At 27.3% G+C, this 57,671-nt stretch carries 62 protein-coding genes, 1 tRNA gene, 1 other RNA gene and 1 pseudogene (2 of these 65 running past the window's edge); 47 read left to right on the forward strand and 18 right to left on the reverse strand.

Annotation, left to right across the window (positions count from 1 at the left end):
• From C7380_RS03235 to C7380_RS03250, 4 genes and pseudogenes are all read left to right on the forward strand, one after another.
• A protein-coding gene (locus tag C7380_RS03235; protein ID WP_109604052.1) for a 1-propanol dehydrogenase PduQ crosses the window boundary here: on the forward strand, window positions 1-523 show its end. Its footprint begins 635 nt before the window's first position; the window shows 523 of its 1,158 coding nt (coding positions 636-1,158); its start codon lies off the left edge, out of view; it ends in the stop codon at window positions 521-523.
• 227 nt (window positions 524-750) lie between these two features.
• Entirely contained in the window at window positions 751-1,095 is a 345-nt protein-coding gene (gene eutS, locus C7380_RS03240) for an ethanolamine utilization microcompartment protein EutS (protein WP_109604053.1), read from the forward strand.
• A gap of 2 nt (window positions 1,096-1,097) precedes the next feature.
• Window positions 1,098-1,532, forward strand: coding sequence for a EutP/PduV family microcompartment system protein (locus C7380_RS03245; protein WP_109604054.1), 435 nt, complete (start codon window positions 1,098-1,100; stop codon window positions 1,530-1,532).
• 11 nt (window positions 1,533-1,543) lie between these two features.
• Window positions 1,544-1,957: pseudogene (locus C7380_RS03250) on the forward strand (response regulator); the annotation flags it as partial.
• A gap of 42 nt (window positions 1,958-1,999) precedes the next feature.
• Here C7380_RS03250 and C7380_RS03255 read toward each other — a convergent pair.
• Both C7380_RS03255 and C7380_RS03260 read right to left on the reverse strand, forming a co-directional pair.
• Window positions 2,000-2,908, reverse strand: a complete 909-nt coding sequence (locus C7380_RS03255; protein WP_306765951.1) for an IS3 family transposase — start codon at window positions 2,906-2,908, stop codon at window positions 2,000-2,002.
• Entirely contained in the window at window positions 2,878-3,582 is a 705-nt protein-coding gene (locus C7380_RS03260) for a helix-turn-helix domain-containing protein (RefSeq protein ID WP_109604057.1), read from the reverse strand. Before C7380_RS03260 ends, C7380_RS03255 begins: the two co-directional genes overlap by 31 nt.
• A 64-nt stretch (window positions 3,583-3,646) precedes the next feature.
• Between C7380_RS03260 and C7380_RS03265 the strand changes: the two genes are divergently transcribed.
• From C7380_RS03265 to C7380_RS03340, 16 genes are all read left to right on the forward strand, one after another.
• Window positions 3,647-3,817, forward strand: a complete 171-nt coding sequence (locus tag C7380_RS03265; RefSeq protein ID WP_306765952.1) for an ANTAR domain-containing response regulator — start codon at window positions 3,647-3,649, stop codon at window positions 3,815-3,817.
• Entirely contained in the window at window positions 3,807-5,213 is a 1,407-nt protein-coding gene (locus tag C7380_RS03270) for a histidine kinase N-terminal domain-containing protein (RefSeq protein WP_109604059.1), read from the forward strand. Before C7380_RS03265 ends, C7380_RS03270 begins: the two co-directional genes overlap by 11 nt.
• Window positions 5,214-5,311: 98 nt before the next feature.
• Window positions 5,312-6,742 (forward strand): ethanolamine ammonia-lyase reactivating factor EutA, encoded by a 1,431-nt coding sequence (eutA, locus tag C7380_RS03275; RefSeq protein WP_109604060.1) that lies wholly within the window; start codon window positions 5,312-5,314, stop codon window positions 6,740-6,742.
• Window positions 6,743-6,766: 24 nt separating this feature from the next.
• Window positions 6,767-8,131, forward strand: a complete 1,365-nt coding sequence (locus C7380_RS03280) for an ethanolamine ammonia-lyase subunit EutB (RefSeq protein WP_109604061.1) — start codon at window positions 6,767-6,769, stop codon at window positions 8,129-8,131.
• Window positions 8,132-8,143: 12 nt separating this feature from the next.
• On the forward strand, window positions 8,144-9,052 hold the full coding sequence (gene eutC, locus C7380_RS03285; RefSeq protein WP_109604062.1) for an ethanolamine ammonia-lyase subunit EutC: 909 nt from the start codon (window positions 8,144-8,146) through the stop codon (window positions 9,050-9,052).
• Window positions 9,053-9,063: 11 nt separating this feature from the next.
• Window positions 9,064-9,717 carry an ethanolamine utilization microcompartment protein EutL gene (eutL, locus tag C7380_RS03290; RefSeq protein WP_109604063.1) on the forward strand — a complete coding sequence of 218 codons (654 nt, stop codon included), beginning with the start codon at window positions 9,064-9,066 and terminating at the stop codon, window positions 9,715-9,717.
• 12 nt (window positions 9,718-9,729) lie between these two features.
• A complete protein-coding gene (locus C7380_RS03295; protein ID WP_109604064.1) occupies window positions 9,730-10,239 on the forward strand; it encodes a BMC domain-containing protein in 510 nt (169 codons plus the stop codon).
• Window positions 10,236-11,705 (forward strand): acetaldehyde dehydrogenase (acetylating), encoded by a 1,470-nt coding sequence (locus C7380_RS03300; protein WP_109604065.1) that lies wholly within the window; start codon window positions 10,236-10,238, stop codon window positions 11,703-11,705. Before C7380_RS03295 ends, C7380_RS03300 begins: the two co-directional genes overlap by 4 nt.
• A gap of 32 nt (window positions 11,706-11,737) precedes the next feature.
• Complete coding sequence (locus tag C7380_RS03305) at window positions 11,738-12,022, forward strand: BMC domain-containing protein (RefSeq protein WP_109604066.1); 285 nt, start codon at window positions 11,738-11,740, stop codon at window positions 12,020-12,022.
• A gap of 60 nt (window positions 12,023-12,082) precedes the next feature.
• Complete coding sequence (locus C7380_RS03310) at window positions 12,083-12,820, forward strand: cobalamin adenosyltransferase family protein (RefSeq protein ID WP_109604067.1); 738 nt, start codon at window positions 12,083-12,085, stop codon at window positions 12,818-12,820.
• Window positions 12,821-12,840: 20 nt separating this feature from the next.
• On the forward strand, window positions 12,841-13,452 hold the full coding sequence (eutD, locus tag C7380_RS03315) for an ethanolamine utilization phosphate acetyltransferase EutD (protein ID WP_109604068.1): 612 nt from the start codon (window positions 12,841-12,843) through the stop codon (window positions 13,450-13,452).
• Between the two features lie 19 nt (window positions 13,453-13,471).
• Window positions 13,472-14,119, forward strand: coding sequence for a hypothetical protein (locus C7380_RS03320; RefSeq protein WP_109604069.1), 648 nt, complete (start codon window positions 13,472-13,474; stop codon window positions 14,117-14,119).
• On the forward strand, window positions 14,116-14,388 hold the full coding sequence (locus tag C7380_RS03325; protein ID WP_109604070.1) for a EutN/CcmL family microcompartment protein: 273 nt from the start codon (window positions 14,116-14,118) through the stop codon (window positions 14,386-14,388). The genes C7380_RS03320 and C7380_RS03325 overlap by 4 nt, the downstream gene beginning before the upstream one ends.
• A gap of 13 nt (window positions 14,389-14,401) precedes the next feature.
• Window positions 14,402-14,926, forward strand: coding sequence for a BMC domain-containing protein (locus C7380_RS03330; protein ID WP_109604071.1), 525 nt, complete (start codon window positions 14,402-14,404; stop codon window positions 14,924-14,926).
• 17 nt (window positions 14,927-14,943) lie between these two features.
• Window positions 14,944-16,035, forward strand: coding sequence for an ethanolamine utilization protein EutH (gene eutH / locus C7380_RS03335; protein WP_109604072.1), 1,092 nt, complete (start codon window positions 14,944-14,946; stop codon window positions 16,033-16,035).
• A gap of 12 nt (window positions 16,036-16,047) precedes the next feature.
• Window positions 16,048-16,497 (forward strand): EutQ-related cupin domain-containing protein, encoded by a 450-nt coding sequence (locus tag C7380_RS03340; protein WP_109604073.1) that lies wholly within the window; start codon window positions 16,048-16,050, stop codon window positions 16,495-16,497.
• Between the two features lie 57 nt (window positions 16,498-16,554).
• Here C7380_RS03340 and C7380_RS03345 read toward each other — a convergent pair whose 3' ends face one another.
• Together C7380_RS03345 and C7380_RS03350 are read right to left on the reverse strand one after the other, a co-directional pair.
• Complete coding sequence (locus C7380_RS03345) at window positions 16,555-18,054, reverse strand: 5'-nucleotidase C-terminal domain-containing protein (RefSeq protein WP_109604074.1); 1,500 nt, start codon at window positions 18,052-18,054, stop codon at window positions 16,555-16,557.
• A 22-nt stretch (window positions 18,055-18,076) separates the two neighbouring features.
• The gene (locus tag C7380_RS03350) at window positions 18,077-18,952 is read right to left on the reverse strand and encodes a damage-control phosphatase ARMT1 family protein (RefSeq protein WP_158274762.1); all 876 of its coding nucleotides are present in this window, start codon (window positions 18,950-18,952) and stop codon (window positions 18,077-18,079) included.
• 321 nt (window positions 18,953-19,273) lie between these two features.
• On the opposite strand from C7380_RS03350, the gene rpmH reads away from it, so the two are divergent.
• The 6 genes from rpmH to C7380_RS03380 are packed head-to-tail and all read left to right on the forward strand — an operon-like array spanning window position 19,274 to window position 22,413.
• Window positions 19,274-19,408, forward strand: coding sequence for a 50S ribosomal protein L34 (rpmH, locus tag C7380_RS03355; protein ID WP_109604076.1), 135 nt, complete (start codon window positions 19,274-19,276; stop codon window positions 19,406-19,408).
• Between the two features lie 2 nt (window positions 19,409-19,410).
• Complete coding sequence (gene rnpA / locus C7380_RS03360) at window positions 19,411-19,764, forward strand: ribonuclease P protein component (RefSeq protein WP_206050499.1); 354 nt, start codon at window positions 19,411-19,413, stop codon at window positions 19,762-19,764.
• Window positions 19,761-20,030: a membrane protein insertion efficiency factor YidD gene (gene yidD, locus C7380_RS03365; protein ID WP_109604077.1), complete on the forward strand. Its 270-nt coding sequence runs from the start codon at window positions 19,761-19,763 to the stop codon at window positions 20,028-20,030. Before rnpA ends, yidD begins: the two co-directional genes overlap by 4 nt.
• 1 nt (window position 20,031) lies before the next feature.
• Window positions 20,032-21,393 carry a membrane protein insertase YidC gene (gene yidC, locus C7380_RS03370; protein WP_158274763.1) on the forward strand — a complete coding sequence of 454 codons (1,362 nt, stop codon included), beginning with the start codon at window positions 20,032-20,034 and terminating at the stop codon, window positions 21,391-21,393.
• Window positions 21,394-21,398: 5 nt separating this feature from the next.
• The gene (gene jag / locus C7380_RS03375) at window positions 21,399-22,031 is read left to right on the forward strand and encodes an RNA-binding cell elongation regulator Jag/EloR (RefSeq protein WP_109604079.1); all 633 of its coding nucleotides are present in this window, start codon (window positions 21,399-21,401) and stop codon (window positions 22,029-22,031) included.
• Window positions 22,032-22,053: 22 nt separating this feature from the next.
• Window positions 22,054-22,413 carry a cupin domain-containing protein gene (locus C7380_RS03380; RefSeq protein WP_109604080.1) on the forward strand — a complete coding sequence of 120 codons (360 nt, stop codon included), beginning with the start codon at window positions 22,054-22,056 and terminating at the stop codon, window positions 22,411-22,413.
• A gap of 34 nt (window positions 22,414-22,447) precedes the next feature.
• Here the strand turns inward: C7380_RS03380 and C7380_RS03385 are convergent, their stop codons facing one another.
• The 5 genes from C7380_RS03385 to C7380_RS03405 all read right to left on the reverse strand — a co-directional run bounded on the left by C7380_RS03385 (window position 22,448) and on the right by C7380_RS03405 (window position 28,239).
• Window positions 22,448-23,173, reverse strand: a complete 726-nt coding sequence (locus C7380_RS03385) for a copper homeostasis protein CutC (protein WP_109604081.1) — start codon at window positions 23,171-23,173, stop codon at window positions 22,448-22,450.
• Window positions 23,174-23,185: 12 nt separating this feature from the next.
• Window positions 23,186-24,403, reverse strand: a complete 1,218-nt coding sequence (serS, locus tag C7380_RS03390) for a serine--tRNA ligase (RefSeq protein WP_158274764.1) — start codon at window positions 24,401-24,403, stop codon at window positions 23,186-23,188.
• Between the two features lie 216 nt (window positions 24,404-24,619).
• The gene (gene pflA, locus C7380_RS03395; RefSeq protein WP_109604083.1) at window positions 24,620-25,348 is read right to left on the reverse strand and encodes a pyruvate formate-lyase-activating protein; all 729 of its coding nucleotides are present in this window, start codon (window positions 25,346-25,348) and stop codon (window positions 24,620-24,622) included.
• 62 nt (window positions 25,349-25,410) lie between these two features.
• Complete coding sequence (gene pflB / locus C7380_RS03400; RefSeq protein ID WP_109604084.1) at window positions 25,411-27,645, reverse strand: formate C-acetyltransferase; 2,235 nt, start codon at window positions 27,643-27,645, stop codon at window positions 25,411-25,413.
• 273 nt (window positions 27,646-27,918) lie between these two features.
• Window positions 27,919-28,239, reverse strand: coding sequence for an AraC family transcriptional regulator (locus C7380_RS03405; protein ID WP_109604085.1), 321 nt, complete (start codon window positions 28,237-28,239; stop codon window positions 27,919-27,921).
• Window positions 28,240-28,367: 128 nt separating this feature from the next.
• On the opposite strand from C7380_RS03405, the gene trhA reads away from it, so the two are divergent.
• From trhA to C7380_RS03430, 5 genes are all read left to right on the forward strand, one after another.
• The gene (gene trhA / locus C7380_RS03410; protein ID WP_109604086.1) at window positions 28,368-29,018 is read left to right on the forward strand and encodes a PAQR family membrane homeostasis protein TrhA; all 651 of its coding nucleotides are present in this window, start codon (window positions 28,368-28,370) and stop codon (window positions 29,016-29,018) included.
• A gap of 249 nt (window positions 29,019-29,267) precedes the next feature.
• Window positions 29,268-29,915, forward strand: coding sequence for an ECF-type riboflavin transporter substrate-binding protein (locus C7380_RS03415; RefSeq protein WP_109604087.1), 648 nt, complete (start codon window positions 29,268-29,270; stop codon window positions 29,913-29,915).
• Window positions 29,916-29,936: 21 nt separating this feature from the next.
• Window positions 29,937-31,631: an ABC transporter ATP-binding protein gene (locus C7380_RS03420; RefSeq protein ID WP_109604125.1), complete on the forward strand. Its 1,695-nt coding sequence runs from the start codon at window positions 29,937-29,939 to the stop codon at window positions 31,629-31,631.
• Window positions 31,624-32,451 carry an energy-coupling factor transporter transmembrane component T family protein gene (locus C7380_RS03425; RefSeq protein WP_109604088.1) on the forward strand — a complete coding sequence of 276 codons (828 nt, stop codon included), beginning with the start codon at window positions 31,624-31,626 and terminating at the stop codon, window positions 32,449-32,451. Before C7380_RS03420 ends, C7380_RS03425 begins: the two co-directional genes overlap by 8 nt.
• A 127-nt stretch (window positions 32,452-32,578) precedes the next feature.
• Window positions 32,579-33,007 carry a hypothetical protein gene (locus tag C7380_RS03430; protein ID WP_109604089.1) on the forward strand — a complete coding sequence of 143 codons (429 nt, stop codon included), beginning with the start codon at window positions 32,579-32,581 and terminating at the stop codon, window positions 33,005-33,007.
• Between the two features lie 62 nt (window positions 33,008-33,069).
• Here C7380_RS03430 and C7380_RS03435 read toward each other — a convergent pair.
• Window positions 33,070-33,144, reverse strand: a tRNA-Glu gene (locus C7380_RS03435).
• A 318-nt stretch (window positions 33,145-33,462) separates the two neighbouring features.
• On the opposite strand from C7380_RS03435, the gene C7380_RS03440 reads away from it, so the two are divergent.
• The 12 genes from C7380_RS03440 (at window position 33,463) to uvrB (ending at window position 46,049) form a co-directional block, all read left to right on the forward strand.
• Window positions 33,463-34,416: an asparagine synthetase A gene (locus C7380_RS03440; RefSeq protein WP_109604090.1), complete on the forward strand. Its 954-nt coding sequence runs from the start codon at window positions 33,463-33,465 to the stop codon at window positions 34,414-34,416.
• 13 nt (window positions 34,417-34,429) lie between these two features.
• Window positions 34,430-35,755: a type I glutamate--ammonia ligase gene (glnA, locus tag C7380_RS03445; protein WP_109604091.1), complete on the forward strand. Its 1,326-nt coding sequence runs from the start codon at window positions 34,430-34,432 to the stop codon at window positions 35,753-35,755.
• A 356-nt stretch (window positions 35,756-36,111) separates the two neighbouring features.
• Window positions 36,112-37,578 (forward strand): IMP cyclohydrolase, encoded by a 1,467-nt coding sequence (locus C7380_RS03450; RefSeq protein WP_109604092.1) that lies wholly within the window; start codon window positions 36,112-36,114, stop codon window positions 37,576-37,578.
• Between the two features lie 43 nt (window positions 37,579-37,621).
• An RNA gene (gene ffs, locus C7380_RS03455) (signal recognition particle sRNA small type) lies at window positions 37,622-37,721 on the forward strand.
• Between the two features lie 34 nt (window positions 37,722-37,755).
• On the forward strand, window positions 37,756-38,415 hold the full coding sequence (locus C7380_RS03460; RefSeq protein WP_109604093.1) for a hypothetical protein: 660 nt from the start codon (window positions 37,756-37,758) through the stop codon (window positions 38,413-38,415).
• Between the two features lie 211 nt (window positions 38,416-38,626).
• Entirely contained in the window at window positions 38,627-39,187 is a 561-nt protein-coding gene (locus C7380_RS03465) for a class I SAM-dependent methyltransferase (protein ID WP_369426104.1), read from the forward strand.
• 1 nt (window position 39,188) lies between these two features.
• Entirely contained in the window at window positions 39,189-39,941 is a 753-nt protein-coding gene (locus C7380_RS03470; protein WP_109604094.1) for an energy-coupling factor ABC transporter ATP-binding protein, read from the forward strand.
• The gene (locus C7380_RS03475) at window positions 39,932-40,738 is read left to right on the forward strand and encodes an ATP-binding cassette domain-containing protein (protein WP_109604095.1); all 807 of its coding nucleotides are present in this window, start codon (window positions 39,932-39,934) and stop codon (window positions 40,736-40,738) included. Before C7380_RS03470 ends, C7380_RS03475 begins: the two co-directional genes overlap by 10 nt.
• A 175-nt stretch (window positions 40,739-40,913) precedes the next feature.
• Window positions 40,914-42,047: a CD0519/CD1768 family membrane protein gene (locus tag C7380_RS03480; protein WP_109604127.1), complete on the forward strand. Its 1,134-nt coding sequence runs from the start codon at window positions 40,914-40,916 to the stop codon at window positions 42,045-42,047.
• A gap of 110 nt (window positions 42,048-42,157) precedes the next feature.
• Entirely contained in the window at window positions 42,158-43,366 is a 1,209-nt protein-coding gene (locus C7380_RS03485; RefSeq protein ID WP_109604096.1) for a DUF2715 domain-containing protein, read from the forward strand.
• A gap of 66 nt (window positions 43,367-43,432) precedes the next feature.
• Window positions 43,433-44,071 carry an HAD family hydrolase gene (locus C7380_RS03490; protein ID WP_109604097.1) on the forward strand — a complete coding sequence of 213 codons (639 nt, stop codon included), beginning with the start codon at window positions 43,433-43,435 and terminating at the stop codon, window positions 44,069-44,071.
• 10 nt (window positions 44,072-44,081) lie between these two features.
• Window positions 44,082-46,049, forward strand: coding sequence for an excinuclease ABC subunit UvrB (gene uvrB / locus C7380_RS03495; protein ID WP_109604098.1), 1,968 nt, complete (start codon window positions 44,082-44,084; stop codon window positions 46,047-46,049).
• A gap of 47 nt (window positions 46,050-46,096) precedes the next feature.
• Here uvrB and C7380_RS03500 read toward each other — a convergent pair whose 3' ends face one another.
• From C7380_RS03500 to C7380_RS03535, 8 genes are all read right to left on the reverse strand, one after another.
• Window positions 46,097-46,432, reverse strand: coding sequence for a hypothetical protein (locus tag C7380_RS03500; protein WP_109604099.1), 336 nt, complete (start codon window positions 46,430-46,432; stop codon window positions 46,097-46,099).
• 80 nt (window positions 46,433-46,512) lie between these two features.
• On the reverse strand, window positions 46,513-48,333 hold the full coding sequence (gene lepA, locus C7380_RS03505) for a translation elongation factor 4 (protein ID WP_109604100.1): 1,821 nt from the start codon (window positions 48,331-48,333) through the stop codon (window positions 46,513-46,515).
• Window positions 48,334-48,412: 79 nt separating this feature from the next.
• The gene (locus C7380_RS03510) at window positions 48,413-49,438 is read right to left on the reverse strand and encodes a Gfo/Idh/MocA family protein (RefSeq protein ID WP_109604101.1); all 1,026 of its coding nucleotides are present in this window, start codon (window positions 49,436-49,438) and stop codon (window positions 48,413-48,415) included.
• A 39-nt stretch (window positions 49,439-49,477) separates the two neighbouring features.
• Window positions 49,478-50,443, reverse strand: a complete 966-nt coding sequence (locus C7380_RS03515) for a sugar phosphate isomerase/epimerase family protein (RefSeq protein WP_109604102.1) — start codon at window positions 50,441-50,443, stop codon at window positions 49,478-49,480.
• A 5-nt stretch (window positions 50,444-50,448) separates the two neighbouring features.
• Window positions 50,449-51,201, reverse strand: a complete 753-nt coding sequence (locus C7380_RS03520; RefSeq protein WP_109604103.1) for a sugar phosphate isomerase/epimerase family protein — start codon at window positions 51,199-51,201, stop codon at window positions 50,449-50,451.
• 9 nt (window positions 51,202-51,210) lie between these two features.
• Complete coding sequence (locus C7380_RS03525; RefSeq protein WP_109604104.1) at window positions 51,211-52,296, reverse strand: Gfo/Idh/MocA family protein; 1,086 nt, start codon at window positions 52,294-52,296, stop codon at window positions 51,211-51,213.
• Window positions 52,297-52,301: 5 nt separating this feature from the next.
• A complete protein-coding gene (locus C7380_RS03530) occupies window positions 52,302-53,297 on the reverse strand; it encodes a LacI family DNA-binding transcriptional regulator (RefSeq protein WP_109604105.1) in 996 nt (331 codons plus the stop codon).
• Between the two features lie 193 nt (window positions 53,298-53,490).
• Window positions 53,491-54,486, reverse strand: a complete 996-nt coding sequence (locus C7380_RS03535; RefSeq protein WP_109604106.1) for a LacI family DNA-binding transcriptional regulator — start codon at window positions 54,484-54,486, stop codon at window positions 53,491-53,493.
• A 297-nt stretch (window positions 54,487-54,783) separates the two neighbouring features.
• Between C7380_RS03535 and secG the strand changes: the two genes are divergently transcribed.
• From secG to C7380_RS03555, 4 genes are all read left to right on the forward strand, one after another.
• Entirely contained in the window at window positions 54,784-55,020 is a 237-nt protein-coding gene (gene secG / locus C7380_RS03540) for a preprotein translocase subunit SecG (protein WP_109604107.1), read from the forward strand.
• A gap of 28 nt (window positions 55,021-55,048) precedes the next feature.
• A complete protein-coding gene (gene tyrS, locus C7380_RS03545; RefSeq protein WP_109604108.1) occupies window positions 55,049-56,242 on the forward strand; it encodes a tyrosine--tRNA ligase in 1,194 nt (397 codons plus the stop codon).
• Window positions 56,243-56,328: 86 nt separating this feature from the next.
• On the forward strand, window positions 56,329-57,165 hold the full coding sequence (locus C7380_RS03550; RefSeq protein ID WP_109604109.1) for an S-layer homology domain-containing protein: 837 nt from the start codon (window positions 56,329-56,331) through the stop codon (window positions 57,163-57,165).
• A gap of 141 nt (window positions 57,166-57,306) precedes the next feature.
• Window positions 57,307-57,671, forward strand: partial view of a hypothetical protein gene (locus tag C7380_RS03555; protein ID WP_109604110.1) — the 5' end (the start) only. The gene runs 709 nt beyond the window's last position; the window shows 365 of its 1,074 coding nt (coding positions 1-365); the start codon lies at window positions 57,307-57,309; its stop codon lies off the right edge, out of view.

Below are 57,671 nucleotides of genomic sequence, written 5' to 3' on the forward strand. Positions count from 1 at the left end.
TGAATATTTAAAAAGAGCATATAAAAATGGAAATGATACTCAAGCAAGAATAAAAATGCATAATGCTTCATGTATTGCAGGTATTGCTTTTAACAATGTTTCATTGGGATTGAATCATGGAATGGCACATATTCTTGGAGGGAAATTTCATATTCCACATGGTAGAGCAAATGCTATATTATTACCTTATGTTATAGAATATAATGCTGAATTAGGAAATTATTTGGATAAAAAAACATCAACAACTGCAAAAAGATATGCCAATATAGCAAAAATACTTGGATTATCTTGTTCAAATACTAAAATAGGCGTAAAAAATTTAATTTTTGAGATAAATAAATTAAAAAAAGAATTGAATATACCAAATTCAATAAAAGAAGTTGGTATAAAAGAAAATGATTTTGATCAAGCTTTAGACTTTTTATCACAAAAAGCAATTGAAGACAGATGTACTGAAACTAATCCAAGAAAGCCAAAGGTAGAAGAAATAAAAACTTTATTTAAAAAAGTATATAATGGATAATAATATTAAAAATAAAGAATAATTTTTTTAAAAATTTAATAATCTGTAAACTTAATTTTAAGTTGACAAATTACATGATAATAATGTAAAATAAAAAGAGAAAAAATGCACAATGGAGTGTGTTTATTAAAAATAAGCAAAGAAGCTTCTAAAAGAATACATTATTTCATATTCTTTAGAAGCTATTATTTTTTTATAAAATAAATTTAAGAATGGTGATAAATAAAATGGAAGAAAAACAAAGAACTATACAAGAATATGTTCCTGGAAAACAAGTAACATTAGCTCATTTAATAGCAAATCCAGATACAGACTTATATAAAAAATTAGGATTAAATGTACAAACTAAAGAAGCTATAGGTATACTCACTATAACTCCAAGTGAGGCGGCAATAATCGCAGCAGATGTTGCTACAAAAGCTGCGGGAGTTAAAATAGGTTTTGTTGATAGATTTAGCGGATCATTAGTTATAACTGGAGATGTTGGAAGTGTAGAAGCTGCATTAAAAGATGTTGTTAAGATGCTTATAAATACATTGAAATTTTCTGGTACAAATATAACGAGGACTTGAATATGAAAAAAATAATGCTTATTGGTAAGACTGGAAGTGGTAAAACAACTTTTTGTCAAGCTTATAAAAATCAAGAATTAATATATAAAAAAACACAAGCCATAGACTTTATGGATGAATTAATAGATACTCCGGGAGAATATATAGAAAATAGAGTCTATTACAAAGCCTTAATAGTGACTTCAAATGAGTGTGATATCATTTGTTTCCTTAATGATCCTACTTCTGATGAAAGTTTTTTACCACCAGGATTTGCAAGTATGTTTAATAAAGAAACTATTGGACTTATAACAAAAATAGAAAAATCTTCAAATGAAAACATAAAGAAAGCTGAAGAAAATTTAAAATTATCTGGAGTAGAAAAAATTTTTAAGATAGATAACTTTTCGAAGAAAGGATTTGAAGAGTTGGAGAATTATATAAATAGTTTGTCATAATGAGGTGAATTATGAAAGAAAAAATAGTAATAGCTGATGATGAGCCTATTACAAGGCAGGATTTACGAGAAATCCTTGAAATAGCCGGATACAATGTTGTAGCGGATGCTTCTGATGGGTTTGATGCTGTAGAACTATGTAGAAAATTTAAACCTGATCTCGTTTTAATGGACATAAAAATGCCTTTGTTGGATGGCTTAAATGCTTCAAAAATAATAACTTCAGAAGGATTAGCAGGTGGGGTTATATTATTAACAGCCTATAGTGATGAAGATTTTATAGCAAAAGCCAAAAAATCAGGTGTTATAGGTTACTTAGTTAAGCCTATTGATGAAAGATCTTTAATACCATCCATAGAAATATCTTTAAGTAAATGTGTTGAAATAAATAGAATGAAAGAAGATATAAAAAAAGCCAATAAAAAATGAACTGACCCATGTCAAGTAGACACAAAAATTAATAAAAAATTATATACAATTGGATGCTTGGTTTCTGAACTCAACAGGAGCCATGCATCCAAGTTTTTTCTGGAATCTACGATTGTTATAAAAATCAATGTATTTGTGAATAGCTTTCTCTAATTCTTCAAGAGAATTAAACTTCTTACCATAAAACATCTCAGATTTAAGAGTACCAAAAAATCCTTCCATAGGGCCATTATCTATACATTTACCAACACGAGACATACTTTGTGTCATTTCAGATTCTTCTAGTTTAGTTTTAAATACTCTACCAGTATATTGAAATCCCCTGTCACTATGAAATATTGGTTTAGCTTCTGGATATTTTTCTATTGCTTTATCGAACATTTTGAATACAAGTCTGTTGTCGTTTCTATATGATGTTTCATATACCACTATATCGTTACCATGTAGATCCATTACAGGACTTAAATAAAGTTTTCTTGTATCTGTTGGTATTGAAAACTCAGTTACATCTGTCAACCATTTTTCATTTGGGTTTTCTGTACTGAAATCTCTGGATAGTATGTTCTCTTTTGTGTATTCAGGTTTTGTCCTCTTACGATTAATTTTCTTTCTTCTTATCCTGGAAGATACTCCTAAAAGTTTCATCAGTCTGTGTATATAACCTTCAGAATATTCTTTTTGGTTTAATCTGTTTATGTACATGGTCATTCTTCTGTATCCAAGTATCCCGTCATATGTAGCATGGTATTCTTGAATTAGATTACATATAGTTTCATCTTGAATTTCTTTTTGTGGTTTTTCCCTTTTTTGATTTTTGTAGTATGAACTTCTGGATATTTTCAACACATCACACAACATTTTAACTGTGTATCCTTTGGTTTTGTAGTAATCTACCGTTTTGTATTCACCATATTGTTTTACTCTCGAGATTCTCTTTCTTTTTGGAATTCCTCTTTTTTTTTATGTACTTCTAACTCAAAAGCTAATCTTTTGTTTTTAGCTCTTTCTCTTTCCAATTCAAGTTTTAATTTCTGATTTTCTGTCAGTTCATCTTCTTTTATGTCAGTTTTAGATTTAGGACCACGTTTCCCATATTTGAGTGATTCAGGACCTTTGTTTAAATACATCTTTGTCCATTTATATACTGAAGAATATTTTATTGCATGTTTATCTGCAGCTTCTTTGTAGTTCATATCGTTGTTTATTACCCATTTAACTATTTCTAATCTTTCTTTGTATGTAGTTTTTCTTGACTCCATGGTATAGACATCTCCTTTCGGATCATAATCTTTCAATTCTATACCATTATAATACTTATTTATCCAATTTTTTATTATTGAAACATGAATATCATATTTTACTGATAAATCCATGGCTGAAAATTTTCCATCTATGTATTTTTTAACTACAAATAGCTTGAATTCCTTACTGTATGATTTATTTCTTTTTGTTATTTCAAATACTTTTTCTCCATGTTGTATATATCTGTGATACCAATCACTTAAAGATGATTTATCACATCCCACTGATTTTGATATACTTTTGAAACTTCCTTTTCCTGCTATGTAATCTTTACATGCTTTTACCTTTGTTTCTTTACTATATTTCCCTTTTCTCGACATAATAAATATACCTCCAAAGCAGCTTTGTAATTTTTATTAATTACGTGTCTACTTTGGAGGTATCATATCAAAACTTGAAGATAGAAAAATTATAGAAAAAGCAAAGGGTATACTAATGGAAAAAGAAAATTTATCTGAAAAAACTGCTTTTGAAAGAATAAGAACATTAAGTATGAATAAAAGATGTTCTATGAAAGATATAGCAGAGGCTATTGTGATAAGTTATGAAGAGTAAAATATGTGAATTATGTAAAAAATATACAGACCTTGATGAAGAAGATATAAAAATATTAGAAAACTATTCTTTATGTATGGATGCAGTAGCTGATATTGAAAATGCTGATGTATTTATAGATAGTTTGACAAGAGATAATGATGAAGCTATAGTGATAGCCCAAGCTAAGCCTAAAAATACAAAATCAATGTATAACAGATCTGTTATTGGTGAAATAGCTTATAGAAAAAATGAACCAGCAGTTTTAAGGACTTTACAACTTGGAATATCGACCAAAGATATAAAAGCACTAACTCAAGAAGAAGTTAGTGTAAGGCAAACAGTAGCCCCAATAAAAAATAAAGATAAAGTAATAGGAGTTTTAATCATAGAAAAAGATATAACAGAGAAAATAAATAAAGATAAATATATGGAAGTATTGGAACAGAGTTATGAAAAGCTTACAGATACTTTGTTGTATATGACTGAAAATGATGGTACTATAACAAATCATATTGATGAAATAATAATGATGTTTGATGAAGAGGGAATACTAAAATTTGCCAATTCAGTAGCTGAAGAATTATATTTAAAACTTGGGTACAGAGATAACCTTATAGGTATGAAATATGATAATGTTTCTCTTGATGATTCGAAGTTTAAAGATATAATAAATGAAGGTTGTATACAAGAAAGTGAGATAAATTATGGGAAATATTTTTTTAATATAAAAAAAATAATATCCAGTAGAGAATCTTTCAAATTAATTCTAATGATTAAGGATATAACGGATATGAAAGAAAAAGAAAAAGAACTCATACTAAAATCTGTAGCAATAAAAGAAATACATCATAGAGTAAAAAATAATCTTCAAACTATTGCCAGTTTATTGAGACTTCAATCAAGGAGATGTGTTAGCGAAGAAGCTAAAAATGCATTAAATGAAAGTATGAATAGAATTTTAAGCATATCTGCTACTCATGAAATACTTTCTCAAGAAGGTCTTGATGAACTTTATATATTTGAGGTTATAAAGAACATAAAAACAAGTATTATGCGGGCTTACAGAAATCCGAATGCAGAACTTATAATAAATTTAATGGGTGATGATTTCAAAATAAGCTCTGATAAATCAACATCTATAGCTCTCATAATAAATGAATTACTTCAAAATTGTATAAAATATGCTTTTATAGGGAAAGAAAAAGGACAAATAGATATAAAAATTGAAAGAGGTGATTTATATTCTACAATATCAATTATAGATAATGGTATTGGTTTTGATATAAATCATATGAAAAAAAATAGTCTTGGTTTTACAATAGTAGAGAGTCTTGTCAAAGACAAACTTTATGGTAATATAAAAATAAATTCTGATAAAAATGGAACGAAAGTTTTGTTTGATTTTAAAAATTAAATAATAAAATACAATGATGTATTAAAAAAAGCAATGAGGCTTAAAACTATTTTTTATAGTTTTAAGCCTTTTTATTTTTCAAAAGAAGGTGTCGTTGAATGAAAGAAAAGTTTTTAAGTGCAGGTATTGATATAGGAACTTCTACAACGCAACTTGTTTTTAGTGAAATAACTATAGAAAATATGGCTTCTGATTTTACAGTTCCAAGAATAAAAATAGTAGATAAAGAAATAGTTTATAGAAGTAATATATACTTTACACCTTTGATAAATCAAAATGAAATTGATGGTGAAAAGGTAAGAGAAATAGTTGAAATTGAATATAAAAAAGCTGGATATGAATCAGAAAATATAAAAACTGGTGCAGTTATTATAACTGGAGAAACAGCAAGGAAAAAAAATGCAAATGAAGTTTTACAAAATCTTAGTGGATTAGCAGGAGATTTTGTAGTTGCGACAGCTGGACCAGATTTAGAATCAATAATTGCAGCTAAAGGTGCTGGAGCAGATATTTTATCAGAGAAAAAAAGAAATACAGTTGTAAATCTCGATATAGGTGGAGGAACTACAAATTTAGCTGCTTTTCATGATGGAATTCTTTTAGATACTGGATGTCTTGATATAGGTGGAAGATTGATTAAATATGATAATTATAAAAAAATTACATATATTTCACCTAAGTTACAAAAAATAATAGAAAATGAAAATATAAATTTAAAAGTTGGACAAGAGATAGATTTAATAGAATTAAAAAAAATAATAAATATTATGGTTGATTTACTTTATCAATCTATAAACAAAAAAGAAATGAGTTCGTACTATGACTTTATTTTAACTAATAAAGGAATAAAACAAGATATAAATGTTGATTGTATAACCTTTTCTGGAGGTGTTGCTGATTATGTATACAATCAAAACTATGAAGATCTTTTTAAATATGGAGATATTGGAATTATATTGGGGAAAGCTATAAAAGAATCTAATTTATTTAAAAATATAGATATTGGACAAGCAGTTGAAACGATAAGAGCAACTGTTGTAGGAGCTGGAACACATACAACTGATATATCTGGAAGTACAATAACATATTCTGAGCAACTTTTACCATTAAAAAATGTGCCTATATTAAAACTTGAAAAACATGAAGAAATTTTAGATAATAAAGAATTTATATCTGTTATAAATAAGAAAATTTCTTGGTTTGAAAATGAAAATTCTCTTCAACAAATAGCTATAGCGATAAATGGAAAAGAATATACAAAATTTGTAGATATACAAAATCTTGCACAAAATCTAATAGATGGAAGTAAAAAATTATTAGATTTGGGCTATCCATTAATAGTAATAGTAGAAAATGATATAGCAAAAGTATTAGGTCAAACTCTAAATAGCAAATTAAATTATAAAAAAGAATTAATTTGTATAGATGGAATAAAGGTTGAAAACGGAGATTATATAGATATTGGTAAACCTTTGGCCGAAGGTAAAGTATTGCCTGTTGTTATAAAAACTTTAGTTTTTAATTCATAAAAAATGAATGAAGGAGTGACTATAGTGAAATTAAAAGCCAAATTATTTGGTCATACGTATTCTTTTAAATCGATAATGGATGTTATGGCTAAAGCTAATGAAGAAAAATCTGGAGACAAGCTTGCAGGAATATCGGCTAATTCTTCAGAAGAAAGAGTTGCAGCAAAAGTAGTTTTATCTGAATTGACTTTAGAAGATTTGAGAAATAATCCAGCAGTTCCATATGAAGAAGATGAAGTTACAAGAATAATTCAGGATCAAGTAAATGAAAAAATATATGCTGAATTAAAAAATAAGACAGTCTCTGAATTTAGAGAATGGATACTTGATGAAAATACTACTGGAGAAATGATAAGAAGAGCTAGTAGAGGGATAACAAGTGAAATGGTTGCGGCTGTTGCAAAATTAATGTCAAATCTTGATTTAATATATGCTGCGAACAAGATAGAAATAACTGCTCATTGTAATACAACTATAGGATATAAAGGCAGATTATCTGCAAGATTACAACCAAATCATCCTACAGATAATCCAGATGGAATATTAGTATCATTGATGGAAGGATTAAGCTATGGAGTTGGAGATGCTGTTATAGGTTTAAATCCAGTTGATGATTCTGTTGAAAGTGTTACAAGAGTACTCAAAAAATTTGAAGAATTTAAACAAAAATGGGAAATTCCAACACAAAATTGTGTTTTAGCTCATGTAACAACACAAATGGAAGCTATAAAAAAAGGTGCACCATCAGATCTTATATTTCAGAGTATTGCTGGATCTCAAAAAGGGAATGAAGCTTTTGGGATAACTGGAGAAATGATAGAAGAAGCAAGACAACTTGCATTAAAAGAGGGTACTGGAGCAGGACCTAATGTTATGTATTTTGAAACAGGTCAAGGTTCAGAGTTATCAGCAGATGCTCACAATGGAGTAGATCAGGTTACTATGGAAGCGAGATGTTATGGATTTGCAAAAAAATATGATCCTTTTCTTGTTAACACAGTTGTTGGATTTATAGGTCCTGAATATTTATATGATAGTAAACAGGTTATAAGAGCTGGACTTGAAGATCATTTTATGGGAAAACTCACAGGTATATCTATGGGCTGTGATGCTTGTTATACAAATCATATGAAAGCTGATCAAAATGATATAGAAAATCTTGCTGTACTTTTATCTAATGCAGGCTGTAATTATTTTATGGGTATTCCCCATGGAGATGATGTAATGCTTAACTATCAATGTACAGGTTATCATGAAACTGCAGCATTAAGACAATTATTGGGATTAAAACCTATTAAAGAATTTGAAATTTGGTTAGAAAAAATGGGTATTATGAATAATGGAAAATTAACTGAAATTGCCGGAGATGCTTCAATATTTCTTAAATAAAGAGGTGGGAAAATGCAACTTGAAAGCAGTGAATTAAAAAAATTAGTTGAACAAGTTTTAAATGAAATGACTTCAGGTAACACAGAAAAAGTAAAAGAAGAAGTTATTAATAAAGTACAACAAACTAATAATATAACATCTGATTCTAATATAGAAGAAGGTTGTATTGAAGATATAACAGAAACAGATTTAAAAACTCAGTTATTAGTTGAAAATCCAGCTGATAGAGAAGGATATTTAAAAATGAAACAAAATACTCCAGCAAGAATAGGAGTTGGAAGAGCAGGAGTTAGATATAAGACATTATCTTCTTTAAGATTTAGAGCAGATCATGCCGCAGCTCAAGATGCTGTTTTTTCTTATGTATCTGATGAGTTTTTAAATGAAATGGGACTTTTCACAGTTCAAAGTAAGTGTAAAACAAAAGATGAATATATAACTAGACCTGATTTAGGAAGGAAAATAAATGAAGAAGGTATTGATCTGATAAAAGAAAAATGTAAAATAAATCCAACAGTACAGATATTAATTGCAGATGGATTAAGTTCTTCAGCTATAGAAGCAAATTTAAAAGATATACTTCCATCAATTGTACAGGGGCTAAAAGGTTTTAATATAGATATTGGAACTACATTTTTTGTAAAACTTGGTAGAGTTGGAGTTATGGATCATGTTTCAGAAATAACGAATGCAGAAGTTACTTGTTTATTAGTTGGAGAAAGGCCAGGGCTTGTTACTGCTGAAAGTATGAGTGCTTATATTGCATACAAAGCTAAAGTTAACATGCCAGAAGCAAGAAGAACAGTTATATCTAACATACATAAAGGTGGTACTTCTGCTGTAGAAGCAGGTGCTCATATTGCTGAGCTTATAAAAACTATGTTAGAGAAAAAAGCAAGTGGAATTGAATTAAAAGCTTAGGAGGTAAACTTATGAAAAATGATGCTTTATATGCAAAAGTATTGAGTACAAAAATAATATCAAATGTAAGTCCTGATCTTGCAAATGAGTTAAAATTAAAATCTCATCATAAAAGTTTAGGTTTGATAAGTGCTGATATAGATGATGTTACATACACTGCTTTAGATGAAGCAACAAAAGCAGCAGATGTTGAGGTTGTTTATGCTAAATCTATGTATGGTGGTTCTGCGAATGCAAATACTAAACTTGCTGGTGAAGTTATAGGTATTATAGCAGGACCAAATCCAGCAGAAGTAAGAAGTGGATTGAATGCTGCGATAGATTTTATTGAAAGTGGAGCACATTTTATATCAGCAAATGAAGATGATTCAATTACATATTATGCTCATTGCGTATCGAGAAGTGGATCATTTTTATCAGAGACAGCTGGAATACAAGAAGGAGAACCTATAGCTTATTTAATAGCACCACCTCTTGAAGCAATGTATGCATTAGATGCTGCATTAAAAGCGGCAGATGTTAAAATGGCTACATTATATGGACCTCCTTCAGAAACAAATTTTGGTGGAGCATTATTAACAGGAAGTCAATCGGCATGTAAGGCAGCATGTGATGCATTTGCACAAGCAGTTCAACAAGTAGCAGAAAATCCTACAAATTATTAAGGCTAAATAATAATGAATGCTTTGGGTTTAATAGAAGTATATGGATATTTGGGTGCTATTGAAGCTGCCGATTCAGCACTTAAAGCTGCAAATGTTAAATTGATTGACTGTGAGAAGGTAAGAGGTGGTTTAGTATGTGTGAAATTAACAGGTGATGTAGGAGCTATAAAAGCTGCTGTAGATGTTGCAGAAGAAAAAACTAAAAATTTGAATGTATATGTATCAAGCCATGTTATCGCTAAACCAGATGATTCATTAAAAAAAATATTAGAAATAAATAAAAAAATAAATACTGAATCAAAAAAAGAAATAATAAAAGAAGAAAAAAGTGAAGTTTCAAAAATAGAAACAGATAATAAAATTATATTTACAAAAGAAGAACTTGAATCAAAAACTGTGGAAGAACTTAGAAGAATGGTAAGAAATATAAAAAGTTCAATGTCAAATAAACAAATAAAGTATGCAAGAAAAGACAAATTAATAGAAGAATTATCCCGTTATTATAAAAGGGGGAATAAATGATGTTGCAGGATAAAGACTTATTATCAATACAAGAAGTAAGAGATTTAGTAAAAAAAGCAAAAGAAGCTCAAAAAATTCTTGCTAATATGAATCAAGAACAGATAAATAAAATAGTAAAAGCAATTTCAGAAGCTGGTTATACAAATAGAGAAAAATTGGCTAAAATGGCTCATGAAGAAACTGGATTTGGAAAATATCAGGATAAAATAGTAAAAAATACATTTGCCAGTAAAGTGGTTTATGAAAATATAAAAGATTTAAAAACTGTAGGTATTTTAAATGAAGATAAAGAAAATAAAATATTAGAAATTGCTGTACCAGTAGGAGTTGTAGCTGGATTAATTCCATCAACAAATCCAACTTCAACTGCAATTTATAAAGCAATGATAGCTTTAAAAGCAGGAAATTCAATAGTTTTTTCACCACATCCAAATGCTAAAAAATGTATATTAGAAACTGTAAAAGTTATAAAAGAAGCTGCTTTAAAAGCAGGAATGCCTGAAGATGCTATTTCTTGTATAAGTATTCCAAGTATGCAAGGAACTACAGAATTGATGAAACATGATGATGTTTCTCTTATACTTGCAACAGGTGGTTCGGCTATGGTAAAAGCTGCCTATAGTTCGGGTACTCCTGCAATAGGTGTTGGACCGGGAAATGGACCAGCTTTTATTGAAAAATCTGCAAATATAAAATTAGCTGTAAAAAGAATAATAGATAGTAAAACATTTGATAATGGTACTATTTGTGCTTCTGAACAATCCATTGTTGTAGAAAAAGAAACTGAAGAAAAAGTTGTAAAAGAATTAAAAGCTCAAGGTGCATATTTTATGACAAAAGAAGAAGCAGACAAATTGTCTAAATTTATCTTGAGATCAAATGGAACTATGAATCCTCAAATAGTTGGTAAAAGTCCACAAGTTATAGCTGATCTTGCTGGAATAAAGATTCCTGAAAATACAAAGGTATTGATAGCCTACGAAGAAAATGTTGGTCCTAAATATCCATATTCAAGAGAAAAATTAGCTCCAATACTTGCTTTCTATGTTGAAAAAGATTGGAAATCGGCATGTGACAGATGTATTCAAGTTTTATACAATGAAGGTGCTGGCCATACAATGATAATTCATAGTGAAAATGAAAAAATAATAAAAGAATTTGCATTGAAAAAACCAGTATCAAGAATTTTAATAAATACTCCAGGTTCATTGGGTGGAATAGGAGGAACAACAAATTTAGTTCCTGCATTAACACTTGGATGTGGTGCTGTTGGAGGAAGTGCTACATCAGATAATATAGGACCTATGAACTTAATAAATATAAGAAGAGCAGTATATGGAATACGTGAACTTGAAGATTTAAAAGAAAATAAAGATTCAAATGAAAACAATAATACAATTTCTGAAGATTATGTAAATTTAATAGTTGAAAAAATAGTACAAAAATTAAAAGAAAAAATAAATTAAATTAATTATTCATCTCAAAGGAGGTTTTACAAATGCCAAGTTCAAATGCATTAGGTATGGTAGAAACAAGAGGATTGGTAGGTTCAATAGAGGCAGCAGATGCAATGGTAAAAGCTGCTAATGTAACATTAGTAGGTAAAGAACATGTTGGTGGTGGATTAGTAACTGTAATGGTAAGAGGTGATGTAGGAGCCGTTAAAGCAGCAACTGATGCAGGAGCAGCAGCAGCAGAAAGAGTTGGGGAATTAGTATCTGTACATGTAATTCCAAGGCCACATTCTGAAGTAGACGCAATATTACCTAAAGTACAAGGTTAATAATTATAAGGCTGTCTCAAACAAAAAATTGAGACAGCCATTTTATAAGGATGTGAAATAATGAGTTTATTAACCGAAAATGAAGTGAAAAAAATTATAAAAGAAAACAAAGATAAAATAATAATAGATGATAAAACTATAATAACTCCTTCAGCTAAAGAGTTAATAGATGGTAAGAAAATAAAACTCATTAGAGAAAAGGAATTGAATAAAGTATTTAAAGATGAAAAAGAAAATAAAAAAAATACACCAAAGTTTAAATATATATATGGTGGTTATTATGATGAAAAACCTGAACATCTTACTCAATTATTTGGTAATAATCTTGTCCCAAAAAATCATAAAAGAATAATTTTTAGAGGTAAAATAGATAGTTTAGAATCTAAAATATTAGAAGTTCAAGTATATTGTAAAAATAATAAAAAAGAAAAACTATTAAAAGATTTAGAAGATGTTCTTATTTTTGTAAGAAAAATTTTAAGAGCAGAAGTATTAGATGAAGAATTAAAAGATTTTAACCTTATAGGTTTAAATGAAGAAGAAATACATGAAATGTCACATTATCCTAAAAAATATTTTGGTATAGGGCATATTTTTCCTGAATATACCATGGGAGATTATGTAATATATTTAAACTCTATTAGAAGTCTTGTAAGAGAAACTGAAATAAGTGCGTACAATGCTTTTTCTAATTCAGAAAATGAAATAAGTAGACTTGATATAATAAAATATTTAAATAGATTAAGTAGTTGCTTATATGTAATGATGTTTAAATATTTATCTGGAAAATATAATTAAATTTAAGAGGTGTACTTTAAATGGAAAAAATTATAGAAAAAATAACTGATAAGGTTATAAATGAATTATTTATAAAAGTAGAAGCTTCTGGAAGACATGTACATCTATCTCAGGAACATTTAGAGTTATTATTTGGAAAAAATTATAAATTAACAAAAACTAAAGATCTTTCACAGCCTGGTCAATATGCTTGTGAAGAAAGAGTGACCTTAATAGGTCCAAAAGGAAAAATAGAAAATGTTGTTATTTTAGGACCTGTTAGAAAAAATACTCAAGTAGAAGTTTCTAAAACAGATCTTAGACCATTGGGATTAAATGCTCCAATTAGAGAATCTGGAGATATAAAAGGTTCTGGTTCAATAAAGATAAAAACAGAAAAAACTGAATTAGAAATAAAAGAAGGACTAATAATAGCTAAAAGACATATTCATATGACTCCAGAAGATGCTAAAAAACATGGAGTTAAAGATAAAGAAATAGTAAATGTAAAAATTTTTTCAAATAGACCTTTAATATTTGAGGATGTAGTTATAAGAGTTAGTGATAATTATAAAACTTTTATGCATATAGATTATGATGAAGCAAATGCATGTGGATTCAAGAAAGACACTTTAGCAATTATAAAAAAGTAGCTATAAGGTGGGGAAAAACTTGAATACTAAAGAATTAGTTGAATTAATAACTGTTGAGGTAATTAAAAGATTAAAATTAAAAAATAAAAAGAAATTATTGGTTTTAAATGAAGGATTTAAAAGTTTAGATGATTTATTAACAGATTATGAAATAATTCATTATTCTGAAGATCTTGAATTAAAAGATTTTGATGAAATTTATTTAGGAAAAATGGATTTAAAGATGATTTCACATTTGGCCAATGGAATAATAATAAATGAAATAGAAGATTTAATTTTAAAATCTCTTCTGAAGGATAAAAAAATATTTTTATTTTCTGAAGATATAGAATTAAAAAAATTCAATAATACTAAAAACACAAATTTATATAAAATTTTTAATCAAAATATTGAAAATATAAAAAATATCGGAATAATAATATTAGATGAAAAAATAGATATAAAAGAAAATATAAACATTAATACAAAATATAAAAATGAAGTTAAAGAAGAAGATTCAATAATTTTAAAAAATAAATTAATAACAGAAAATGAGTTAAAAAAATTAGGATTAAAAAATGGATCGAAAATAAATATTGGAAATAAATCCATAATAACTCCTCTTGCAAAAGATTATATAAGAATACATAAAATAAGACTGACTAAAAGTCAGGAGGAAAAAATATGATTATTGCAAAGGTAATCGGAAATATATGGGCTACGAGAAAAGATGAAAAATTAAATGGATTTAAATTTTTAGTTGTTAAACAATGTAACACTCAAACAGATAATCAATTTGTTGCAGCAGATATGATTGGTGCTGGAATAGGGGATACTGTACTAATAACAAAAGGAAGTTCGGCAAGGAATTCTCTTGAAAATACAAATATACCAATTGATGCAGTAATTGTTGGGATAATAGATAGCCTTGAAGTGGATGAAGGATTATTAAAATAAAGGTGATTATATTATGTTTAAATCAATTGGAATAATAGAAACGAGATCAATAGCTTTTGGTTATGAAATAGCGGACAAATTATTAAAAGATTATGATGTTGAACTATTACAATGTAAAACAAAATGTCCAGGGAAATTTATTATAATAATATGTTCAGATACTCAAAATGTAAACGATGCAATTATTAGTATAAAAAGACATAAAAATTTAATAGGGAATTTGTTGATTTCAGATGCTCATCAAAAATTAATAGATGGCTTAAAAAATAAATTTGATACATATAAAAATGGTGCAATAGGTATAGTAGAATCTTTAGATATAGTTACAGGTATTAATAGTCTTAATAAAATTTTAAAAAATAATAATGTAAATTTACTAAAATTAAATCCATCGATTATGATAGGTGGAAAATGCTATTTCATAATAAATGGAGATCTTAGTTCTGTAGAACAGGCAATATTTGGGGGCATAGATAAAAAAAGATTACAAACAAGTGTAATAGCAAATCCTGATACAGAATTAATAAGTAAATTATAAAATGGGGAGGAAAACAAATGGAAATAATAAATACTATTATAATAGATATAATGGTTGTATTTATGGCTTTAGGAGCTATTGATAAATGTTTGGGAAACAAATTTGGTTTGGGTGAAAAGTTTGAAGAAGGTTTCATGGCTATGGGAGCTTTGACAGTTGCTATGGTTGGAGTTATTTCATTGGCACCGGTATTAAAAAATATATTAGAACCAGTTATAGTACCAGTTTATAAATTTTTAGGAGCAGATCCTTCAATGTTTGCAACAACATTGCTTGCTTGTGATATGGGTGGGTATCCATTAGCTATGGAACTTGCTTTAACAGAAGAAGCAGGAAAGTTTGCTGGAATAATTCTTGGATCTATGATGGGACCAACTATTGTTTTTACAATACCTGTTGCATTGGGAATAATAAAAAAAGAAGATCATAAATATCTTGCTACTGGAGTTTTAGCAGGTATAATAACTATACCAATTGGAACTTTAGTTGGTGGACTCGTTGCTGGATACAGTATAATAATGATTTTAAGAAATTTAGTACCTATAATAATATTTGCTGTTTTAATAGCAATTGGATTAAAATTAATCCCTGAAAAAATGATAAAAGGTTTCAATGTTTTTGGAAAAATAGTAGTTATAATAATAACTCTTGGTCTTGCTGCTATAATTATAGAAACATTAACAGGTCTTGTTATAATACCTGGAATGAAACCAATATCTGAAGGTATAAAAGTAGTGGGAGATATAGCAATAGTACTTGCTGGAGCATTTCCTATGGTATATGTTATAACTAAAGTATTTAAAAAACCTTTAATGAAATTAGGAAAAACTTTGGGAATGAATGAAATAGCTGCTGCTGGTATGGTTGCAACGCTTGCTAATAACATTCCTATGTTCGGTATGATGAAAGATATGAATGCAAGAGGAAAAGTAATAAATGTAGCTTTTGCGGTTAGTGCATCTTTTGTGTTTGGAGACCATTTAGGTTTTACAGCCGGTGTAGAGAAGGGTATGATATTTCCTATGATTGTTGGAAAACTTGTTGGTGGAATTACTGCAGTTGTTTTAGCTTGTTTTATAGCTTCAAGAAGTTCTCTTGTAAAAGAATAAGGAGTTGTTAAAATGGAAATAAATAAAGAAATTATAGAAAATATAGTTAGAGAAATTTTAACAGAAGGATTAAAAAATAATTCAGAAATAAAGAAAAATATAGAACCTTTGTCAGGAATTCTTTCTGTTGATATGAATACAGTTAAACCAGAAAAATTTGATACTGGAAAAGAAGGAGATCAAGTTTATTTAAAAGACATATTAACATTAGAAGAAAGTCCAAGACTTGGAGCAGGTTTAATGGAAATGAAAGAGACAACATTCGATTGGACTTTAGAATATGATGAGGTTGATTATATAATAGAAGGTACACTTGAAATCAATATAAACGGCAAAAAAGTTAAGGCCAGTGCCGGAAATGTAATATTTATACCTAAAGGATCATCAATACAATTTTGTGTGCCAGATTACGCCAAATTTCTATATGTTACCTATCCAGCAGATTGGGCATCTCAAAAGTAATATTAATTGACCTAAAAAAATAGGAGACATTTTATAAATGTCTCCTATTCGAACATATTAATTTTTTACAATAATTCTTTTTTCAATATTAGAATTTTCTATAGTTCCTAAATGCATTATATATTCTTTTAAAACATCTGCAGCTACAAAACCTGTATCATAACCATTTAAACCCTTTAACATTTTATAGCCATCTCCACCAGATGCTAAATAATTATTTGTTGCTACATTATATACTTTGTTGATATCGAGAGGTTCTCCATTTATCATTATATTATTAGCTTTTCCATCTACTATTTCAAAGGTTACACCTGAAACATGTAATTTTGCACCTTGACCATCTGGTATTGTTGCTGCAAAATCTAATACTTCTTTTACTGTATTTCCATTTAATTTCATAACATAAACTGTATTTCCAAAAGGAAGAACTGTTAATATATCCCTATAAGAAATATCACCTTTATCAATGGAAGCTCTTATACCTCCACCATTCATAAAACCAAAATCTGAATCTGTTTTCCATACCATAGAATCAACAATTAAATGACCTAAATTGGTTTCTCCACTTCTAACATGATTTCTTTCACCATCAAGATATACATTAGTTACTCCAACTTTTTCATTCAATTTTTCAGCACCCATATTATAATACATATCTGCTATCATCTTTATAAAAGGATCTTCTTTTATCTGTGAATTTACAGGTATCTGCTGAGCTTTCCAATCGATTACTCTTCCATCTTCTATCCACATATCAACTCTTCCAACATATTTTCCCCATTCTCCTGACTGAGTTAATATGGTATTGTTTATCATTTCAGGATTTTCCAATAAAGTATGAGAATGACCATCAACTATCAAAGCTATATCATTTCTATTCAATGCAATTTCATTTGATGTTGTATAGCCAACTGGAAGATTAGGTTTATTACCACTATAATAACCTAAATGGCTCAAAACTATTTGAATATCTGATTTTTCTTTAAGAACAGGCATATAATCATTTAAAGCTTCATAAGCACTTGAAAACATATTATTTTCAAGATAAAGAGATTCTAATACAGTTGTTTGTTCTGTTGTTAAGCCGATAATACCAACTTTTAAATCTCCAAAATCTTTAACTATATAAGGATCAAAAATAGGATATAAATTTTTATCTACAAAATTAGCACTTAAAAAAGGAAATCCTGCATATCTCTGTTGCATTTTTAAAGTGTTAAGAGGAATGTCAAATTCATGATTACCAAGAACCATTGCATCTGCACCCATATAATGTAAAGCTACAAAATCTGGTATAGCATCTAATTGATCTGATTCTGGTACACCTGTGTTAACATCACCAGCATGTAAAAATAAAACATGGCCACCCTTTTTCTCCACTTCAGCTTTTACATCATTAACAATAGTTGCAATTCTTGCAAATCCTCCGATATCTTTATCAAAAGACCATACATGTCCATGTGTATCATTTACATGGAGAACAGTCAACTGAACAGGTTCAGCAAATAAAGATAATGCGATTAATAAAATGATAAATAGTCCTACTACTTTCTTCACCTATATCCCCTCCCGGTTAGATTTAAAGGTTTTTTAATACTATTTCACCAACATTAACACCAAGAACATCTGCTATAGTTTTGCATTTTGCCATTAATATATAAAAAATATTTCCATTTTCAAATTCAAGTCCTTCAAAATTACCTTGTCCTTTTGAAATTATAACATCTGAATTATCAAAAATATTTTTAAAAGCAGTATTTACATTAGATAAAATAGTTCCAGGATATATAGAACCACTTTCAATTGGAATTGAAACTTCTTTCAAATTTATCTCTTCTGTATCTTTTAAAGTAGCATCATTTATTATTGGAGTACTTCTGACTGCTGAATGAATCATTAAATCTGGGTACTTATCTTTTATCACCTTTATTAGTATCTTGTCAAGTACAATTTCGCCAGCATTATCATGAATAAATAGCAATGAATTTGCATTTTTTAATTTTTCATCTAAAATATCAAAATCATTAATACTAAATTCTCTGTTTTTTGTTAAATTTTCTATTTCCCACTCTAGTTCTCCAAAAGAATTTTTTATGCCATAATCTATAAGATTTCCCACTGCAGATAATTTTGTGGCAAGTTTTATAGGATTTTTACTATTTCTACAAAATTCTAATAAATCATCATACATTTCAAGAAAAATTTGATTAGAATTAGTTTTTTCATTTTCATAATAATCCCTTTTCCCAAATAACTCATAAAATTTATCATACATATTTAAAGATATTTCAATGGGTTTTAAACCATAAAAAGAATTATCTACAACACTTTTTAAAATATCTTTATAAGCATTAAATAGCTCTTCTTCAGTATAATCATTTATTTTTTTTACTTTATTGATTAAATTAAGTCCATTTTTGGCGACACAGTTTAAACACTCATAACTTGCTTTCATAAAAAACACGCTCCTAATATTATTATATAACATTATTATATAATATATAAATTAAATTAAGTTTTGTTATTATTATTGTTATTAAATCTTTATGTTAAAAATATCTTTCTATTGAGACGCTTTTCATACATACTTTTAACAGAAAAACAATAAATTTTTTCTATACTTTTTACGGTATAATGTGATATAATAATTTGGTTTGATGTTTATTTCAAATCATTATTGTTACTTATATTTATTGACATTAAAACATTTTTATGTTTATAATTAATGTTGAGAAAAATCTAAATTTTGTAGAATATATAAAGGGAGGTAAGTACATTGAAAAGAACATATCAGCCATCAAGAATAAAAAGAAAGAGAACACACGGTTTCTTAGTTAGAAAAAGAACAAAAGCTGGTAGTAGTGTATTGAGAAGAAGAAGAGCTAAAGGAAGAAAAAGATTAGCAGTTTAAGGATGAACACTCAAAGATTATACAAAAATGAACGTCTGAGACTAAGAAGAGATTTCAAGAATCTTTTTAACGATAAGGGAAGAGCAGTTTCTTCATATTTTGTTCTCGTTTACAAAGAGAATGGACTTGATCATTGTAGAATTGGAATATCAGTCAAAAAAAAATTTGGGAAAGCTCATCTCAGAAATAAAGTTAGAAGATATATAAAGGAAGTTTACAGAAAAAACAAAGAAGATTTTCCATTTGGCTATGATATTTTATTTATACCAAGAAAAGGATTATCTGATTGTTTTAAAAATGTAAATTATCATGATATTGAAAATATGATTTTTAATGTTGTGGGTAAGATAAAATGAAATTTATAGTACTCGCGCTCATAGATTTTTATAGAAAAATCATATCCCCTTTAAAACCTCCAACCTGTAGGTTTACACCAACATGTTCCACTTACACATATACTGCTGTGGAAAGGTTTGGTGTTTTTAAAGGGTTATATCTCGGTCTCAGACGTATTTTAAGATGTCATCCTTTTAATCCTGGTGGTGAAGATCCAGTGCCAGTAAAATTTTCGTTCTTTTTAAGCAAAGTAAATGATAACAATAAGACCAGAAGGGGTGCTTGAATTGAAAAAGTATTTATTAATAATAGGACTTTTGGTCCTAAGTATTTTTGCATTTGCTTTACCATCTATAGATGTTACTGAGAATGCGACCGATAATTCTTTGAAGATTGATATGAAACTTATGAATATTGAACTTGACAAATTAGGGCATATGAAAAATGTTTCCGTTGTAGAATTTAAAATAAAAAAATTCAATACTATTTATGAATATTTAAATGATTCATTCGATATTATTGATCCGGAAACTCAAGAAGAAATTTTGCCAGATAATTATAGTTACAGAATCGATGCAGATGAAAAATTTATAGAAGTATCTTATTTTTATGGAAATACAGGAGTTAAAACTTATAGATTTTATAATGATCCAAACTTTCATTTTGATTTAGAACTAAATAATTTAGAGGGATATGTAAAAATTCCTACAATTTCTTATCAACCTGGAATAAGAATTATGGATTCAAGAATGATTTCTTATATAGAAAAATTACCAGATACTGGTAAGAAGTTTAAAGCTTTATTTGCAATTGATGCACCATCTAAAATTGAAAATAATTTAAGTTTTTATACACAGGGGAAAACAAATGCAAAAATTTATATGGGACCATTTAAAAGGACTTTTGTAAAAGAAACCTTTTCTGAAAATACTTATAACGACATAAAAACCATGTTAAAAGAAGTTGGAGCATTAGGTTGGTTATCATCTATTTTTTATTGGTTTGTTGAATTTTTATGGTGGCTTTATAATATAACTGGAAATTTTGGTTGGGCTATAATAATATTTACAGTTATAATAAGATTAGTATTGTATCCTTTATATCATAAACAAACAAAGTCTATGGTTCAAATGAGAGAAATTCAACCAGAAGTAGATAAATTGAAAAAGAAATATTCCAATCCTCAAAAACAACAAGAAGAAATGATGAAACTTTATAGAGAAAAAGGAATTAATCCAGCTGGAGGATGTTTGCCAGCATTGATACAATTGCCAGTCTTTTTAATACTTTGGCAGACTATACAATATTTTGGAGAAAGTTTTGCATATAATCCAAAATTCTTAATTTGGAATGATCTTTCAGAAGGTGGTTTTGTAACAAACTTACTATTAATAGTTATATCATTAATAGCATATATTTTAAACGCACTTTTAAGTTCTCAAAATTCAAAGATGGCTTGGCAATCTATAGGTATGTCAGTTATATTCCCTATATTCCTTGCTAATTTGCCAGCAGGTGTATTCCTTTACTATGCTACAAATGCTTCTATTCAAGTTCTTATGACTTTCTATAATAATAAGAGACATGGTATAAAAGGAATATCTGTTAGAGAACTATTTGGACTCGGCCCTAAACCTGTTAGGAGGTGAATTTAATGATTAAAATAAAGTCACAGCAATTTACATCTAAAAACCTAGAAGAAGCTTTAGAAAAAGCGCAATTAGAATTTGGGGTTGAAAAGAATGAAATATCCTATAAAGTTATACAAGAATCAAGTAAAGGTTTTTTATTTGGAATAGGAAGTAAACCTATAATTATAGACGCTTTTATAAATGAAAACTTTTTAGTCAATAAAATAAAAGAATTTTTATCAGAAGTATTAATTCATTTTGATGAAGATATAAAGACCAATATAAAAGTATTTGGAAAAACTATTGTTATATATTTAGATGGTGATGGACTTGGTAAACTCATAGGAAAACATGGTAGAACATTAGGCGCATTACAACATTTAATAATGATATATATAAATAGAATGACAGATACTAAAGTAGATATAAAACTCGATATTGGTGAATATAGAAAAAAGAGAAGAAGGAAAATAGAAGAAATAGCAGAACAAGCTGCATTAAAAGTAAAAAAACAAAAAAATGAAGTAGAGCTTGCTCCAATGTTTTCATTTGAGAGAAAGACTGTACATGAATATATAAGAAAAAACCATCCAGAAATAAAAACTAAATCTGTTGGGTTAGAACCTTACAGAAAAGTTGTTCTCATATCACAATAACATTTTAAAGGGGTGAAAAATTATGAAAAAAGTTATTACAGATAATGCAAAAAATGTTGCCCCAATACTAATAAACAATGAAACCGTTAAAAATGTTGAAAAAAGAATACTCATAGGAAGTAAACAAGAAGCACCGAATTTTGTTATGAGACTTTTTACTGTTAAACCTGGTGGACATTCACCTAAACATAGTCATAATTGGGAACATGAGGTTTTTATAGTAAAAGGAAAAGCAGAAGTATTTAATGGTGAAGAGTATATTGTTGTGGAAGAAGGAAGTTATGTTTTTGTTCCACCAGAAATAGAGCATCAATTTAAAAATGTTGGAAAAACAGATTTAGAATTTATATGTGTAATACCAAATACAGCAGATGAAGAATAAAAACATGAAATATAAAAATCCGCATAGTATTAAACTATGCGGATTTTATAATATTTTTTATATTTTTAATTTTGTTTAAATCAGTTTTAAAAATTTTATCATCATCCATGTATCCAATTAAAGCTTCTTTTTTAAATATCATATTTGATTCAAATATTTTTTTTGCTGACATATGAATATCATCAACACCAGTGTTTAATATAGAAAGTATATTTTCTTCTGAAATACCACTTCCAGCCATAATTTTAATTTTATTATTAGCTCTTTTAACTATTTGTTCCATCATTTTTAAATCATCATAAGCTTTATCTTTCCCAGCGGAAGTAAGAACTCTATCTACTCCAACATCTATTAAATCATCTATAGATTTTAAAATATCTTTAGATCTATCTATTGCTCTATGAAAAGTTACTTTTAATGGATAAGCCAATTCTAAAATTTGTTTAGTTTTAAGCTTATCTATATTACCAAATTTATCTAAAAATCCAATCACTACACCATCCATTTCAAGATCTTTTGCTAAGATAACATCTTCTTTAATAGTATCAAATTCAAATTTATTATAAAGAAAATCTCCAGCACGAGGTCTTATTATTGGATATAGTTCTATATCTATCAATTTTCTGGCTTTTTTCATCAGACCATATGATGGAGTAGTTCCACCAAGACTTAAATCCGAACATAATTCTATTCTATCAACTCCAGCATTATTAGCAATTATTGCCGATTCTAAAAGATCAACAGATATTTCTAAAGTCATAAAATCCCTCCATTAAAAATAATTAAAATTTAAATATTTCTTTAAAGGTTCTGGTACTAATATTCTACCATCTTCAGTTTGATTTTGTTCAATTATAGCTAATAAAGTTCTATCAGTTACAAGAGTACAATTTAATGTATGTGGATAAATAAATAAATCATTTTTTAAGTATTTGATATTAAGTCTTCTACTTTGAAAATCTAATATATTAGAACCAGAGTGAGTTTCTCTATATGCTTTAAAACCTGGAAACCAAGATTCTATATCATATTTTTTAAAAGCAGGAGCTCCTAAATCTCCACTACAAACATTTACAACTCTAAAATGTAAATCAAGACTTTTCATAAAATCAATTGAATTTTTGATTAAGAAATCAAAATATTTTTCTGAATCTTCTGGTTTACAAAAACAAATTTGTTCTACTTTATTAAATTGATGTACTCTAAATATACCTCTACTTTCTTTTCCATAAGAACCTGATTCAGTTCTAAAACATGGAGTATAAGCTGTATATAAAATAGGTAAATCTTTTTCTTTTAATAATTTATCCATATTATAAGAAATGAGCGTTTGTTCAGAAGTTCCAATCAAATTTAAATCTTCATCTTCTATTTTATAATTTTCATCAGAAATGAAAGGTATAAATCCTGTACCATAAAGACTTTTTTTTCTTGTTAATATTGGAGTAAACATCAATTCAAAATTTTTTTCTAATAAAAAATCTATGGCATAATTAATTAATGCCCTTAAAACGATTGCTCCTTTATTTTTCCAATAATAAAAACCATTACCAGAAACTTTTGAACCTTGTTTAATATCAAGAATATCTTTTTTTACACATAATTCATCATGTATTAAAGGTATAAAATTAAAAATTTTTTTTTCATTATATTTATAAATTTCTATATTATCTTTTTCATCTAAACCAATGGGGACATCATCTGAAAGAATATTAGGGATTCTATCTAAATAATAATTCCTTTTATTTGTTATAGATTTAAATTTTAATTCTAATTTTTTTAAATCCTCTTTTAAAACTTTTATTTTTTGTGAATTTTTGGGACCATTTAAACTATTTTTTAATTGTCTCAAATCATCAATTCTTTTTTTTATATTTCTGAATTCATTATCTAAAGATATCAATTCATCAATATTGAGATTTATATTTCTTTTATTACAAATTTCTTTTACCTCTTTCGGGTTCTCTCGTATAAATTTTATGTCTAACACTGTTACCATCTCCTTTTATAAAAAAAAATGATGCTATAAAAATAGCATCATTTTAGATATTTGAAATTTGTTAAAATAAATTAACAAACTCACAGCTATCAAAACGATGCTGTAAGTTGGAGGATAAAACGATATTAAAATTTTTAATATTATTAATCATATAGATCACCTTATATATTTTTTATTAAATTATTATATCATAATTAATTTATATAGTCAAACAATAATACCTTTACTAATAAAAATATCTTTGACTTTTCTTAATTTATTATTATCTGGTGGTAAAACATCTGACAATTCGTATTTTAATCCTAAATTTTGCCATTTATATTCTCCCATTTTATGAAAAGGAAGTATTTCTACTTTTTCAACATTTTTAAGTTCTTTTATGAAATCAGCAAGATCATTTAATAATGATTCTTTATCATTCAAAGTTGGAACTAAAACATGTCTTATCCAAGTAGGTTTATTTATTTCTGATAAATATTTTGCAAATTCTAAAGTAGGTTTTAATTCAACTCCTGTTATATTTTTATATATTTTTTCATCTATAGCTTTAATATCAAGAAGTACTAAATCTACATATTTTAAAACATCTTTAACCTTATCATTGAATATATATCCTGAAGTATCTACAGCAGTATGCAATCCTTCTTGTTTAAATCTTTTTAAAATTTCTTTTAAAAAATCTATTTGCATAAAAGGTTCTCCGCCTGTTATTGTAACTCCTCCATTTTTTATAAAGCTTTTGTACTTTAAAACATGATTTACCACAAATTCTGGTGATCTATGATATTTAGCTTCTTTTATATTCCAAGTATCTGGATTATGACAAAATTTACATCTCAAAGGACAACCTTGCATGAAAATTACAAATCTTAACCCAGGTCCGTCTACAGTTCCACAAGATTCAAAAGAATGTAATTCTCCAATTAGTCTATTCAAAGTAAATCACCTTCTAACAAAAAACTGCCGTAATTATTTTTTATATTACGACAGTTATTATTTTAAATTCTTTCTGCTATTGTTCTGTTTATAACATCTAGTTGTTGTTCTTTAGTAAGTTTTACAAAATTAACGGCATAACCTGAAACTCTAATAGTTAATTGAGGATAATTTTCTGGATGTTCCATAGCATCTATTAAAAGATTTCTATTAAAAACATTTACATTTAAATGCTGACCACCATTAGGTGTGAAATATCCATCTAATAATGAAATTAAGTTTTTTTGTCTTTCTTCATCTGTTTTTCCCAAAGTTGATGGAGTAATTGCAAAAGTATATGAAATTCCATCATTTGCATGTTCAAACGGAAGTTTTGCAACAGAAGATAATGAAGCAATAGCTCCTCTTTTATCTCTACCATGCATAGGATTTGCGCCTGGTGCAAAAGGTTCACCAGCTTTTCTTCCATCAGGAGTACTTCCAGTTTTTTTACCATAAACTACATTTGAAGTTATTGTTAAAATTGATTGAGTAGGTACTGCGTTTCTATACATCTTATGTTTTCTAAGTTCATTCATAAAATATTCTACAGTTTCAACTGCAATATTATCAGTTTCATCTTCATTATTTCCAAAAGCTACATATTCACCTTCTATTTTATAATCGATAGCAAGACCAACATCATTTCTTATTACTTTTACCTTAGCATTTTTAATTGCAGCAAGAGAATCAGCTATTATAGATAATCCTGCAATACCGAATGCTTCTGTTCTTATAACTTCAGCATCATGTAAAGCCATTTGTACTGCTTCATAGGAATATTTATCATGCATAAAATGAATTATATTTAATGCTTTAACATAAACTCCAGCTAACCATTTCAACATATTTTGAAGTTTTTCTTTTACTTCTTCATAATTTAAGTATTCGGAATTTATAGGTTCATACTTTGGAGCAACTTGCACACCTGTTTTTTCATCTTTTCCTCCATTTATTGCATATAATAAAGCTTTTGGAAGATTTACTCTTGCACCAAAAAATTGCATTTGTTTACCTATTTTCATTGGAGAAACACAACAAGCTATACCATAATCATCTCCAAATTCGGGTCTCATTAAATCATCATTTTCATATTGTAAAGCTGAAGTATCTATTGAAACTTTTGTACAATACTTTTTCCAATTTTCTGGAAGACGTTCAGACCATAAAATTGTCATATTAGGCTCTGGTGCAGAACCTAAATTATATAAAGTATTTAAAAATCTAAAAGAAGTTTTTGTTACAAGACTTCTACCATCTACACCCATTCCACCAATTGATTCTGTAACCCAAGTTGGATCACCTGAGAATAATTCATTATAAGAAGGGGTCCTTAAAAATCTAACAATTCTCAATTTCATTACAAAATGATCTATATATTCTTGAGCTGTTTTTTCATCTATTATTCCATCATCAAGATCTCTCTTTATATAAATATCTAAAAAAGTAGAAACTCTACCTAAAGACATTGCGGCTCCATTTTGTTCTTTAACAGCTGCAAGATATCCAAAATAAGTCCATTGAATAGCTTCTTTTGAATTATTAGCTGGTTTTGAAATATCAAAACCATAAGATAAAGCCATATTTTTTAAAGCATTCAAAGCTTTTATTTGTTCTGAAAATTCTTCTCTTTTTAATATTAATTCTTCATCCATATCATATTTATTATATTTCTCTGAAAGTAAAAATTTCTTTTCTTCTATTAATTTGTCTACACCATATAAAGCAACTCTTCTATAGTCACCAATAATTCTACCTCTACCATATGCATCTGGTAATCCTGTAACAATACCAGATCTTCTACAAGCTCTTATTTCATCTGTATAAGCAGAAAATACACCATCATTATGTGATTTTCTGTACTTAGTATATATTTTTTCAGTGGTTTCATCGAGAGTATAACCATATGCTTCAAGTGATTGTTTTACCATTCTAAGTCCACCATTTGGGAAAATTGCTCTTTTTAATGGTTTATCTGTTTGAACACCAACTATTTTTTCGATTTCTTTTTCAATATAACCTGGATCATAATTGTCTATTTGTGATGGTTCTGATGTTTCTGCATCATATATACCTTTTTCATTCTCAACTTTAAACATTTCAGATAATTTATTCCAAAGTTTCTTTGAATTTTCTGTTGCTTCTGCAAGAAATTTTTCATCCCCGGTATATTCAGTATAATTATTCTGAATAAAATCTCTCACATTAATTTCTTTTTTCCATAAATCGCCTTTAAAACCTTTCCATTCTTCAAACATACTTTACCCTCCCACTATATGATTTGAGAAAAAATTGTACAATATATAGTACAATCATATGATATAATAATTCTATTTCTGACATATAAAGTCAAGTTTAAGTTTTATGTTTTAAATTTATATTGATATTAAAATATATTAAATTTTTTGATGATATAAATTGCTAATATTTAATAAAATGAAAAAAATATTATTATTTAATTAAAAAAGAGACGCTTATGGCGTCTCTATAAACAGATATATATTAACTTCTAATTTATGATAAAATATTTTTTATAACTCTACTTTAATAACAGGATCACATAGATAAGTTATTAATAGTTCAGGTTGAACTTGTGTAAAACTATTTTGATACCATTCAAAAGAAGGTCTATTTGAATCAAACTTCCATCCACTATTTGGAAGCCATTCTTTTCTCCATTTATCCCAGATATTTCCAATTTCTTCATAAGAACCTTGATGGGTTAAAATAGCATACATTCCACCAGGAGTTTCATAATATTTCAATCCAAAATCTTCTTTAATTTTTTTAGGAATACTCATACATACACCCCATCTTTTTTTATTCCAATCTATTTGAGTACTCTTTTTCACAAGATCATCTCCATTATATATTAGTTTTAAATTAAAAATCTGTCCAAACTTGTCATTTTTATATTAAAAATATTATAAATTATTTTGATATAATAAATAAGAAATAAATTTATAATTGGGAGGCAAATATGTTTGATTTTGATAATTATGAAAAATTTACCAAAGGCGAAGAAATAGCAAATTCAATAATTCATGGAATTGGAATTTTATTTTCATTGGCAGCTTTAGTTTTAATGATTGTTTTTTCATCCATTAAAGGAGATCCTTGGAAAATTGTTAGTACAACTATTTTTGGGTCTACATTACTAATTATGTATACTTCTTCTACTTTATATCATGCTCTCACTAATAGAAAAGCAAAACATATTTTTGAAATTTTTGATCATATATCAATATATTTATTAATTGCAGGAACTTATACACCTTATACATTAGTTACATTAAGAGGACCTTTAGGTTGGACAATATTTGGGATAGTATGGGGTATGGCAGTATTAGGAATACTTTTTAAAATCTTTTTTTTAAAAAAACATGTAATGCTTAGTACATTCATTTATATATTAATGGGCTGGATCATAATTATAGGAATAAAACAAATCTTTTTAAACTTACCATTTTGGGGTTTTATTTGGTTAGTAATTGGAGGAATATTGTATACTATCGGAACTATATTCTATATTTGGAGAAAATTTAAATATCATCATGCAGTATGGCATATTTTTGTATTATTTGGAAGTTTTTCACATTTTATATCTATATTTTTTTATATTATTTTTTAATATTTAAGATTATATCGAATATATTATATATTATTATATCTTGAATTAATATTTCAAATGATGTATAATATCTTTTGTTAAAAAGATATTATATAAAAAATAAACTGATGAGCAAAATACACCAGAATACTGATAAATCTATCAGTATTGACTGGTGTACTTTATTTTTTTTGAGAGATATAATATTAACTTTTTAGGCAAAATATTAAAACATCTTGGTGGATGTAAAAAACATTAGGAGGGATTTTTATGGGATTTTTTAAATCATTAGCTACTATGCAGGGATTAATATCTTTGATAATAGTTGTTTTGATTTGTTTGGGAGTTTATATTTTTGCAAAAAGTAAAGGAAAAAAAGCTTCTATAAGTACAAAAGATGTTGTTGCTATTGGGATAGGAGCGGCTTTATTTGCAGCTGTGTCTTTTTTATCAATACCAATAGGACCTAATACATCTTTTAGAATTGCTATAGCATTATTAGTTATATTTGGTGCAATATATGGACCAATAGTTGGTTTTCTTGTAGGATTTATAGGTCATGCTTTAAATGATGCACTTATGTATGGTTCGGTTTGGTGGAGTTGGGTTTTTATGTCAGCAATGATAGGATTATTTGCAGGATTTATATTCTTAAATAAATCTTTTAGTGTTAAAACAGGCCAAATTAATAAATCACATATAATTAAAATGTATTTATATTCAATTTTTGGAATATTAGCTGGAAGTGTAGTTTCTTATTTGGGAGATGTTTTCTTGTATGGTGAACCAGCTGATAAAGTATGGCTTCAAATAATTTTAGCAAATATTTCTAACTTTGTTGTTATCGCAGTGGTTGGAATTCCTGCTATAATTGCTTTGGCAAAAAGAAATTCAAAAGGAAGTTTGGAAAAAGAATAATCGGAGGTTTTTTAATTGGAAATTATAAAATTTGAAAATTTTTATTTCCAGTATCTGGGAGTTAAAGAAAATACTTTAAAAAATATAAATTTAATTATAGAAAAAGGTGAAAAAGTTTTAATTGCCGGACCTAGCGGATCCGGCAAATCCACTTTAGCACATTGTATAAATGGCTTAATTCCTTTTTCTTATAAAGGAAATATCAAAGGTAATTTAAAGATAAAAGATATAATTCCTCATAAAGAAAGTATATTCAAAATAAGTGAATATGTTGGAACCATATTACAAGATCAAGATGCACAATTTGTTGGTTTAAGTGTTGGAGAAGATGTAGCTTTTACTTATGAAAACAATAAAGTTGAACAAAATGAAATGCTTGAATCTGTTAAAAAAGCTCTTTTATCTGTAGATATGATAAATTTTATAAATGAAACTCCTCATAATTTAAGCGGAGGTCAAAAACAAAGAGTATCAATGGCAGGAATACTTGCATCTGATTCAGAGATTTTATTATTTGATGAACCTCTTGCAAATTTAGATCCAGCCAGTGGCAAAAGAGCCATGGAAATAATAAATGAAATACATGAAAAAACTTCAAAAACTATAATTATAATAGAACATAGAATAGAAGATGTTTTGGAATATAATATTGATAGAATGATTGTTATGAATAATGGTGAGATAGTTGCAAATGATACACCAGATAATCTATTATCTGGAGATTTTATTATATCTAATGGTTTAAGAGAACCATTGTATGTTGAAGCTATAAAAAAATTAGGAATAAATATAAAAAAAGAAGATCAAATAAGTGATATCAAAAATACTATTAAGTATAAAGAAATTTTAAATAATATTAAATATAATGAAAAAAATATTGATAATATAAATGAATCAGAAACTTTAATAAAATTTAAAAATGTATATTTTAAATATTTTGATGATTCTCCTTATACAATAAAAAATATAAATTTTGAATTAAAAAAAGGTGAAATACTATCTGTTTTGGGCAATAATGGATCTGGAAAATCTACAATGATGAAAGTTTTAACAGGAATATTAAAACATCAAAAAGGAGATATATATTATAAAGAAGAAAATATAAATAAATGGACTATTAGAGAAAGAGCAATGAAAATAGGATATGTTATGCAAAATCCAAATCATATGATAACTCAAACTCAAATATTCGATGAAATAGCATTCGGTCTTAGAAATTTTAAAGAAAATGAAAAAAATATAAAAGAAAAGGTATATGATATTTTAAAAGTATGTGGTTTACATGAATATAGAAATTGGCCTGTATCTGCTTTAAGTTATGGACAGAAGAAAAGATTAACGATAGCTTCTATATTAGTTATGAATCCTGAAATTATTATATTAGATGAACCAACCGCTGGTCAAGATTATAAAAATTATCGTGATTTTATGAGTTTTATTAATGAATTGAAAATGTCAGAAAAAAGCATAATAATAATAACACATGATATGCACCTCGCCCTTGAATATTCTGATAGATCTCTTGTTTTATGTGAAGGTGAAATTTTAAAAGAAGATACGGTATATAATATATTATCAAATGAAGAAATAATTGAAAAATCAAATTTAAAAGAAACATCTTTAACTAAACTTGCAAAAATATGTGGTATAAAAAATTCGAAAAACTTTATAAATTCTTTTATATCAAGAGATTTAAGTGGTGATTTAAATGAATAGAACCGGATCTTTATATATAGAAAAAACTTCTTTTATACATAATTTAAATGGTGCTGTAAAACTTTTGCTCTTAATATGTTGGACTGTTTTTATATTTTTATTTATGGACTTAAGAGTCTTTTTGAGTATGATAATTATAGGGTTTATATTATTAAAAATGGCACAAATACCTTTTAAAAAGATAAAAACTTTAATTTGGTTTGTTGTTATTTTTACTATATTTAATTCTATATTTCTCTTACTTATAACTCCAGAGTACGGGTCTGAACTTGCTGGTACTTATAGTACTTTTTTTGAAATTGGAAATTTAAATATAACTTATGAAACTCTATTTTTTTCTTTAACTTTATCTTTAAAATATTTGTCTATATTACCAATTACATTACTTTTTCTTTTTACAACTCATCCAAGCGAATTTGCAAGTAGCTTAAATAAAATAGGAATACCATATAAAGTAGCTTATGCAGTTAATATAGCTTTAAGATATATACCGGATGTAACAGATGAAATGAAAAATATAATAAATGCTCAAGAAGCAAGAGGTGTTTGTTTTAATAAAAAAGATGCGGGGATATTCAAAAGATTAAAAAATTATGTCACTATTTTAATACCTCTTTTAATATCTTCATTAAACAGAGTTGAAATTGTTTCGAATGCTATGGATTTAAGGGGGTTTGGAAGATATAAAAAAAGAACTTGGTATCATCAAAAAACTTTTTCGATCATAGACTTTTTATTTTTAATGATATCTTTTGGCATGATAATAGTTGGAATATACTTGAAAAATACATTATTAAAAAATTTTTGGTATCCTTTTTGATTTTAAGGTTATTTTAAATTAAATTTTATTAAAATCTAAGCTTTATTTTAGAATAATTTAAGCCTTCGTAAATAAAATATAATTATGTTTTTAACTTATATTTTATTATTTTATGGAGGTGTTTACTATGAAAAAAACAGTTACAACTTTTTTATGCCTTATGTCTTTAGGAATGTTGATTTTTGCAGGTACTTTTAGTACTAAAAATGATCCATTAGAAGAATCACCAAAAGATTTTGAGTTTGATTATCAAATGAACTCAGAATTGCAAGCAACAAAAAATGAGAATGGAGAGTTTGAATTTGAAGGGAAAATCTTGAGTATTTCTGAAAAACCAAATGAATTGGGTTATTATGAATTAGTTTTAGAATATATAGTATCGACTAATGAAGAAAATAACCCTACAGAAAAAATAGCTGTAGTTTTGAATGATTTTGGGAATAATATAAAAGATTTAGTTTCAGAACAGAGAATACATGTGATTGCTTATGAAAAAGAGCAAGATGAGAAAAAAATTTTAATTTTAAAAGAAATAAGTATAATTGAAGAAGAATAAATAAAAAAATGGAGCGGGTAATAATATACTCGCTCCAAACAAACACTTATTTGTATGTTTTATGGCAGCCCCACGGGGAATCGAACCCCGACTCTCGGACTGAGAATCCGATGGACTGGCCGTTATCCTATGGGGCCATAACAAGAGATATTATACCATTCTTTTTTAGTTTTGTAAATACTTTTTTTGAAAACTTTATGCAAAAATAATATTTGACATATAAATTTTATTTTGATATAATGGTTTTAATTCAAAAAAGTCAATTATTCTTAATTAAAGGTGATTAATATGAAAAAACTTTCAATTTCAATAAATAACTTTTTAATTCAACAATTAAATAATAATAATAATAATAATATGAACAGCGTCGGGATTTTACGCTGATTTTTTGCGTATAAAAATTAACCGACGCTTATTAGCGTCGGTTTTTTTTTATTAAATTAGGAGGGAAAATTATGAAAAGATTAGAAGAGAGAGTTGTAGATACTATTGATTTGGTTGATACTTATATCAGTGATGAATTTTATTCTGATTTATTAACTATTCAATCTGTAATATTGAGGAAAACAAGAGATGTAATGTATTCTAAAGGATTTACAGAAATTCTTCCTGTAATAATATCCCCAATAACAGATCCATTAAATCATGAAATTTTTGATGCGAGTATAGAATATTATGATCAAAAATATTCTATAACGAAATCTATGATTCTTCATAAGCAAGTTAGTACACTTGTACATAAAAAGATATTCTGTATGTCTCCAAATATAAGACTTGAAATTGAAGATAAATATGAAAGTGGAAGGCATCTTTATGAATTTGTACAACTTGATATGGAAGTTAGAGAAGCTAAGAGAGAAGATATTATGGATATAATGGAGGATTTGATAATTGAAACAATAGATTATATAAAATGTAACTATTCAAATCTTATCAAGAAGTATAATGAAACTTTAGAAGTACCAAAAAAGAATTTTAAAAAAATAAAAGTAAAAGAAGCTTTAAAAAAATATGGTAAAGATTATGAAAAAATTCTTTCAGAAAAAGAAGGAGCTCCTTTTTGGCTTATAGATTTACCTTTATTAGATAGAGAATTTTATGATAAACAAAACAAAAAAGATCCAGAATATCTTTTAGATTTTGATTTAATATATCCAAAAGGATTTGGTGAAGCAATCTCTGGAGGAGAGAGAGAACATGAATATAAACAAATATTAAGTAGAATGAGATTAAAAGGTAATTCAGAAAAAAGTTTTGAAGAATATTTAAAAATCGCAAAAAAAGGACTTCTAAAAGAATCTGCTGGATGTGGTCTTGGCATAGAGAGATTTACAAGGTATATTTTAGGACTAAAACATGTTGAAAAAGCAAGAATGTTTGCCAAGGCACCGGGGAAAATATCTATATAAAGGATGGTGAAGCATGGAGAAAGAACAACTTTTAGAATATGTTAAAAGTCAAGGTATAAAATTTATAAGACTTCAGGTTACAGATATTAATGGAATGCTAAAAAACGTTGAAGTTCCTTCTTCAAGACTTGAACAAGTTATAAAAGATGGAACTATGTTTGATGGTTCTTCTATAGAGGGATTAGCAAGGATAGATGAATCTGATATGATATTAAAACCTGATTTAAATACTTTTACTATTTTACCTTGGACAGTTGAAAGGGGAAAAGTTGGAAGACTTATATGTGATGTTTATACTACTACTGGTAAACCTTTTGAAGGGGATTCAAGATATATATTGAAAAAAGTTGTCAAAAAACTTGAAGAAAAAGGTTATACAGGATATTGTGGGCCTGAACCCGAATTTTTTCTTTTACCAAAAGACGAAAAAAACAAGCAAATTAAACTTGAATTTTTGGATGAAGGAGGATATTTTGATCTTTTACCAGTAGATCTTGGTGAAGAAACAAGAAAATCAATAGTGAATGCTTTACAAGTTATGGGATTAAAAGTAGAAGCTTCTCATCATGAAGTAGCACCATCACAACATGAGATTGATTTTCAATATGATGATCTTATAAGTACAGCAGATAACATACAAACTTTTAAACTTGTTGTTAAAACGATGGCTCTTATAAGAGGGTTACACGCTACATTTATGCCTAAACCATTTCCTATGGTGAATGGTTCTGGAATGCATGCAAATACAAGTTTATTTAAAGAAGATAAAAATATTTTCTTCAATAAAGATGGAGATTATCAACTTTCACAGGAATTGAGGTATTTTGTTGGAGGTGTAATAAAACATATACCAGCTATTACCGCAATTGCAAATCCTACTATAAATTCTTATAAGAGATTAATACCAGGATATGAAGCACCTGTTAATGTAGCATGGTCTGTTTCGAATAGAAGTGCTTTAATAAGAGTTCCCGCAGCAAGAGGTAAAGGAACAAGAGCAGAATTAAGAAGTCCAGATCCAACTTCTAACCCATATCTTTTACTTGCTGTAATATTTGGATGTGGATTAAAAGGAATAGAAGAAAAAATAACTCCTCCAGATCCTGTTATTGAAGATATATACTCAATGGATAATAACAGAAAGATAGACCTGGGAATCGGCAAATTGCCAGGTTCTTTGAAGGAGTCATTAAATGAATTAAAAAGAGATAATTTTGTAAGAGAAATTATTGGTGAACATATATATAAGACTTTCATAAGTATTAAAGAAAAAGAAATCGAGTGTTTTAAAGTTCATGTTACCGATTGGGAAATAGACCAGTATTTGAAATTATATTAAAAATAAAGACATTTTGCAAATGCAAAATGTCTTTATTTTTTTAACTTATTTAAAGGGGAAGAGGTTTCTTTTGGTTCTTCTGCTATCAATTCTGGATTAAATAGTATATATATAAAAAAATCAAAATTCTTAATTATTTTTTTCATATTATTACCTCCTTTTAATGTTCATTTATATTTTAACAATTTTAATGTATTTTAGAAATTTAAAGTTATTACATTTAGAAATTAAAACTTACATGTATGTAAGTTAAGGTAATTTATTATGTATTAATTCTAACAATATTTTTCTGTAATGAATATTAACAAATAGAGTGGTAAAATAATATTATAAGAATTATATTTGGGAGGATTTTTATGAATATAAAAAGAGCTATAATTTCAGTATATGATAAAACTGGATTAGAAAAACTTGCAAAATTTCTTAAAGCAAACGATGTTGAAATAATATCTACTGGTGGAACTGCTGAATATTTAAATAGTATAGGAATTTCTGTGACTAAAATGTCTGAATATACTGACTTTCCAGAAATATTGGGAGGCAGAGTTAAAAGTTTACATCCTAAATTATTTGGAGGAATTCTTGGAGAAGTTGGAAATAAAGAACATGAAGAACAATGTGATAATTTAGGTATAAAAAGAGTAGACCTTGTTGTAGTTAATTTATATCCATTTGATGAAATCGCTAAAAATACAACTATAGAAAAAGAACTTTTAAATTATATTGATATAGGTGGACTTGCAATGATAAGAGCTGCAGCAAAAAATTATAGAGATGTTGTACCTCTTGTTGATCCAGAAGATTATGAAGATATAATAGAATCTATTGAAGAATGTGGAGATGTACCTTTACATAATAGAAGAAAATTATCTTTAAAAGCATTTTATACCACATCTAAATATGACTCAAATATTCATAAAGTGTTTAGTGAACTTTTTGCTTCTGAAAAATTTGATCATGAATTTTTTGAAATAGGTGGAATGTTGAGATATGGTTCTAATCCACTTCAAGAAGCTACACTCATGAAATTTTCAGGTGGAGAAAGTATTTTTGATCATATGGAAAATATGACAAAATTTAAATCTCCAACCCTTAGGATAATAAAAGATATAAAAAAATTATTCAAATTAGTTAGCAAAACGAATAGAGAAATAATAGCTTTTTCAAAGAAAGGAATTATTGTATTTGCTTATATAGATCCATCAGAAAAAGACTTGGAAGAATTTTTTAAACATATAAATAAATTGAGGGGTGGAGTATTATATACCGATAGTTTAGATATAATAAAAAAATTAAAAAACAATATGATAGATTGTATTTTAACTACGGCAGATATAAATCAAGAAGATCTTTTATCATACAAATCTATGGTATTCAAAATGGATAGATTTGATATGTCCTTTGATCAAGAATATATTATAGACGAAGATATAGTTATAAAACAAGAATATAAAAATTTAATAATTGATTCAGACGATTATTCGAAATTAGCTTTTGAAATTGCTAAAATGCATAAATCAGATTCAATCGTATATTTAAAAGGAAATAGAATTTATTCTGGAAATCAAAGTTCATTAAATAGAATGATAGCTTTAAACACCTTAGAATACGTGTTAAATGCTTTTGATGAAAATTTAAATACTGGAACTATGATTTTTGATTCACCAATTAATGATGAAAGAATAATAAAAAAATTAGAAGACTGGAATATTAATGAATTGATAGTTCCACCGCCATTACCTAAAGATAAACAATATTTAGAAACTTTAAAACAAAAAGGTTTTAAGATAATTGTAACGCCTAATAGATATCATAAGTATTGATTTTTTTGATTTTTATGGTATAATTCTTTTTGGGACTACACGTGGCTGGGTCCTGCGCAACGAAAACTAGTGAAACTGGTCAGGCCCGGAAGGGAGCAGCCATAAGCTTTGTCTTTTGTGTGCCGCAGGGAAGCTCAGCCACCTTTTTTTATATATTTTATTATGAGGGGGAATAAAATGAAAAAGAACTTAATGGTTTTATTAATTCTTACTATGACTATTTTATCTTTTTCTAAAGTTTTTGGAGTTATAAATACTCCATTTTCTATAGGTGCGGGGTATGAAGATGAGAATAATTATTTGAAATTAACAAATAAAGATTTTTCTTTTTCATATAAATATACTTTTTTTGATCAAATAAGACCTTTTTTAAGTTTGAATTTCGATTTTAATAATCCAGTTTTTAATAATAATTTAAACGCTGGTGTAGATCTTATATATGAAGATTTTGATTTTGGAATAGGCTTATGGAATTCTTTTACAGAAGATGCCTCTGAAACTGGAAATAATAAATCAGGTTTTGCAGGTGCAAATGTCTTTTTTAATGGAGGCTTGGGAAACATAATATTTGGAGCTAATCTTACATATAGACTTATAGATATAATAAGAACTGATGAAGGACTTAATTATAATTTTCAAGCTTTTCCGGAAGATCTTGCACAATTAAGAGGCTTTAGTGGTTATATTGGATATGAAATATTTGAAACAAAAGAAGCGATGATGAGATTTTATGTCAATTTTGCTGGAAAATATTCTATAGTTCCTGGTGGATTTGTTTTTTATAAATTTGATCAAGATTATAGTTTTAATTTAGAATTGTATTTAAATGCTTTTTGATGGAGGTATTTCAATGAATCAAAGGAACAAAAAAAACAAAAAAGATAAAAAAGAAAATGTTAAAATATTAGGTCCAGAAGATTTAATGCATTTAGATGTAGCAAGTGTTGTTGATATAGTTAATCAAAAAATAAAAGGAAACAAAAAAGAAGTAAAAAAAATAAAACCAGAAGGATTTGAACATTATTATACAGAGAATCCAACATCTGAAATGAGATCTAAAAAATTAAAATTAAAATTAAAAAATGATCATGAATATATATTTAAATCTGTAACTGGAGTTTATGGAAAGAAAAAAATAGACAAAGCTACAAGACTTTTAATAGAAAATGCAGAAATTTATGGAGAAAATATTTTAGACATAGGATGCGGATATGGTCCTATTGGTATAACTTTAAAAAAAGAGAATCCAAATTTAAAAATGTATATGAGTGATATAAATAATAGAGCATGTGATTATGCCGGTGTAAATGCTAAAGATAACAATGCTGATATTGAAATAAGACAAGGTTATCTTTATGAACCATGGGAAGATATGATGTTTGATACAATAATTTCAAATCCTCCAATAGTAGCAGGTAAAAAAGTTTGGCAATCTTTGATAGAAGGTTCTTATAAACATTTAAATAAAGATGGAGTATTACTTTTAGTAGCTTATCACAATAAAGGTGGTAAAAGAATACAAGAATATATGGAAAATATATTTAAAAATGTAGACACTTTACAAAAAAGTGGTGGAATAAGAGTATATAAATCTATAAAGGAAGAATAAAATGTTTTTTGAATGTAAAAATATAGAATTTGATTATAATGAAAATAAAATATTGAAAAATATCTCCCTAGAATTTAAAAAGGGAGAATTTGTTGGTTTAGTTGGAGATAATGGTTCTGGAAAATCAACATTAATGAAAATTTTAAGCGGTATATATGAACCTAAAAATGGGAAAATAATATATGAAAATGAAGAATTGAATATAAAAAATAGAACAAAAATTGGTTATGTTTTTCAAAATCCAGAAAATCAAATAGTTGGAGTTACTGTTGATGAGGATATAGCTTTTGGACTTGAAAATACAGGTGTTCCAAGAGAAGAAATGATAAAAAAAATAAAATGGGCACTCGATGTAGTTGGATTAAATGAAAAAGAAAAAGCTGATCCAAACACTTTATCTGGGGGTCAAAAACAAAGACTCGCAATTGCTTCAATAGTTGCAATGGATCCTTCCATAATATTTATGGATGAACCTACAACTATGTTAGATCCAAAGGGAAGACTTGAAGTTTATAAAGTAATAAAAAAACTTGTGAATATGGGAAAAACTATAATTATTGCATCGCATCATGCACCAGATTTAAATGAAGTTGATAGAATTATAGGACTTAAAAATGGTAAAGTTATTTATGATGGAAATAGAGATAAATTTTATATGAATACAAAAATGGCTATAGAAATACCTTTTGATATAAAATTAAAAAAATTTTTAAATAAATCTTATGATGAGTTGGTGGAAGAAATATGTCAATAAAAGTAAAAAATCTTACATATACATATTCTAAAAATACACCATTTGAAAAGATAGCTTTAAACAATATAAATTTAGAAATAAAATCTGGAGAATTATGGCTATTTGTTGGTCATACGGGGTCTGGTAAAAGTACATTAATAAATACGTTTAATGGCCTTTTAATTCCTCAACAAGGTGAAGTATATATAGATGAAGAGTCTACAAAATCTAAAGAAATAAAAATAAAGGATATAAGAAGAAAAGTAGGTATAATATTTCAATATCCAGAAACTCAGTTTTTTTTACCTACCATAAAAGAAGAAATATTATATGCACCCAAAAATTTTAATGTAAACATAGACAAAAAAGAAATATCATTTTATATGCAACTTTTATCTTTACCTTATGAATATCTTGAAAGATCTCCTTTTAACTTATCTGGTGGAGAAATGAGAAAAGTAGCTATAATTTCAGTATTATCTTATAAACCAGAGTATATAATTTTTGATGAACCAACTGTTGGTTTAGATTATTCTACCAGAGAATCTGTTTTTAATACAATAAAACAACTCAATAAAATGGGAAAGACAATAATATTATCTACACATTGGATAAGTGAATTTCTTGAATTAAAACCGAATGTATTAATGTTAAAAGATTCAAAAGAAGCTTTTATAGGAAGTTTCGATGAATTTATAACTCTGGATTATAATATTTTGGAAGATTCGGGAATAATACTTGATGAAAAGTTAGACTTATATAGAAAAACTATTATACATAAAAAAGAAAATATAAAAAATAAAATTTTAAATATATAAATAGGGCATTCGCCCTATTTTTAATTTAAATGACTTTTCTATGACTCTAAATGACTTAAATCGTCTAATATTAGATTTGAGTTTTTGATAAAAATTCTGTATTTTATTTTTGAATAATGAAAAAATTTTCATATGCAGGAGGATTAAATTGAAAACAAGATTACAATCAAAAAAGATGAAAAAAAGGAATTTAGGTCATGAAATCGAACCATATATTTTTATTGGAATACTATTATTAATATTTGTTCCCTTAGCGAATATTATGGGAACAGCAAATTTATTCAAAACTCTTATGAATACTGCACACAATCTTTTATTAAATACTGTATTTTTTATAATGGCTGTTGCGGTATTAACTGGAGCACTTGGTTCTCTTTTATCGGAATTTGGAGTTGTTAATCTTTTAAATAAATTATTAAAACCTTTGATGAAACCTTTATATGGATTACCTGGAGCAGCATCTTTGGGAATATTAACAACTTTTTTATCAGATAATCCTGCAATAATTTCTCTTGCTAAAGACAATGAATTTATAAAATATTTTCAAAAATGGCAAGTACCTTTATTATGTAATTTAGGAACATCTTTTGGAATGGGTTTAATTGTTTCAACTTATATGATGGCTCAGTCTGGAACTATGGGATTAAACCTAATAAAGCCAGTTTTAATAGGTCTTCTTGGAGCAGTTGTTGGTTCTATTATTAGTGTGAAAATCTTTTCTATATACACAAAAAGATTTTATGGCTCTGAAGAAGAAACTATTCAATCCAATATAAATTGGAGAAAAGTTAGACAAGGTACAGTTGGTTCAAGATTTTTAGATGCCCTTTTAGAAGGTGGAAAAAGTGGTGTAAATCTTGGTTTAGATATTATTCCAGGAGTATTAATAATTTCATCATTTGTTATGCTTATTACTTATGGACCAAAAGACCCAAATATAGGGTATCAAGGACTTGCTTTTGAAGGTGTCCCATTTTTACCTTGGTTGGCTTCAAAAGTTTCTGGAGGATTGGAATTTTTATTTGGATTTCAAAGCCCAAAATTAATAGCTTTTCCATTGACAGCACTTGGTTCTACTGGAGCGGCTTTGGCGTTAATACCATCTTTTATAAATGAGGGAATATTAACAGCAAATGATATCGCTGTTTTCACATCTATAGGTCTTACATGGAGTGGTTATTTATCAACTCATGTTGCCATGATGGATTCTCTTGCTGCAAGAAACCTTGCTTCAAAGGCAATCTTTGCCCATACTATAGCAGGAATAATTGCAGCATCTGTAAGTCATTTTTTGTATATTATTATTTAAACAGATATATTAAAAAATAGCCATTTTACACCTTAAAAAGACAAAATATCGCTATAAAGTTGAAAAAAATATATTTAAGATATATAATTAATTCAATTGGAGGTGTTAAAATGAAAAAAAATCTAATCATATTATTAATAACAATTATAGGAATATTTGCTTTTTCTCAAGATATGAGAAAAACATTATTAGTTTATACTAAAGGGTACTCAGAAGCGACTGGCTTACTTGAAAGTGAATTAAACAGGAGAATATCATATTTAGGAAAATACAAACTCGTTGATAAAGATGATCTTCTTTTTAGAGATATATTGGGAAATTTAAATTCTAATATAAATCAATCTAATTTAAAAGAATTAAATGTAGATGCTATTGTTTTTGTTGATGTTACTGATTCATACCAAAATTCTTATATTGATAAGAACAATTATTTATGGTGGGATTTCAAATTATATGTAAATTATAAATTGATAAATGTTCAAAATGGAGATGTTTTGGAAAGTAAAAGATTTACAGGGTCTGGAACTTCATATACAAAACTTGCATCTACTGGATTTTTCACCTCAAGTAATAGTTCTTATGTTATGAAACAAGCCAGAGATCAGGCGGTAGGAGAAGTGACGGGTAATATAGTTTCTAAATTGAATATGCTATTTAGAATTAAAGCGGATATGAATAGTAACATAGTAAATGATTTTGTTAAAATTAACAAAGGTAAGAATTATGGAGTTTATAATGGCATGATATTTCAATTTGTGAAAGAATTTGATGGAAAGATGATAACAGATGGAAAACTTGTAGTTAAACAAGTAAGAGAAAATGAATCTGTCCTTAGAATTCTTGAACATCCTAGAGCTTTTAATATAAATAATGCAGATTATGTAATAGAAGCACCATATGAATTAGCGATTAGAGCTTTATTCGATATAAGCTATTTAAATAAAGGACTTAAAGATCATGGTGTAAGTTTTGCATTTGCGATAGATAATTATGAAGGATTATATCTTGGAGGAAATTTTGAATATAATTATAATATAAATTATAATATGATTTCTATTGCTTTTAGATTGGGTTATATATTGGATATGAATGATTTTGCGATAACACCTAATATAGGACTTGGAGTAGTTTCTAAATTGTATTCAGAAGATTTTTCAGATGATTCTTTTGCTGTAACTCCTGGACTCAAATTAGATTATTTCTTTAATAAAAATATTGGACTAACAACGGAAATTGGGTATGATTTTAATTTTGGCTTTAATGGAAATCCTATAGATAATAAATTAAAACTTTCTGCTGGTTTAGAATTAAGATTTTAATTTGAATAAAAATAAAGGTTTGCAGTTGTTTTTAAACTGCAAACTCTTTTTTTATGGAGGTTATTTATGTTAAAAGCTATTATATTTGATTTATATGGTACATTAATTGATGCTGAAGGATTGTTTTATGAGGTTTCGAATTTATTATCTAAAAAGACTTCAAAAAATGTTGAATATATTGAAAAAGAAGTTTTAAATCTATATTCTCATTATTTTAAAGATTATTATTTAAAAGAATTTAAACCTGAAAAATACTATTATAAAATGCTTTTCAATGAAATTATAAAAAAATATAATTTAAAAGAAGATGCAAAATATTATATAGACTTTATGTATGAAAGTTTTTCAAAATTACCATATTTTAAAGATATTGATTATTTAAATGAAATAAAAAAGAAAAATATATATGTTAGTATACTTACAAATGCAGATTCTTATTTCGTAAGAAAAAAAATTAATTCATCACAAATATACTATGAAGATCTTATAATATCTGAAGAAGTTGAGTTATATAAACCTGATAAAAGAATATTTGAATTAGCTCTTCAAAGACTTAATTTAAATAAAGAAGAAATAATATTTATAGGTGATAATTTAATTACCGATATAAAAGCAACAAAAGATATAGGTATAAAGTCCTTAAGAATAGATAGAAAAGGAAAAGGAGACATATCTTCTTTATATGAATTGATAAATTACATTTGAGGTGATAACTTTGTATGATTTATATTCTGAATATGAACCGAGAGGAGATCAACCGCTTGCCATTGAACAACTTGTACAAGGATTAAATGATAAAAAAAGATTTCAAACACTTTTAGGGGTTACTGGATCTGGAAAAACTTATACCATGGCTAATGTCATTGCAAAAACAGGTAGACCAGCGTTGATAATGTCACCAAATAAAATACTTGCAGTTCAACTATACCATGAATTCAAAGAATTTTTTCCAAATAACAAAGTCGAATTTTTTGTATCTTATTATGATTATTATCAGCCTGAAGCATATGTTCCCACAAGAGATATATATATTGAAAAAAATGCTGATATAAACGATATTTTAGTTAAAATGAGATTATCTACGTTAAAATCTATATTAACAAGAAAAGACGTAATCGTTGTTTCATCTGTATCAGCAATTTATGCATCTGGAAACCCAAGAGACTTTGCGAATATAAATCTTTATTTAAAAAAAGGTCAAAGATACTTAAGAAGAGACATATTAGAAAAACTTGGTAAAATGCAATACACAAGAAAAGAAGATGATTTTACTGGTGGTACATTTAGATGGAAAGGTGAAACATTAGAAATTTATCCTGTTTATGATGATCATGGAATAAGAATTACTTTTTTTGATGATGAAATAGAAAATATAATATCTTTTGATATTTATAATAGAACACATATTGAAGATTTTGATAAAATAACTATATATCCCGCAAAAGAATTTGTTACGACAGAAGATAAAATTCTTGGAGCAATAAAAGATATAGAAAATGATTTAGATCTTCAAATTCAAAAATTCAAAAAAAATGGTAAATTATTAGAAGCGCAAAGAATAGAGCAAAGAACCAGGCAAGATATAGAATTTCTTGAAACAATGGGATATTGTAAAGGAATAGAAAACTATTCAAGATATTTTGATGGTAGAAAACCAGGAGATTCTCCTTGGACATTATTGAATTACTTTGAAAAAGATTTTTTAACTTTTATAGATGAATCACATATAGCAGTTCCACAAATTGGAGGAATGTATAAAGGAGATTATGCAAGAAAAAAAAATCTTGTTGATTTTGGATTTAGACTTCCTTCTTCTCTTGATAATAGGCCTTTAAGATTTGATGAATTTGCCCAAAGAGTAAATCAAACTATTTTAGTATCGGCTACACCTGGAAGATTTGAAAAAGAAGTTTCTGAACAAGTTGTTGAGCAAATAATAAGACCTACAGGTTTATTAGATCCTGAAGTTATAGTTAGAGCTACAGAAGGTCAAATAGATGATTTTGTTTCTGAAATCAGTAAAATAGTTAAAAGAAATGAAAGAGCTCTTGCAGTTGTATTGACGAAAAAAGATGCTGAAATGTTATCAGATCATTTGAATCTTATGGGAATTAAATCAGAGTATTTACATTCTGAACTCGATACTTTAGAAAGAGCAGAAGTTGTAAAAAAATTAAGAAATGGTGATATAGATGTAGTTGTTGGAGTTAATCTTTTAAGAGAAGGTTTGGATATGCCAGAAGTCTCCCTTGTTGTTATAATGGATGCGGATAGAGAGGGTTTTTTAAGATCAGAAACAACTCTTATACAAACAATAGGTAGGGCTGCAAGAAATGTAAATGGAAAAGTTTTATTATATGCTGATAAAATGACACCAGCTATGAAAATTTCTATAGATGAAACTAATAGAAGAAGAAAAATACAAAAAACATTCAATGAAGAAAACAATATAATACCTACTTCAATAATAAAAAAATTACCTGATGATGTATTTGCGCCTTTTAAAGATAAAATGACTGAAGAAGACTATGTATTTGAAGTTGGTGAAGGTATGAGTCCAGAAGATTATTTAGCAGTTCTTGAAGAAGAAATGTATAAAGCAGCATCTGAATTAAGATATGAAGATGCAGCAAAATATAGAGATGAAATAAATAATGTGAAAAAAAAGTATAGTATAAATTAAAAAACTTACCTTTTTATAAGGTAAGTTTTTCAAAATTTTTAGTTAAATTAACTTCTTTTTGGCTTTATAAATTTATCTGTGTTAAAGAAGAATGTATAAATTCCCCATATGAAAACATATAAAAGGAAAACCGTTATCCAAAGCATCTGTATATCATCCATAATCCCAAAAATAGCAGTACCTCTTATAAAGGTAATTGCCATTGCAAGTATCCATTCTCTGGATAATAAAGCGACTAAAGATGCTAAAAATATTATTGCGGGAATATCAACAACTAAACTAAAAATTAGTAAGCAAGCAATTCCAACAATCCACAGAGAAATTCTGTAAATTAATTTTTTTTGCTTTTTTTTGGCACTTTTTTCTGAAATTGAGTCTGACAAAAACGACACCCCCTAAAAAAGATTATTATTTATCTAATTATACAATAATTTTATTCATTTTACAAATGGATAAACAAAAATTAATTATCTTCATCATTAATTTTAAGTATTGCTAGAAAAGCATCCTGAGGAATAGAAACACTTCCTATTTCACGCATTTTTTTCTTTCCTTCTTTTTGTTTATTCAAAAGCTTCATTTTTCTTGTAATATCTCCACCATAACACTTTGCTAAAACATCTTTTCTTAAAGCTTTTATTGTAGATCTTGCTATTATTTTACCATGTGAATAAGCTTGTATTGGGATCTCAAATTGATGTTTTGGAATTAAATCACTCAATTTGTCAACAATTTTTCTTGAAGTTTCATAAGCTTTACTTTCATGTTCTATAAAAGAAAGAGCGTCTACAGTTTCCTTATTAACAAGTATAGTTATTTTTTCGAGATTAGACTTTCTATAATCTATGTACTCATAGTCCATAGAAGCATAACCTCTTGAAATGGCTTTCATCTTATCAAAATAATCAAATATTAAATCAGCTATAGGAATTTCAAAATGTAAAACAACTCTATCTTTACCAGCATTTGAAACTGATTTAAATTCGCCTCTTTTTTCAACTTGGGAAAGATTCATTAAATTGCCCATATAATCTGGTGGTGTTATTATATCGAGTTTTGCATAAGGTTCATATATTTCATCTATAGAATCATTAGATGGAAATTCTGATGGGTTCGTAACTTCAAGCATTTCACCAGATTTTAATTTAGTTTTATAAACGACACTTGGTGCTGTTAAAATAACGGCTATTTCAAATTCTCTTTGAAGTCTCTCTCTAACTATATCCATATGTAATAAACCTAAAAATCCACATCTAAAACCAAATCCCATAGCTGGTGAATGTTCAGCGGTAAATGTCAAAGCTGCATCGTTTAATTTAAGTTTTTCCAGTGCTTTTCTTAACTCTTCATAATATTTTGGTACCCCTGGATAAAGTCCAGCATAAACCATTGGTTTTGATTCCTTATAACCTGGTAATCTTTTATCTGTAGGATTTGATTGAAGAGTTATTGTATCTCCAACATTTGCTTCTTCAATGTCTTTAATTCCAGCTATAATATAGCCAACTTCTCCAGCTGTTAAATCTTCAGTTTCTTGTAATTCAGGGTGAAATATTCCAACTTCTGAAACTTCATAAGAAGTATCTTTAGCCATTAATTTTATGGTATCACCTTTTTTAATAGAACCGGAAAAAATTCTTGTATATATTATAACCCCTTTGTATTTATCATATTCAGCATCAAATATTAAAGCCTTTAATTTATCATCCGAACTACCTTTACTTACAGGTGAAGGAACAGTTCTTACTATTTTTTCGAGAAGATCATGAACACCTTCTCCTGTTTTAGCACTTAATTTTGATATATCATCTGTATCAATTCCAACTAAATCATTTATTTCAAGAATAGTTTCTTCAGGGTTAGAATTTGGTAGATCTATTTTATTTATAACCCCTATAATTTCAAGGTCATTTTCAAGTGCAAGATAAGTGTTTGTAACAGTTTGAGCTTCTACACCTTGAGACGCATCGACGAGTAAAACAGCACCTTCACAAGCAGCTAAACTCCTGGAGACTTCATAAGTGAAGTCTACATGTCCAGGAGTGTCTATTATATTTATTTCATAAGTATTTCCATCATCAGAATCATAGTAAATTTTTACGGGTTTTGATTTTATTGTTATTCCTCTTTCTCTCTCTAATTCCATACTATCCATAAATTGCTCTTTCATTTTTCTCTCTTCAACAGAATGAGTCATTTCAAGAATTCTATCTACAAGAGTTGTTTTTCCATGATCTATATGAGCAATTATAGAAATATTTCTAATCAACTCAGGGTTATACAAAATTATTACACCTCCATAAAACTTCTTATTTTCAAAGTTTATTATACCAGATTAATTATTAATAAACAAAATGAGGAGGTTAAAAGTGTATTCTTTTATTTGTTTTACCACTTTCATATATTGCACATATCATCTCTTGAGTTTTAAAAGCTTCATTACCATCAATTTCAGGTTTTTCCGAATTTAAAATGTTTTTATAATATTTTGAAATTTGTTTTATATGACTAACACCCCAGTAACCTTTCACATTACCATAATTAAAAGTTTCTGCTGGATTTTTATCTGCAATTAATTCTCTACCATCATTAAATTTTATAATAGCTTTATCTGCTATCATTTTTACTAATCCTTTTTCACAATGAATTTCTATTTCTACTGGAGCATCATATGAATAATAATTTACAGCATGAAAAGAAGTTAATACACCATTTTTATATTTTATAACTCCTTCAGCCGAATCTTCTACTTCTATTATTTCATGAGCTCTATTACTTATATTAGCATCTATATAATCTATTTCACTATTTATAAACCATCTCATCAAATCCATAGTATGAATTGCCTGATCTATAATTACACCGCCACCTTCTTTATCCCAAGTACCTTTCCAATCACTTTTTTGATAATATTCATCAGATCTATCCCAGGTTACTGAAAGTTTCCCAGAAAGGATCTTACCAAGTTCTCCAGATTCAATGGTGTTTTTTATTAATTGAGATCCAGGATTATATCTGTTTTGAAATATAACTCCAAGAGTGATATTATTATTTTTTGCTGAATTTATCATATCATTAGCATCTTTCAAATTTATTGACATCGGTTTTTCAGTCATTATATTTATTTTTTTATTTGCAGCATATATTGCAATTGGAGGATGCATATAATGAGGTGTACATATATGTATTATATCGAGATTTTCTTTTTCTATCATATCTTTATAATCTAAATAATAATTACAATTAAATTCTTTTGCTTTACTTTTAGCTCTGTCCTCTTTAATATCACAAACAGATACTAGTTCGGCACTTTCTATCATTTTAACAGAAACAGCATGCATTGGAAAAATATTTCCACAACCTACAATACCAACTCTTAATTTATTCATATTTATTCCTCCATTTAATATTTAAGAATGTGATGAGCTTTAGGCCCACCACATATCATTAGTTTTTTCAAATACTAAAACTTCTTTTAAAAATGAAATAGCTTTTTTTAAACCTTCATTTCCAGACATAAGGCTATCCTCATGTTCTATACTAAGTGCTCCATCATATCCTATCAATCTTAAAGCACTTACCATATCTTTCCATGTTTGATAATCATGACCATAACCAACAGTTCTAAAAATCCAAGATCTATTTATTTCATCACCATAATGTTTTGTATCTAATACACCATTTACAGAAGTATTTCTTTTATCTATTTTAGTGTCTTTTGCATGAAAATGATAAATAGAACTTCCAAGTTCTTTTATAGCTTCTACAGGATCTATTCCTTGCCAAAATAAATGACTTGGATCAAAATTTGCACCTATTATATCTCCAACTGAATTTCTCAATTTCAACAATGTTTCAGGATTATAAACGCAAAAACCAGGATGCATTTCAAAAGCAATTTTTTTAATACCATGATCTTTAGCAAACTTACTTTCATTTTCCCAATAAGGAATAAGAATATCATTCCATTGAAAATCTAGTATTTTTAAGAAATCTTCTGGCCATGGGCATACAACCCAATTAGGATACATAGAATTTTTAGAATCTCCTGGACAACCAGAAAATCCATTTATAGTATCTACACCAAGTTTTTCAGCTAAAAGTATAGCTTTTTCGAACTCTGTATGAAATTTATTGGCAATTTCTTTTTGAGGATGAACAGGATTTCCATGACAACTAATACCACTTATAGACATTTCATACTTATTTATAGTATCTTTAAATTTTTGTAATTCATTAGAATTATTTAAAAGTAAATCTGGATTTGCATGATTAGTCCCTGGATAACCTCCTGCACCAATTTCAACAGATTGAACACCTAATTTTTTTAAATAATCTAAAGCAGAATCAAGATCTTTACTTCCTAAAACTACTGTAAAAACACCAAGTTTCATATTCTTCACTCCTTTAAAATAGCCATTTTTGAAAGATTCTTTATACTTATAGAAATATTTTTAAGCCCATCTGGTTTAGGATCATCATTTTCCACTATTAACGTTTCAATATCAATATCTTTAGCATATTTTATAATACTTTCAATATCAATAATACCTTCACCTATAGCTTCAAAACTTTTTTTAGAATCATTTTTCATATCTTTTATATGTATTAAAGAACATCTATTTTTATATTTATTCATTAATTTTAATGGATCTACATTAGCTTTATAAACCCAAAACGTATCTATTTCGGCTTTTACTAAATTTTCATCTGTATTTTCATAAATAAAATCAAAAATATATTTTCCATCTATTGTATTAAACTCATGATCATGATTATGATAAAAAAGTTGTAATCCGTTTTCTTTTAATTTTTTCCCAATAAAATTTAGATCTTTACAAAAAGAAGCCCAATCATCTATAGAATCAAATTTTGCCCATGGACATATAATATTTTTATTACCTATTTTTTTATTAAAATCAATCTCATATTTAAGATTATTTTTCAAATTTTCAAATGACACATGAGAGCCAAATGGCTTTAAATTTAATCTTTTTAAATTATCAGAAAGATCTTCTGCACTTAAATCATAATATCCAGCAAATTCAACACCATCATATCCAAGAGAAGAAACTTTTTTAAGGGTACCCAAAAAATCATTTTTATTAAACTCTCTTAATGTATATAATTGTACTGAAATAGGAATGTTCATATAATCACCTCATTTAAAATAAACAGGTTTTCCTGTTTTTGAAGATTCGTATATAGCTTCAAGTATTTGAGTTACAACTAATGCCTCTTCAGGTTTTACAACAGGTTCTTTATCTTCAATAATAGATTCAATCCATTTCTTTGCTTCTAAATCTGCAGGACTATCTTGTGTACCATCATAGAAATCTACACCATCTTCTGTTAAAGCAGGTTTTTCTACATATTGTTTATTATATTTGACACCATTTATTCTGAGGCCATCTCTCATATCTGCACCTGCTTTTGTTCCGCATAAAGTAGTTCTTGCTTCACCAATATCTAAAGTATTTAAAGCCCAACTAGATTCTAAAAATATTGTGGAATTATCTTCCATTATAATATAACCAAAAGCTGAATCTTCAACTGTAAATTTTTCAGTATCCCAATCACCCCAAGCATTGGCTGTTTCCTTTTGATCTTTTAGTTTATAAAAAGTATTTCCAACAACCATTTTAGGTTTATAATTATTCATCATCCATAAAGTTAAATCTAAAGCATGAGTTCCTATATCTATTAAAGGTCCTCCTCCTTGAGCTTCTTCATCTAAAAAAACACCCCATGTTGGAACTGCTCTTCTTCTTATTGCGTGAGCTTTTGCAAAATATATATCTCCAAGTTCATCATTATTACATGCTTTTTTTAAATATAAAGAATCTGGTCTAAACCTATTTTGATAACCAATAGTCAATTTTTTTCCAGTTTCTTCTGCTGCTTTCACCATCTCAATAGCCTGATTATAAGTTTTTGCCATTGGTTTTTCACACATAACATGCTTATCATTTTTTAAAGCAAAAACAGTAATTTCTGAATGAGATATATTAGGAGTACAAACATGTATTACTTCTATATCCTTTTCATTAATGATTAGATCTTTATAGTTTTCATAAACTTTAGCATCTTCAGTGCCATATTTTTTGCAGGCTTTTTCAGCTCTTTCAGGTATAATATCACAAAATGCTTTTATTTTAACATTTGATAACTTAGATAATGATGGAAGATGTTTCTGATTGGCAATTCCACCACAACCTATTATTCCTACATTTACAATTCTTGCCATTGAAATCACTCCTTTTTGGTTGACTCTCTTATCAATAATTGATGGTTAAGAACAACATTTTTTATAATATTTTTTTTGTTTTTTATTATTTCTATAATTAATTCCATAGCTTTATTACCCAATTCATATCTTGGTTGAGAAACAGTGCTTAAAATGGGATCATACATAGATGAAATACTTAGATTATCAAAACCTATTATAGAAATATCATCTGGCACATTAAAATTAAAACTCTTCAAAGCTTTAATGGCACCAATTGCAATAATATCTGAGACAGTAAACAAAGCATCTGGAACTTTTTTTTCATCAACAAAACTTTTTATGGCATTTATTCCACCTTTAAATCCATAACTCTCGTATCTTATTAAAGACTCATCGATTTGTATATTATTTTCATACAAAGCTCTTCTATAACCTTTTTCCCTATCTTTAGAAGATTGATGAGGCTTTTTAGAGTTAATTAAACCTATTTTCTTATGACCATTTTTTATCAAATATTCAACGGCTTCAAAAGCTGCTTTTTCATTATCTATTGAAACTCTACTTATCTGTGAATTTTCAAGATATTCACAACATTGAATTAATGGATAGTTTTTTCCGATTGTATTCATAGTATATATATCAATTTCTGGAGCCATAAATATAACACCATCAACTAATTTATTTTTTAATAAATCAAGATATTTTTTTTCTCTTTCAATATTAGAATCAGTATTACAAAACATGACATTATAATTATTCTTATGGCCATAATCTTCCATACCTTTTATAACTTTTGAATAAAATGGATTAGAAATATTTTGTAATAAAACAAGAATCATTTTAGTTTCAGACCTTCTTAAATTTCTACCCAAAAGATTAGGTTCATAATTTAATTCTTTTACAGCGTTTATTACATTTAATCTTGTTTTTGCAGAAACTTTTGGGCTATTATTCAAGACCCTTGATACCGTTGCAACAGATACACCAGCTAAATTTGCCACATCTTGTATTTTACTCATTAATATTATCAACTCCTGTAATGTAATGGATTACATTATTTGAAAAATAAAAAAGAAAAATCATGTAATGGATTACATTTCTATTTTAATTTTTTATGAATAAAAAAACAAACATATTTATAAGTTATTATGATTAAATATTGCAGATTATATATCTAAAAATAAAAAATCCTTCGAAAATGAAGGATTTTAATTAGGTTTCTCTTATAATCAATTTTGTTTTTAATTTAATATTTTTTATATCTTCATTTCCTTCAATATAAGAAAAATAAAGATTTGTAGCTTCTTTAGCCATCTTTTCAAAAGGTTGTCTTATTGTGGTTAATCCAGTGACTTTACTAAAAGGAAGATCATCGACTGAAATCATGTTATAGTCTTCATCAGGTGTATATATATTTTGATCAAAAAAAGCTTTCAATCCAAAAGCAATCTTATCAGCAGTTGAAAATATTAGATTATGCTTTTTCTTTGAAGCTATTCTCTTAGCAAGTTTAAATCCGCTATCCCAATTTAAATCAGTATATATTATATTAGGCTTTTTACCATTTTTCTCAAGAGTTTCTACAAATCCTCTATCTCTATTTTCAAATACGGTTGAAGTGAATTCATCTTGTACTTCTTTATATGAGATTAAAAAGAAGTCAGAATCATCTTTTTGTTTTTGTAATAAATATTTAGCTGCATTTACTCCCACTTCAAAATTATCTATATGAACAGAATCAAATCTTTCATCAAAAGAATCGATTAAAACTATTTTTTTATTTGGAGGATTATCTTTAAATATTTTATTTATACATAATGAGGCTATAAAAACTCCATCAGTTTGATATATTAAATCTGTTTTTTGTTTGATTTTTTGCAAAGATAAATTATCCATAAGTGGAAAGACTATCATTCTATAACCTTTTTTCGAAAGCTCTTTTTCAAGTGCCGAATAAATGGTGGCATAAACTTCGTTTCCTATACTTGGTACAACCAAAGATACAGAATTACCTTTTTTAGATGATAAAGAACGTGCATGTAAATTTGGAGAGTATCCTAAATCTTCAACTATTTGAAGAACTCTTTTACGGGTTTTTTCACTTACTTTCTCAGAATTATTTAAAACTCTTGAAACTGTAGCTATACCAACATTAGCTTTTTTAGCAACATCTTTTATAGTTGGATAAGAATTATAATTTATAGACATTTAAATGCTCCTCCTGTAATACTATAATGAAATCGTTTCCTGTACCAATATTCATTTTATAATTTAATTTAATAATTATCTAATTCATTTATAATCAATTATAAATAAAAACTATTAAATATTTATGATTATAATATAAAATTGTTTAATTAATTTAAATATAAAATGAAAAATAATCTGTTATAATTAAACCAATTAGAGTTTATTACGTTTATAAACTCAATAAAACTTGAAAATAAAGATGCATTATTGTATAATTTATTTTGAAATATATACAATATAAGGAGGAGTAATTATATGAGTGCTTTAGCAATTATAATGGTTATTGTACATGTTATTTTAGCAGTAGGTGTAATATTTTTCTCATTGCAAAGAATGCAAAAAAATGCTGAATTAGGTGGAGCTTTTGGTGGTGGAGCATCTCAAGCACATTTTGGAAGAGAAAAAGGACTTGACACTTCAGCTAAATGGGCTTTATGGTTAGGAATATTCTTTATGTTATCATGTTTTTTGACAACTATGGTATTAGTATAAGATGTTGAATTGATTGGAGGATATATACGTGTTAAGCGTTGAAGAACAATTAGAATTAATTAAAAGAAATACTATAGACTTTATATCAGATGAAGAAATGCTTGAAAAATTAAAATCAGGAAAACAATTAAGAATTAAATTAGGAGTAGATCCTTCAAGACCGGATCTACATCTTGGTCATGCCGTAGTGCTTAGAAAATTGAAACTTTTCCAAGAATTAGGTCATAAAGTAGTTTTAATAATTGGAGATTTTACAGCGAGAATAGGAGATCCTTCAGGAAGATCTAAAACCAGACCAATGTTAACTAAAGAAGAAGTAATTGAGAATGCAAAAACATATACGGAACAGGTTTTTATGTTACTGGATAAAGAAAAGACTGAAGTTAGATTCAATGGTGAATGGTTTGATAAGATGAACTTTGAAGATGTTTTAAAACTTGCTTCTAAACTTACAGTTGCAAGGATGCTTGAAAGAGATGACTTCAATAAAAGATATAAAGAGAATCAACCAATAAGTATATCTGAATTTTTATATCCTTTAGCTCAAGGTCATGATTCTATAATGATAGATGCCGATGTTGAGATGGGAGGTTCTGATCAGTTATTCAACCTTTTAATGGGTAGAAGATTACTTGAAGAAGCTGGCAAAAAACCACAAATAGTTATGACTATGCCTTTAATTGAAGGTACAGATGGACATTTAAAAATGAGTAAATCTTATGATAATTATATAGGATTTACAGACACTCCAAAAGATATGTTTGGTAAGATAATGTCTATACCTGATACATTGATAATTAAATATATGAAATATTTAACAAATACAGATCCAGAACAAATAAAAAAATATGAAGATCAGATGGAAAAAAATGAAGTAAATCCAAGAGATATTAAAATGTTTTTGGGAATAGAAATAATAAAGATGTTTCATTCTGAAGAAGTTGCAAATGATGCAAAAGAACAATTCATAAAAGTTTTTCAAAAAAATGATATACCAGATGATATAGAAGATTTAGAAACAGTACCCGAAATAAATATAGTAGATTTAGTTGAAAATTCAAAAGTTTTATCATCCAAGTCTGAGATAAAAAGATTAATAAAACAGGGTGGAGTAAAAATAGATGATGAAAAAGTAGATGATTTCAAACAGGAATTAGTTTTAAAAGGCGGAGAAATTTTAAGAATAGGTAAAAGAAATTTCTTTAAAATAAAAATTAAGTGAAGTTTCTGTCTTTGAAAAAAGTCGAAAATGTAGTATAATAAAATGGATATAAAATATTAAACACTTTATAAAAGGGGGTAAAACAAATGAAAAAAACATTAGCTGTATTAGTAGCATTATTAGTTGTTGTTGCAGCGTTTGCAGGAGGATTCAAAGACGTTAAAGAGGATCACTGGGCATATGATTATGTTACAAATCTTGTAGATAAGGGAGTTATACCTGTAGATCAGGATACTTTCAATGGTTTTGAATCTTTGACAAGATCTGAAGCATCAGTATGGTTTACAAGAGCTATTATGTACTTAGAAAATTCACCTATGATTGCTAAATACGAAGATATAGATAGAATGGAAAAAGTCGTTAAAGAATTGTCAGGAAAAATTGGTGATTATGATGAGTATAAAGCAAGAACTACAAGAGCTATATTAAAATTAAAATATGATGCTTTTGATAAAATCGATGAAACAAATTCAAATATCTCTTCTTTAGAAGATAAAGTTGCACAACTTGAAGAATCAGTAAATGGAAGAGAAAAACTTTTATCAGATGTTAGCGCTTCTTATGATAATGTAAAAAAATCAGCTTTCAGAGCAAAAAATATGGGTGATTCATTATCAGAAGATATGTTGTATTTGATGGATGAAACAGATAGAGCTAATGCAATGGCTAAAGCAAATGCAGAAAAAATATCTACATTAGAGTCAAAAGTTGATGAAAATTCAATGTTCTTAGAAGCACTTCCAGCAGTAACATTGAGAACAGCAGAAAATAAAGATAAAATAGAAGCTTTAACTGAAAAAGTTAATGCACAAGATGAAAGAATAAAGTCTGTTGAAGGTAATAACAACATTTTATTATGGGTTGTTGCTTTAGCAGGTGTAGGTCTAGGCGTTGCAGGAATTTTCATGCCAGTAGCAAAATAATTTTGTAAAATCTGTTAAAATAACTATTAAATCTGGATTTTTACATAATTTACTATTGACAATTTATTGGTACATCTGATATAATTAGTTGAGTAAGCTCAAACCAAAAAAAATTAAACTTATTAAAGGGGGTTTGGTTTAATGAAAAAAGTATTAGCTTTTTTAATGGTAGCAGTATTAGCATTAGCAGCATTTGCTAGTAGCACACCTGAATGGAAAATCTCAGGTAAAGGACATTTTGATTTCAAATATCAAGAAGAATTAAGTATGGAAGATACATTTGGTATCGACAGTGGATGGGCAAAAGGATTAGGTTTTTCAGTTGCAAAAGATGGAGAAAAAACAGGTTGGAAAGTAACAATAGCTTCTGAATCATTGAATGATTTTGGAAAACTTGAAGGTACAGATTTCTATGCTTATCATAAAGCTAATTTTTCAGATACATTATCTTTAAAATTGACTTATGGTAAACATAAAGTTGTAGAATCAAGAGTTGGAATGTCAGC

The sequence above is a fragment of the Oceanotoga teriensis genome (assembly GCF_003148465.1).
GTDB classification, from domain to species: domain Bacteria; phylum Thermotogota; class Thermotogae; order Petrotogales; family Petrotogaceae; genus Oceanotoga; species Oceanotoga teriensis.

Bases quoted from the DNA above. Each gene is read 5' to 3' on its own strand.
- eutS (WP_109604053.1), top strand. From the start codon at position 751: ATGGAAGAAAAACAAAGAACTATACAAGAATATGTTCCTGGAAAACAA.
- C7380_RS03245 (WP_109604054.1), top strand. From the start codon at position 1,098: ATGAAAAAAATAATGCTTATTGGTAAGACTGGAAGTGGTAAAACAACT.
- C7380_RS03260 (WP_109604057.1), bottom strand. From the start codon at position 3,582: ATGTCGAGAAAAGGGAAATATAGTAAAGAAACAAAGGTAAAAGCATGT.
- C7380_RS03270 (WP_109604059.1), top strand. From the start codon at position 3,807: ATGAAGAGTAAAATATGTGAATTATGTAAAAAATATACAGACCTTGAT.
- eutA (WP_109604060.1), top strand. From the start codon at position 5,312: ATGAAAGAAAAGTTTTTAAGTGCAGGTATTGATATAGGAACTTCTACA.
- eutC (WP_109604062.1), top strand. From the start codon at position 8,144: ATGCAACTTGAAAGCAGTGAATTAAAAAAATTAGTTGAACAAGTTTTA.
- eutL (WP_109604063.1), top strand. From the start codon at position 9,064: ATGAAAAATGATGCTTTATATGCAAAAGTATTGAGTACAAAAATAATA.
- C7380_RS03295 (WP_109604064.1), top strand. From the start codon at position 9,730: ATGAATGCTTTGGGTTTAATAGAAGTATATGGATATTTGGGTGCTATT.
- C7380_RS03300 (WP_109604065.1), top strand. From the start codon at position 10,236: ATGATGTTGCAGGATAAAGACTTATTATCAATACAAGAAGTAAGAGAT.
- C7380_RS03305 (WP_109604066.1), top strand. From the start codon at position 11,738: ATGCCAAGTTCAAATGCATTAGGTATGGTAGAAACAAGAGGATTGGTA.
- C7380_RS03310 (WP_109604067.1), top strand. From the start codon at position 12,083: ATGAGTTTATTAACCGAAAATGAAGTGAAAAAAATTATAAAAGAAAAC.
- eutD (WP_109604068.1), top strand. From the start codon at position 12,841: ATGGAAAAAATTATAGAAAAAATAACTGATAAGGTTATAAATGAATTA.
- C7380_RS03325 (WP_109604070.1), top strand. From the start codon at position 14,116: ATGATTATTGCAAAGGTAATCGGAAATATATGGGCTACGAGAAAAGAT.
- C7380_RS03330 (WP_109604071.1), top strand. From the start codon at position 14,402: ATGTTTAAATCAATTGGAATAATAGAAACGAGATCAATAGCTTTTGGT.
- eutH (WP_109604072.1), top strand. From the start codon at position 14,944: ATGGAAATAATAAATACTATTATAATAGATATAATGGTTGTATTTATG.
- C7380_RS03340 (WP_109604073.1), top strand. From the start codon at position 16,048: ATGGAAATAAATAAAGAAATTATAGAAAATATAGTTAGAGAAATTTTA.
- C7380_RS03350 (WP_158274762.1), bottom strand. From the start codon at position 18,952: ATGAAAGCAAGTTATGAGTGTTTAAACTGTGTCGCCAAAAATGGACTT.
- rnpA (WP_206050499.1), top strand. From the start codon at position 19,411: ATGAACACTCAAAGATTATACAAAAATGAACGTCTGAGACTAAGAAGA.
- yidD (WP_109604077.1), top strand. From the start codon at position 19,761: ATGAAATTTATAGTACTCGCGCTCATAGATTTTTATAGAAAAATCATA.
- jag (WP_109604079.1), top strand. From the start codon at position 21,399: ATGATTAAAATAAAGTCACAGCAATTTACATCTAAAAACCTAGAAGAA.
- C7380_RS03380 (WP_109604080.1), top strand. From the start codon at position 22,054: ATGAAAAAAGTTATTACAGATAATGCAAAAAATGTTGCCCCAATACTA.
- C7380_RS03385 (WP_109604081.1), bottom strand. From the start codon at position 23,173: ATGACTTTAGAAATATCTGTTGATCTTTTAGAATCGGCAATAATTGCT.
- pflB (WP_109604084.1), bottom strand. From the start codon at position 27,645: ATGTTTGAAGAATGGAAAGGTTTTAAAGGCGATTTATGGAAAAAAGAA.
- trhA (WP_109604086.1), top strand. From the start codon at position 28,368: ATGTTTGATTTTGATAATTATGAAAAATTTACCAAAGGCGAAGAAATA.
- C7380_RS03415 (WP_109604087.1), top strand. From the start codon at position 29,268: ATGGGATTTTTTAAATCATTAGCTACTATGCAGGGATTAATATCTTTG.
- C7380_RS03425 (WP_109604088.1), top strand. From the start codon at position 31,624: ATGAATAGAACCGGATCTTTATATATAGAAAAAACTTCTTTTATACAT.
- C7380_RS03430 (WP_109604089.1), top strand. From the start codon at position 32,579: ATGAAAAAAACAGTTACAACTTTTTTATGCCTTATGTCTTTAGGAATG.
- C7380_RS03440 (WP_109604090.1), top strand. From the start codon at position 33,463: ATGAAAAGATTAGAAGAGAGAGTTGTAGATACTATTGATTTGGTTGAT.
- glnA (WP_109604091.1), top strand. From the start codon at position 34,430: ATGGAGAAAGAACAACTTTTAGAATATGTTAAAAGTCAAGGTATAAAA.
- C7380_RS03450 (WP_109604092.1), top strand. From the start codon at position 36,112: ATGAATATAAAAAGAGCTATAATTTCAGTATATGATAAAACTGGATTA.
- C7380_RS03460 (WP_109604093.1), top strand. From the start codon at position 37,756: ATGAAAAAGAACTTAATGGTTTTATTAATTCTTACTATGACTATTTTA.
- C7380_RS03465 (WP_369426104.1), top strand. From the start codon at position 38,627: ATGAGATCTAAAAAATTAAAATTAAAATTAAAAAATGATCATGAATAT.
- C7380_RS03470 (WP_109604094.1), top strand. From the start codon at position 39,189: ATGTTTTTTGAATGTAAAAATATAGAATTTGATTATAATGAAAATAAA.
- C7380_RS03475 (WP_109604095.1), top strand. From the start codon at position 39,932: ATGTCAATAAAAGTAAAAAATCTTACATATACATATTCTAAAAATACA.
- C7380_RS03480 (WP_109604127.1), top strand. From the start codon at position 40,914: ATGAAAAAAAGGAATTTAGGTCATGAAATCGAACCATATATTTTTATT.
- C7380_RS03485 (WP_109604096.1), top strand. From the start codon at position 42,158: ATGAAAAAAAATCTAATCATATTATTAATAACAATTATAGGAATATTT.
- C7380_RS03490 (WP_109604097.1), top strand. From the start codon at position 43,433: ATGTTAAAAGCTATTATATTTGATTTATATGGTACATTAATTGATGCT.
- C7380_RS03510 (WP_109604101.1), bottom strand. From the start codon at position 49,438: ATGAATAAATTAAGAGTTGGTATTGTAGGTTGTGGAAATATTTTTCCA.
- C7380_RS03515 (WP_109604102.1), bottom strand. From the start codon at position 50,443: ATGAAACTTGGTGTTTTTACAGTAGTTTTAGGAAGTAAAGATCTTGAT.
- C7380_RS03520 (WP_109604103.1), bottom strand. From the start codon at position 51,201: ATGAACATTCCTATTTCAGTACAATTATATACATTAAGAGAGTTTAAT.
- C7380_RS03525 (WP_109604104.1), bottom strand. From the start codon at position 52,296: ATGGCAAGAATTGTAAATGTAGGAATAATAGGTTGTGGTGGAATTGCC.
- C7380_RS03530 (WP_109604105.1), bottom strand. From the start codon at position 53,297: ATGAGTAAAATACAAGATGTGGCAAATTTAGCTGGTGTATCTGTTGCA.
- C7380_RS03535 (WP_109604106.1), bottom strand. From the start codon at position 54,486: ATGTCTATAAATTATAATTCTTATCCAACTATAAAAGATGTTGCTAAA.
- secG (WP_109604107.1), top strand. From the start codon at position 54,784: ATGAGTGCTTTAGCAATTATAATGGTTATTGTACATGTTATTTTAGCA.
- C7380_RS03550 (WP_109604109.1), top strand. From the start codon at position 56,329: ATGAAAAAAACATTAGCTGTATTAGTAGCATTATTAGTTGTTGTTGCA.